Raw genomic sequence first — 52049 nt, 5'->3', positions numbered from 1 at the left:
AAACCAGTTGCACTGGGTGCTGGATGTGAGTTTAGGTGAGGATGCGTGCCAGATATACCGTGGTAATGCAGCGACTAATCTTGCCACGATGCGACACTTTGGTTTGAATATGTTACGCGCTGAGAAGCGAAAAATGAGTATCAGAAGAAAGCAGCGTCAGGCATTGATGAATGAGGCTTATTTGGATGCGGTGCTTGAAGCCGGCATGAGTGTGGTTATTAAATGACCACTCGTAATCTCACCCTGGGGCACAATGACAATAAATATCGCGCAACAGGTAATACAACGAGCTTTGGGAAAATATGTGTAATCGGCTATTACAAGCCGGCTCTAGGAGAACTAACTCGAAAACATATTGCTGTTCCTGCTTTCCTGCTTTTCCCTATCCCGAGTTCTGGTTAATCAACAACGCCATGCTAGTTGATCATGAATATGGCTCATGTTCTATGTGAAATAAAACCGTTTTTGTTCATGTGCCGAACCACGTATAAATGACTCCAAGCGAAATATTAGACAAGCTTGAAGTTGCACCCTAGCTAAGCCATCAGGACTTAAGTCATCGGCACTTAAGTTAAATAGAACCTCAGACAGAACACAAATAATGTCTATCAGAGTCGGGTCGAGAAGCTAGAAGCGCAGGGCATAAACTCAGGTTTGAAATCAGGCAATGGGATACTGGATCACTATGAATAAGCATTTTACATTTACGATTAACAGCATTTGTCTTGATGAAAATTATCATCCCTCAGACAAGACGCGTATCACGACCAACTTTGCTAATTTGGCCAGAGGCAGTCATCGCCAAGCGAACTTACGCAACGCGTTAAAGATGATTGATAACAGTTTTAATGCCTTAGCGCATTGGGATAACCCTAAAGGCGAACGTTATAGCGTCGAGTTGGAAATCATCTCCGTTAATTTGGATATTGACGGCAGTGGTCAAACCTTCCCATCGATTGAAGTATTGAAAACCAATATTGTTGATCATAAAACCAATAAACGTATTGAAGGCATTGTCGGCAATAACTTTTCATCTTACGTACGCGATTATGACTTTAGCGTGTTACTGGCAGAACATAATAAGGGCCAAGCCAAATTTAGTATTCCAGATGATTTTGGTGGTCTACATGGCAAGCTATTTCAGTCTTTTGTTAATTCTGATGCTTACAAACAGAATTTTAATAAGCCACCGGTTATCTGCCTCAGTGTGTCGGATAATAAAACCTACCATAGAATTGAGAATCAGCATCCCGTATTAGGGGTTGAATATCAGCCAAATGAATCGTCTTTAACTGAGCAATATTTCAAAAAAATGGGCTTACAGGTGCGCTATTTTATGCCGCCAAATAGCGTGGCGCCGTTAGCTTTTTATTTCTTTGGTGATTTGCTCAATGATTACACCCATCTTGAGTTGATAAGCACCATCAGCACTATGGGAACTTTTCAAAAAATCTATCGCCCTGAGATTTATAATGCCAATGCTGTTGCAGGAAAATGCTATCAACCTAATTTGAAAAATCTGGATCATTCACTGACTCAAATTGTTTATGACCGAGCAGAACGTAGCCAATTGGCGAATGAGCAAGGCAAATTTGCAGCGGAGCACTTTATCAAACCCTATCAAACGTTTTTTGAACAATGGTCTGCTAATTACCTTTAGTCGCTCTGCGCTTAATCGTCACGCTCAATAATTAACCCAATACGGCATCATTATCATGACAACACGACTTAATAAAACATCGCTTAACCAGACCCTGATTAACAACAGACTGTTACCGACTTCAACTGCGGGCAGTTTGCCTAAACCTTTATGGCTTGCAGAGCCTGAAACACTTTGGTCTCCATGGAAATTGCAAGGAGAGGAATTAATTACCGGTAAACACGATGCACTGCGTTTGTCATTACAGGATCAACAGCTAGCGGGGATTGATATTGTCAGTGATGGCGAGCAAACGCGGCAACATTTTGTCACTACCTTTATTGAGCACCTCAACGGCGTTGATTTTTCAAAACGTAAAATCGTTAAAATTCGTGATCGCTATGATGCAAGCGTGCCCACGGTTGTCGGCCCAGTGAGCCGCCAAAAGTCGGTGTTTGTTGAAGATGCCAAATTTTTACGCAAGCAAACTACGCAACCGATTAAATGGGCGCTGCCTGGCCCAATGACCATGATAGATACGCTTTATGATGACCATTATAAAAGCCGCGAAAAGCTCGCGTGGGAATTTGCCATAATTCTTAATGAGGAAGCCAAAGAATTAGAGGCGGCGGGTGTTGATATTATCCAATTTGATGAGCCTGCCTTTAATGTGTTTTTTGATGAGGTAAACGAGTGGGGCATTGCGTGTTTAGAAAGAGCCATTGAAGGGCTTAAATGCGAAACGGCGGTACACATTTGTTATGGTTATGGCATCAAAGCCAATACAGATTGGAAAAAAACCTTGGGCTCAGAGTGGCGCCAATATGAAGAAGTGTTTCCTAAACTGCAAAAGTCTAATATCGATATTATCTCGCTAGAATGTCACAACTCCCATGTGCCAATGGAGCTACTTGAGCTCATTCGCGGTAAAAAAGTCATGGTCGGCGCGATTGATGTCGCCACCGACACGATTGAAACCGCTGAGGAAGTGGCTGACACCCTACGAAAAGCCCTTAAATTTGTCGATGCCGACAAGCTCTATCCTTGTACCAATTGCGGCATGACGCCTTTATCCCATCAAGTCGCTAGAGGCAAACTCAACGCCTTAAGTGCGGGCGCAGAGATCGTCAGAAAAGAGCTCTTGGCATTAAGATAAGACGGTTGCTGTCTTTTTTACAGCAGCATGTTTTATAGCAGCATGAATCCAGCTTTGTTGAAAGAATATCGACGTAAGTATTAAAAAAACGGGATTGGCATTCTGATGCCAATCCCGTTTTCATTTCTAAGCTCTTACATTGAGTGCTTAGGCTTATGCCTTGTCTTAGCGCTTATTCACCAAGCTTTGGTGTACGTGGCGGGATCATGCGCCGGTCACCTGTTGACTCAAATGCACCGGCAAATTTAAGCAGGTTATTATCGTCATAGGCGCGACCTGCGAAGGTCAAACCGACTGGCATGCCAATATCGGCCATCACGCCCATAGGTACAGTCACTGTCGGTACCCCTAAGTGACGAATTGCTAGGTTACCGTTAGCGACCCAAACTCCATTGCTCCACGCAATATCGGCTGATGCCGGATTCACATGGGCATCGGCGGGGCCGACATCTGCCACGGTTGGGAATAGCACTGCATCGAGCTTTAGCCCGTCCATCCAGTCTTCGAGATCTAGCTTACGCGTCTTCTCTAAGCCACGCAGCCCATCGGGAATGCTGTCAATTTGGTCATAGGATTTAAGACCACGCTTGGCCATGTTGACGTACTCTTCCATGCCTGCCGCTAAGTCACCTTCACGATTTGGCAAGGTGCCAAGATCATGGGGGAATATCAAATGCCCAACAACATCAGCCAGCTTGTTGAGTTTAGGGTCATTGTTAGCCCGAAGGAACTCATCGAACGCCCAACCCGAGAGTTCCCATAATTCATCATGGAGGAACTGAGGCGTGACTATGCCACGGTTAAACACGGTCGGCGCGCCGGGACGATCGCCTTCACAATTTGATACCAGCGGAAAATCCACTTCAATCACTTCGGCGCCAGCGGCTTCTAAGGCTTTACGAGCCGCTTCCCATAGTTCGATAACCGATTGGCGGGTATGAATACGTTGACCCGTTGGGCCGCCGATACCTGGGTTTTCGCTAGTGCCAGCCAATTCATCTTTATTGATGTACATGCGCGGCACGCCAAAACGCTTGCCTTTAAGCGTATCGGCGCTAGCCGCCAGCGCCAGATAAGATTCTGGGCGAACTGTCGAGGCTTTAGGGATTTGGACCCAAGGTTGCAGGCGCCAGAGATCGCCACCGGTGATAGGATCGTCGGCCACAATCACATCGAGCACTTCAAGCATATCTGCCATAGTGCGGGTGTAAGGCACGACCACGTCCATGGTCGGGGTTAACGGCCAGTTACCACGCACGGAAATCACACCGCGAGAGGGGGTATAGGCGCACAGGCCGTTATTAGATGCTGGACCACGGCCACTCGACCAAGTTTCTTCAGCAAGACCGAAAGCCGAGTAGCTTGCCGCTGTGCCCGTGCCCGCCCCATTAGAAGAGCCCGAAGCAAACGGTGCAGTAAGATACTCAGCATTGTATGGGCTTTCAGCGCGGCCATAGTGACCACGCTGCATACCGCCATTGGCCATAGGTGGCATATTGGTTTTGCCTAGGCAAATGGCACCCGCGGCGCGTAGGCGCTCAACGGCGAAGGCATCGTATTGTGCCACTAAATCCTTAAAGGCTGGACTGCCAGACGCCGCTGTCAGCCCCTTCACCAAATAGCTATCCTTAGCGGTGTAAGGAATACCCTCAAGTGGGCTCAGTATTTCACCACGGGCGCGGCGCGCATCTGACGCCTCAGCTTCTTTGAGCGCATCGGGATTGTGTACCACTAACGCATTGAGCTTAGTCTTTGTCGCAGGACCGTCATAGGCCTCAACTCGCGCGAGGAACGATTTAACCAACTCCACTGCGGTGGTGCGGCCAGATTCGAGCGCAGCACGCAGCTCGGCAATAGAAACTTCAGTAACTTCAAACATCTTACACCCTCCCGCTGAAAGCCAATTGTGGTGTAATAACAGTGACATCAATCGTCATGCTGTTCTCCTTGGGTTACTTTCCAGCAGGGATTTGCTGAGTAATACAATGGATATTACCGCCACCTAATAAAATCTCACGGGCTGGCACACCCACAATTTCATGCTCTGGGAAGATTTCCTGCAGTTTTTCGGCTGCGATATCATCGGTTGCAGGATCAAGCAACGGGAACACGATGCGATTATTGGTGATTAAAAAGTTCACATAAGAACCGGCTAAACGCTCACCCGCCGTGCGTGGCACGCCAGTGCCTTCAGCCACACCTTTTGATTCTTCTTCGGTGCAATATAGCGGCCCCGGTTGTGGCAATAGATGGATTTTTAACTTACGGCCTTTGGCGTCCACGGTATTTTGCAGTACATCGAGCGCGGCTTTTGAGCGTGGATATTGTGGGTCAGCTTCATCATCGGTCCAGTGCAGAATGACTTCACCAGGGCGAGCAAAACAGCACATATTGTCGATATGGCCATCGGTCTCATCCATATACACGCCATCTTGCAACCAGATAAACTGCTTAACATTCAAATAGTCATGCAGTAAGTCTTCAATCTGTTCTTTGGTCAGATCCGGGTTACGGTTGGCATTAAGTAAACATTCGGCACTCGTCATACAAGTGCCTTCACCATCGACATGGATGGAGCCACCTTCGAGGATCAGCGGCGCGCTGTAACGGGCAAAACCATGCTGCGCAAGCATTTGCTGCGCGACTTGCTCGTCCTTATCCCATGGAAAGTACAAACCACCGTTATGGCCGCCCCAAGCGTTAAAGCCCCAATCAACACCACGGCATTCGCCCTTGTCATTCACAACGACGGTTGGCCCAGTATCGCGCGCCCAGCAGTCGTCGCTATCCATTTCAACCAGAGTGACATGGGATGGCATTACCGTTTTGGCTTGTGCTAAAAAGGCTTTTGGAACACCCATATAAACCGGCGTTGCTGCACCAATGGCATCGGCCACCTTAGCAAAGGTCGCCTGAGCAAAAGAGGCTGCAGCGCGCCAGTTATCGGGACGATAGGGCCAAATCATCCACACGGCTTGCTGCGCCGCCCATTCGGCAGGCATGTAAAAACCATCTTGGGATGGCTTAGTCGTTAACGGCGTGGCATCCACTGTCACGTTTGTCATGAGTTTTGTCTCCAGTAATGCTTAAAAACGATAAGGGTGTGCGTCCTAACATCGGACGACAGAATCGAAATATACCTAACATCAATCAAATGAATAAATTGAAGGACCGCATTTATCATGTGCATAGTTTGGCCGCAATTGTCAGGTCTTCACTCGGTGAGTTTTAGCTTCATTGAAATATTGCTGCGTATCTTATCATTTAAGATGGCTTGCGCTAAATACTTGTATGCAGGACATAGATGAGAATTTGTTGGGGAGGAAGGTTGTCAATTTATTGCTCACGAGATGAGTGAATTACGAAATGGAGCGAACGCTCTTTAGTTAAAATAAGTCTTAGTTGAAATACGTCACTAAAATCTGATCTCAGCATCAAAATAGCACTTTTATTTTACCTAGCTTATCATCATCGCTTTATTGTAGCCTTTTGCTAAAAAACACTGCGGAGGCGTATTTTTTGTTCTTTCTCAATATTCGCCCGTTGCAGTATTTATCTTTAAAGGATATCAGCATGACTTCCCACACGGCGCCATTAACCTCATTTTCTACTACTGAAACTTCTACAATGGAACCTGCTACCACGGAACCTTCTACAACGGGATTTTCTATAACAGATGTTGAGCCGCTGCTTAACATTATGGAAAAACTGCGTGATCCGCACACGGGTTGCCCGTGGGATAAAGCGCAAACCTTTCAAACTATAGTGCCTTTTACTTTAGAGGAAGCCTATGAAGTTGCCGATACCATAGAGCGTTTAGCCTGGGATGAGTTACCCGATGAACTCGGGGATTTGTTATTTCAAATCGTATTCTATTGTCAGCTTGGTAAAGAGCAAGGCAAGTTTGATTTTTCGAGCGTGATTGAGAAAATCAGCGACAAGTTAACCCGTCGTCATCCCCATGTGTTCGGTGAGCAAAATCCGCAAATAGGCGATAGCGCCCAAGCGATGAAAGCCAATTGGGAGGCGATTAAAGCGATTGAGCGTGAACAAAAAGCCCTGCAAGTCGCGGGTGAAACCCAAGCAGATACTGTGGTTTCTGCGTTAGACAATATTCCGCGTACCCAACCTGCGCTGTCGCGCTCAATCAAAATTCAGCAAAGGGTGGCGCGAGTCGGTTTCGATTGGGCCGAACTTGAACCTGTGGTCGCTAAAATCCATGAAGAAATCGATGAAGTCTTGCATGAAGTGAATCAAGACGAGCAAGACCAAGCGAAAGTGCAGTCCGAAATGGGCGACTTGCTGTTTGCCGTGGTGAATTTAGCTCGACATCTTAAGGTCGATCCAGAACAAGCGTTGCGCCAAGCCAATCTTAAATTTGAACGCCGTTTTCGCGGTGTAGAACAGTTGGCCAGTGACAGCGGTAAAAGCATGGAAGAGCACACATTAATGGAGCTCGATGCCTATTGGGACCAAGTAAAAGCGACAGAGACGAGATAAACGGCAAATTATCCCGATTGGTGTTTGTCGAATCGCGCCGCCTTTGGTATACTACTGCCCCGTCCTAGTGCTTTCTTACAAGCACGTATTTTCAAACTCATTTTCTCAGGTTCAGCATGACTACAAGGTATATCTTCGTTACTGGTGGCGTTGTTTCATCACTAGGTAAAGGCATTGCAGCAGCATCATTAGCTGCAATTTTAGAGGCCCGCGGTCTCAATGTAACCATCATGAAACTGGACCCTTACATTAACGTTGATCCGGGTACCATGAGCCCAACCCAACATGGCGAAGTATTTGTTACTGAAGACGGTGCAGAAACAGATCTCGACTTGGGTCACTACGAGCGTTTCATCCGTACTAAGATGAATCGCCGTAATAACTTCACTACCGGTCGTATTTACGAAGAAGTATTACGTAAAGAACGTCGTGGCGATTATTTGGGCGCAACCATTCAGGTTATCCCACACATCACTAATGCGATTAAAGAAAAAGTATTAGCAGGTGGCGAAGGCCATGATGTCGCTATCGTCGAAATCGGCGGTACTGTGGGTGATATCGAATCCTTGCCGTTCCTAGAGTCTATCCGTCAGCTCGGTGTTGAGCTGGGTCGTGATCGTACTCTGTTCATGCATTTAACCTTAGTGCCTTTCTTAGGTGCTGCAGGCGAAGTGAAAACTAAGCCAACTCAACACTCAGTGAAAGAGCTGCGTTCTATCGGTATTGCACCAGATGTGCTGGTTTGCCGTGGTGATCGTGCGATTCCTGCGAATGAAAAAGCCAAAATTTCGCTGTTCTGTAACGTCGAAGAGCGTGCGGTTATTTCATTAAAAGATGTTGATAGTATTTATAAAATCCCAGCTTTGTTACGTTCACAAGGTTTGGATGACTTAGTGGTTAAGCGTTTCGGTTTAGAATGCCGTGAAGCGGATCTGTCTGAGTGGGAAAATGTGATTTATCAAGAAGCTAATCCAAACGGCGAAGTCGTTATTGGTATGGTGGGTAAATACATTGAACTGCCAGATGCCTATAAGTCAGTCAACGAAGCATTAAAACACGCAGGCCTTAAAAACCGCGTATCAGTGACCATCAAGTATATTGATTCACAAACCGTAGAAGCTAAAGGCGAAGAAGTCTTACAGGGCTTAGACGGTATCTTAGTACCAGGCGGTTTTGGCGAGCGTGGTGTTGAAGGTAAGATACTGGCGGCAAAATTTGCCCGTGAAAACAATCTACCGTATTTCGGTATTTGTTTAGGTATGCAAGTTGCTCTGATTGAATTTGCGCGTAATGTTGCTGGCATGGCTGATGCACATTCAACTGAATTCAATAAAGAAACACCATTCCCAGTGGTGGGTTTGATCACTGAATGGATTGACGAAGAAGGTAATGTTGAGCAGCGCCATGAGGCGTCTGACTTAGGTGGCACTATGCGTTTAGGCGCTCAATTGTGTCATTTACTCGAGGGTTCAAAAGCGGCTCAAGCCTACAAAGGCAACAGCTGTGTAGAACGTCACCGTCATCGTTACGAAGTGAACAACAAATACAGAGAGCGTTTAGAGCAAGCTGGCATGATCTTCAGCGGTTTGTCTTCTGATCGTAAACTGGTTGAAATGATCGAATTAAAAGATCACCCATGGTTTGTTGCAGGTCAATTCCATCCTGAATTCACCTCAACTCCGCGCGATGGTCACCCATTGTTCGAAGGGTTTATTGCTGCGGCAAGTGCGCATCAAAAACGTGATCTGAAGTAAGAATATTTGAGGCCGGACCCGCGACAGTGGTGCCGGCCTTTTGCTACACTCGTCGCGACTTGAAACATAAGAACTTAATACCTCTGGGTATAAACAGCATGCGTACTAGTTGCATCTGTATGGACGCAAACCGTAAATGGAATTTGGTTATTTTCTGCGGTATGTGACTTCCATTTATTCCCATAGGTATTGGTTTTTTCTTTTATCTTTAAACTTAAATCGAGGGTGTTATGGCTAAGATTATTAACGTGATTGGTCGCGAGATTATGGATTCTCGTGGTAACCCAACAGTTGAAGCTGAAGTGCATTTAGAAGGTGGTTTTGTCGGTATGGCGGCAGCGCCTTCTGGTGCATCTACCGGTAGCCGCGAAGCGTTAGAATTACGTGATGGCGATAAGAGCCGTTATTTAGGCAAAGGCGTATTAACCGCTGTTGCTAACGTAAACGGTGTCATCCGCGCTGCATTATTAGGCAAAGATGCGACTGCACAAGCTGAGCTTGATCAAATCATGATCGACTTAGATGGCACAGAAAACAAAGACAAGTTAGGCGCAAACGCGATTCTGGCTGTGTCTTTAGCGGCTGCTAAAGCAGCAGCAGCATCTAAAGGTATTCCTTTATACGCGCATATCGCTGAATTAAACGGTACACCAGGCCAATATTCTATGCCTGTGCCTATGATGAATATCTTAAACGGTGGCGAGCACGCGGATAACAACGTTGATATCCAAGAATTCATGGTGCAACCTGTTGGCGCGAAAACCTTCCGTGAAGCACTGCGCATGGGCGCTGAAATCTTCCATACGCTGAAAAAAGTATTGCACGACAAAGGTCTAAGCACTTCTGTAGGTGACGAAGGTGGTTTTGCACCTAACTTAGCGTCAAACGCTGATGCGTTAGCCATTATCAAAGAAGCGGTTGAACTGGCTGGCTACAAGTTAGGTACGGATGTGACCTTAGCGCTAGATTGCGCCGCATCTGAATTCTACAAAGACGGCAAATACGATTTAGCGGGCGAAGGCAAAGTATTCGACTCGAACGGTTTCTCTGATTTCTTAAAATCATTGGCTGACCAATATCCAATCGTGTCTATCGAAGACGGCTTAGACGAATCAGATTGGGATGGTTGGGCTTACCAAACTCAAATCATGGGCGACAAGATCCAATTAGTGGGCGACGATTTATTCGTTACTAACACTAAAATCTTAACCCGTGGTATCGAGAACGGTATTGCTAACTCAATCCTTATCAAATTCAACCAAATCGGTTCATTGACTGAGACTTTAGCGGCCATTCGCATGGCGAAAGAAGCGGGTTACACTGCAGTGATTTCACACCGTAGTGGTGAAACTGAAGATTCAACCATTGCTGACTTAGCCGTAGGTACTGCTGCTGGCCAAATCAAAACCGGTTCACTGTGTCGTTCTGACCGTGTTGCTAAGTACAACCAATTGCTGCGCATCGAAGAGCAATTAGGTGAAAAAGCCCCATACCGTGGTTTGAAAGAGATCAAAGGTCAGGCGTAATTTAATATTTGATGTAAAAAGGCCACCACTTGGTGGCCTTTTTTGTTGTACTATCTGCTGTATATTTTTTTAATCCAAGATACTGACGCTAATTCCTCCATGAAATTTTTTGTCATTGCACTCATAGTGCTACTCGGTGTACTGCAATTCCGTCTTTGGTCGGGAGGTAATAGTCTTCCTGAATATTTCGTTCTGCAAAAACAAATTGCCGCCCAGCAAGAAGGTAACGCCAAACTCAATGAGCGTAACCAAGTGCTGAAGGAAGAAATCATCGATCTGAAAAGTGGTACAGAAGCCATCGAAGAGCGCGCACGCAACGAACTTGGCATGGTTAAAGAAGGCGAGACCTTCTATCGCGTCGTGGGTGGTGAGCGCTCGGTATCGAGTCCATCTCAGTAATATGGAGTTAGGATGACAGAGCTAGGACATTTAGATCTTGGATTAAATGAACAATCCAATCCCGATAGTCAATCTGATCTGGTAACACAAATTGAATTGCAGCGCCAAGCTGAGCATGTCACTCAAGCTGTGGTTGCCATCGTTCCTGCTGCGGGCATAGGTAGCCGTATGGGCGCCGACAGACCTAAGCAATATCTTGAGGTGTGCGGCCAGAGTATTCTTGCTCATACCTTAGATAAGCTCTTGTCCCATCCGCACATTTCTCAAGTGATCGTCGCCTTACATTCGAACGATACTATCTTCGATACCTTGCCACAGGCCGTGCACCCCAAATTGATTACAGTATTAGGTGGCGGTGAGCGCGCTGATTCTGTGTTGGCGGCGCTGCAAATTGCGCCCGAGCACAGTTGGGCCTTAGTGCATGATGCGGCAAGACCTTGTTTAACCGCGACGGATATCGACAAGTTACTCGCATCCAGAGTGCAATTCCCCCAAGGTGCTATTTTGGCAATGCCTGTACGCGATACCATGAAGCGCGCGAATAAACAGGGTGAAATCAGTGCCACTGTGTGCCGCGATAATTTATGGCATGCATTGACGCCGCAGTTATTTCCAGCGCAGCAATTAAAAAATTACCTCAATGCGGCTCTGGCTGCAGGTGCGGTAGTCACAGATGAGGCTTCTGCGATGGAATGGGCGGGGATATCACCCGGACTCGTTTCGGGCCGTGCTGATAATATAAAAGTAACGCATCCCGACGATTTAGGGCTAGCCGAACTGTTTTTGATGCGTGCCGTTAAATAGTCATAATTAAAGTAAAATAATACGTTAGGAATATTAAATGAAAATCCGTATCGGCCATGGTTTCGATGTGCATAAATTTGGTGCGGCGCGGCCACTTATCCTTTGTGGCGTGGAAGTACCCTATGAAACAGGCCTAGTCGCACATTCAGATGGTGATGTGGTACTGCATGCGATTTCCGATGCCATCCTCGGTGCTTTAGCGCTCGGTGACATAGGAAAACATTTTCCCGATACCGATGCCGCCTATAAGGGGGCCGATAGCCGCGTATTGCTGCGTCATTGCTATGCTTTAGCGAGAGCGAAAGGCTTTGTGCTAGGCAATCTTGACGTCACTATCATAGCCCAAGCTCCTAAAATGGCACCGCACATAGAGGCAATGCGCCAGATATTAGCCGCCGATTTAACCGCGGAACTTGACGATATTAATGTCAAAGCGACCACGACTGAACAGCTTGGATTTACCGGGCGTAAAGAAGGTATTGCGGTAGAAGCCGTGGTACTTATGGCCCGCAAACACGATTAACTTAAGAGTAAAAAAGTCCCATGAGCGAATTACATTATCTGTATGGTAAGCCTTTAGGTACAGCAGATCTAAGAACCCAAAATAGCGATTTTATCGTGAAAGAGATTTTGCCTTTTAGCCCGACGGGTGAAGGTGAACATCATATGCTGCATGTACGCAAAGAAGGGCTAAATACAGTACAAGTCGCGGAAATGATCGCTAAGTTTGCTAAGGTGCATCCAAAGGAAGTGACCTATGCTGGGCAAAAAGATAAAAATGCCATCACAGAACAGTGGTTCGGTGTGCGTATTCCTGGTAAAGAAACGCCTGCTTGGAAGGAGCTCAATAGCGAGCGTTTGACTATATTGTCGAGCAGCCGCCACAGCAAGAAACTGCGAATTGGTGCCTTAGTCGGTAACCGCTTTATTCTTACCCTGAGAAATGTCACCCAAGTGGAAGACATTATCAGTCGTATCGAAAAGGTCGCTCAAGTGGGCGTGCCCAATTACTTTGGTGAGCAGCGCTTTGGTCACGATGGCAAAAACTTAGTGTTTGGTCGCCAAATGATGGCGGGTAAAAAAGTGAAAGACAGAAATAAGCGCAGCATATATTTGTCTGCCGTGCGCTCAAATCTGTTTAACACTGTAGTGTCGTACCGTTTAGCCAACCATGGCACTAAGCCTTTGGCGGGTGATTGTGTGATGTTAGCGGGCAGCAAAAGCTTCTTCGTGACGCCTGAATGGGATCTTATCGTATTGAAGCGTCTGATTGAAAAAGACATTCAACTCTCTGCACCATTGTGGGGGCGCGGCATGATGCTACCCCAAGGTGAAGCTGCTGCGGTGGAAACCTTAGCCATGAGTGAGTTAGCTGACGATTGCTATGGTTTAGAGCACGCCGGATTAGAGCAAGAACGCCGTCCGTTATTGCTTGAGCCCCAAGGCCTTAAATACGAACAAACCGCCGATGGCTTAGTGCTGGAGTTTGTGTTGCCTGCGGGCAGTTTTGCAACATCGTTATTGAGAGAGTTGGTTAATTATCAAGATGTTAAAGAGCAGCAATGGCAAGCGACATTGGTGCAGGAGCCTGCGCCTGAGGTAATTAACGCTAACGTAGTGGCTAACACTGATACTGTTAAGACTGAAGCAGAGTCATGATCCGTATCCTTGTTAGCAATGACGATGGGATTAATGCTCCAGGTATCAAAGCCTTATCTGAGGCTTTGGCTGAAATTGCGACAGTGCTGACTGTGGGGCCGGATCGAAATTGCTCTGGTGCGAGCAACTCATTAACCTTGACTAATCCATTAAGAATTAATAGGTTAGATAATGGCTATATTTCCGTTCACGGTACACCGACAGATTGCGTCCATTTGGCTATCCGAGAATTATGTGATGGCGAACCTGATATGGTGGTGTCTGGCATCAATGCGGGGGCAAATATGGGCGATGACACCTTATATTCGGGGACGGTTGCCGCCGCGATGGAAGGACGCTTTTTAGGTTTTCCTGCAATAGCGATTTCGCTTAATGGCCGTAAATTCGAACATTATCAATCGGCTGCTGTTTATGCTCGGCGGATAGTTCAAGGTTTGTTGGCCCAGCCTTTGGCAAAAGATCAGATCTTAAATGTGAATGTGCCTGACTTGCCACTTGATCAAATTAAAGGCATCAAAGTGACTCGCCTCGGCGCTCGTCATAAGGCCGAAGGCATAGTGCGAACGCAAGATCCTGCCGGACGTGAAATCTTCTGGCTTGGTCCACCGGGACAAGAGCAGGATGCCACAGAGGGCACTGATTTTCATGCTATCGCCAATGGCTATGTTTCAATTACGCCCTTAACGGTTGACTTAACCGCCTACGGACAACTAACGGCATTGCAAAATTGGGTAGATAAAATATGACTCGAGTTGCCTTAACATCGGCGGTGAATTTAGCTAAAAAGCTTCAAGATGCGGGGATCCGTAATCAAGCCGTGTTAAAGGCGATATCGCATACGCCGCGAGAAATGTTTCTCGATAATGCGCTAGCCCATAAAGCCTATGAAAATACGGCTTTGCCAATTGGACAAGGGCAAACTATTTCGCAGCCTTATATCGTTGCCCGTATGAGCGAACTCTTACTGCACAAGATGCCACAGCGAGTGTTAGAAGTGGGGACTGGATCGGGCTATCAGGCAGCCATTTTGGCTCAATTGGTGCCTCAGCTTTGTACTATCGAACGGATCAAAGGTCTACAAATTCAAGCAAGACAGCGTTTAAAACGATTAGATTTGCATAATGTGTCGTTTAAATATGGCGATGGTTGGTTGGGATGGGCTAATCGTAGTCCGTTCGATGCCATTATGGTAACTGCGGCGGCGGCGACTATACCAGAAGCTTTACTGTCTCAGTTGGCTGATGGAGGGGTGTTAGTCTTACCTGTGGGAGAGGATACTCAGCAATTGATGCGTATTACGCGCACTGCTGACCGCTTTAGTTCTGAAACCATTGAAACGGTTAAATTTGTACCTTTAATTAATGGAGAGTTAGCTTAACCTTGTGTTGTGCTACTGTGTTAAGCGAAGTGCTTGTTTTGCACAGAAGGCGTCATTTTTTCATCATAAACAGTAATACAACCTTACCAAGGAGTTTTTATTGTTGAATGCGGGTTTACTCTTAAACCTTTGCTTTATATTTCTGCTTGTAGGCTGTAGCTTTCAGGCCAGCAGACCCGCACCCGTCGAAAATATTTCCCATAGCTACTCTAAAAATAGCAAAGGCCACATTAAATCGAATTCATATAAAGTTAAAAAAGGTGACACTCTCTACTCTATTTCTTGGGGGGCAGGGAAAGACTTTTCTGAAATAGCTAAACTTAATCAATTAGATAACCCTTATACAATTTACCCTGGACAGATTTTATATTTAACTAATGCTAAATCTAGTAACCAATCAAAATCTACGACTTTAGATGGAAATATAACGGGTAATTCAGATGCTAACTCAAGTAAAAGTGATAAAAAACAATTAGATGATAAGGTTTATCAGTCTAATGCTAAGTCAAGTAACGATCTGAAAAAAACACTTGATCAGAAAGCTAAGCCCGCGTACCTTGTAACAAGTTCCCAACAAAACGTTAACCAACTAATGGTTCCACCCACCTCAACACTGCCAGCCAGTGTGAGTCAGTGGCAGTGGCCAGTAAGAGGTAAGTTAATCGGAACTTATTCTGCCAATGAGCAGGGAAATAAAGGTATTAAGATCGCGGGAAATCGGGGAGATATCATCAAAGCTGCTGCAGATGGGCGGGTGGTATACGCAGGAAGTGCTCTTAGGGGTTACGGTAATTTAGTGATTATTAAACATAGTGACGATTACCTTAGTGCTTATGCTCATACGGACAAGATCTTAGTCAAAGAAAAGCAACATGTCCTCGCAGGGCAGACTGTTGCAAAAATGGGCAATACAGGTGCCAATCGGGTAATGTTACATTTTGAAATTCGTTACCATGGACAGTCTGTAAACCCACTTACTTATTTACCTAAACAATGATTGTTTGGGGCCTTGTTGGCAAATGGAGGATAGGAAATTGCACTAATTCAGCAGTTTAATTAGGTTTGGGAGATTTGATCATGAGCCGCATAAATAGCACTGCCGCAGAAGCACTAGTAGATTTTTCCGTAGAAACCGTAGACTTTGATCTTGAAAAAGAAGAAGTTGCCACCGATCTAGTCCAAGAGCTAGGAATAGAACAACAGGTCCAAGATGACCTGCAAAAAAATCTTGATGCCACTCAACTTTATCTAGGTGAGATTGGTTTTTCCCCACTGCTTAGCGCAGAAGAAGAAGTTTACTTTTCCCGTAAGGCCTTAAAAGGTTGTGCAAAATCCCGTAATCGCATGATCGAAAGTAATTTACGTCTCGTCGTAAAAATTGCACGTCGTTACAATAACCGCGGCTTAGCACTGCTCGATCTTATCGAAGAGGGTAACTTAGGTTTAATTCGTGCCGTAGAAAAGTTCGACCCAGAAAGAGGTTTTCGTTTTTCAACCTATGCGACTTGGTGGATCAGACAGACGATTGAACGCGCTATCATGAATCAAACTCGTACTATTCGTTTGCCGATTCATGTTGTTAAAGAACTCAACGTATACTTGCGCACAGCCCGCGAATTAGCACAAAAACTGGATCATGAACCTACAGCGGAAGAAATTGCTGAAAAACTGCAAGTTTCTAGCTCTGATGTGAGCCGCATGCTCAAGCTGAATGAAAAAATTACCTCTGTTGATACGCCTTTGGGGGGCGATAACGAGAAAGCATTATTAGATGTATTGGCCGATGATGATAGTGTTGGCCCTGACTATAAAGTGCAAGATGAAGACATCTCTAACTCTGTGGTGAAATGGCTTAACGAGTTGAACACAAAACAAAGAGAAGTATTAGCCCGTCGTTTTGGTTTGTTAGGTTATGAACCTTCTACGCTTGAAGATGTGGGGGCTGAGATTGGTTTAACCCGTGAACGTGTTCGTCAAATCCAAGTGGAAGCATTAAAACGCTTACGTGATTTATTGGGTTCTCAAGGTTTATCTGTTGAAGCTCTATTTAGAAACTAAAATCTGTCTTCTGGTGCCTTTCAGAGAAGCTATCCAGAAAATGTACTTAGTGTGAGATCACGTCATAAAGTAAAACGCCCACTATAGAGTGGGCGTTGTTATTTTTAGGCTTTTATTTAGATCACCTGATGTTTAGCTCAAGCGTTTCAGTTCATAGAGCAAATCAAGCGCTTGTTTTGGCGTTAAGTTATCGGGATTAATGCTACTTAATTTAGTCAAAGCTGGATTTTCAACCGGTTCAGGTAAAGCGAGTAAGCTTTGAATGGGCGTCCTCGTTCCTTCTGGTTGATGATCGCGACTCTCCAATTGCTGCAATTTATGTTTCGCTGCTTTAATCACTTTGTTTGGCACGCCGGCAAGCGCCGCAACTTGTAAGCCGTAGCTTTTACTGGCGGCGCCTTCTTGTACTGCATGCATAAAGGCGATGGTATCATCGTGCTCTATGGCATCAAGGTGCACATTGTAAACACCTGCCATTAAGTCAGGTAATTGAGTTAGCTCAAAATAATGGGTGGCGAATAGGGTCATAGCCCCTACTTGCTGGACTAAATATTCCGCCGCCGACCAAGCTAGTGATAAACCATCATAGGTGGATGTTCCACGGCCGATTTCATCCATTAACACTAAACTACTGGCAGTGGCATTGTGCAGGATGTTGGCAGTTTCAGTCATTTCTACCATAAAGGTTGAGCGGCCAGAGGCCAGATCGTCTGATGCGCCAATACGGGTAAAGATGCGATCAATCGGGCCAATCAGGGCGCGATCTGCTGGAACAAAACAACCAATATGGGCCATCAGTGTAATCAAGGCGACTTGGCGCATATAGGTTGATTTACCGCCCATGTTAGGTCCAGTCACAATCAACATACGTCTTTGATTATGTAAGATTACTGGGTTAGCGATAAACGGCGTTTGGCTAACACGCTCCACCACTGGATGGCGACCTGCGCCTATTTGTACGCCGATATCTTGGCTCAGCTCTGGACAAGTGTAGCCCAAGGTTTCGGCACGCTCGGCAAAGTTACTCAGTACATCAAGCTCAGCCGCAGCTCTAGCAAAAGCCTGTAATTCATGTAATTTCGGCAGAATAAGATCGAATAACTGTTCCCATAACTGCTTTTCGAGTGCCAGCGCTTTACCTTGGCTCGAGAGGACTTTTTCTTCGTATTCCTTAAGTTCGGGCGTGATATAACGCTCCATATTCTTAAGTGTTTGGCGTCGTTGATAATTGAGCGGTACTTGTGAGGATTGCAGACGGCTCACTTCGATGTAATAGCCGTGTACGCGGTTATAGCCGACTTTAAGTGTATTGATGCCAGTACGTTCTTTTTCTCTGGCTTCAAGTTGTACTAAGTAATCACTCGCTCCTTCGCTCAGGCCGCGCCATTCATCTAGTTCGCTGTTGTAGCCTTCACGGATCACTCCGCCATCGCGGATAAGCATGGGAGGATTATCGACTATCGCGCGCTCAAGTAGGGCTTGCTCGGTGGGGAACTCACCTAAGTGTTGACGCAATTGAGTCGTGTGCGGCGCGCTCAGTGTACTTAAACTCTGTTGTAATTCAGGCAATAAGCCCAGTGCTTGACGTAAACGTGCAAAGTCTCTTGGGCGAGCGGTACGCAGCGCGAGTCTTGCCATGATACGTTCGATATCGCCAAGTGCCTTTAACTGCTCATGCAAACTTTCGTGGGCAGCGGTATCGAGGAGTTCAGTCACCGCCTGTTGGCGCGCCTTGATTTGTTTAGGATCTCGCAGAGGCTGATGGATCCAGCGTTGTAACATACGGCTGCCCATAGGCGTTGCCGTGTTATCTAATACTGCCGCTAAGGTATTATCGCGGCCACCGGCAAGGTTTTGAGTTAATTCTAAATTTCGGCGCGTTGCTGCATCGAGCACTATGCTATCGGTTTGATTGAAGCGGATAATGGCATTGATATGGGGCAGTGCCGTGCGCTGTGTGTCTTTGACATATTGCATCAAGCAACCCGCAGCTTGCAGTGATAAACGTGCATCTGCGATACCAAAACCATGTAAGTCTTTAGTGCCGAACTGGGCCAGTAGTAACTTGATACTCGTATCGTAATCAAATTCCCATTCAGGGCGACGACGTTTACCTTTAAAACCGTTAAGTAGACCTAGTTCGCCAAAGTCTTCACTGTAGAGGATTTCAACGGGATTAGTGCGTTGCAATTCCGCTTCTAATGACTCTCGCGTGTCGAGCTCTGCAATCACAAAACGTCCGGATGAAACATCTAATGTGGCATAACCAAAACCGACTTTACCTTGATAAACCGCGGCTAACAGATTGTCTTGGCGTTCTTGTAGCAACGCTTCGTCGGTTAAGGTGCCTGGTGTGACAATTCGCACCACTTTACGTTCTACGGGCCCTTTAGATGTCGCGGGATCGCCAATCTGTTCGCAAATCGCAACTGATTGACCAATTTGAACTAATTTTGCAAGATAGCCTTCCACAGCATGGTAAGGAAGTCCCGCCATCGGAATAGGATCGCCACCACTTTTACCGCGCGCAGTGAGTGAAATGCCTAATAGCTCAGAAGCGCGTTTAGCATCGTCATAAAACAACTCGTAGAAGTCACCCATGCGATAAAACAGCAACATATCGTGATGTTCTGCTTTCATCGTCAAGTACTGACGCATCATAGGAGTATGTTTTTCTAAATCATCGGTATCAATTACATTCATTAAATCGTTATCGTCCGTTGTGACTGCCTAAAGGCGATACAGTTTGTGTGGTTAAGGGTGATTAAGCGCTATGGAAGCGGAAGACTGCTGTACAATTTTCAGCTAAAAAGACCACGCAAAATTTGTTGCGCCAATCTTAGCAATAATTTAGCGAAAATTGAGCCCTTAACGATGGATATTGATCAAAGGGAGCTATTATCTGATTTGATATTCGCTAAAACCTTGGTCATATTAAAAATCCTATCAGCTAAAAATAATTCAGTCACAGGTCTTGATACTGTATGATTGTACAGTATACTAGTCAGCAGAATTAAGACAAAAAGCGCGGCTTTTTGAATTACCCGTTTGTAAATTGAATATCACTTTTGACAGCTTAATGCTTGTCTTGATGAGGGAACAGGAATGAAGGTCGATCCAAATAAAGAGAAAGCACTTGCTGCGGTATTGATCCAAATTGAGAAACAATTTGGTAAAGGCTCCATCATGAAGCTGGGCGAAGATCGCTCTATGGATGTTGAGACCATTTCTACCGGTTCTCTGTCTCTGGACGTTGCTTTAGGTGCTGGCGGTTTGCCAATGGGTCGTATCGTTGAGATCTATGGTCCTGAATCATCAGGTAAAACAACACTGACTTTAGAAGTGATTGCGGCAGCGCAACGTGAAGGCAAAACCTGTGCCTTTATCGATGCAGAGCATGCACTAGACCCTATTTATGCTAAAAAATTGGGCGTAGATATTGATAACCTGCTGTGTTCACAACCGGATACCGGCGAGCAAGCGCTTGAGATTTGTGATGCTTTAACTCGTTCAGGCGCTGTTGACGTTATCGTAGTCGACTCAGTGGCGGCATTAACGCCTAAAGCTGAAATCGAAGGCGAAATTGGTGATTCTCACATGGGCCTAGCGGCGCGTATGATGAGCCAAGCCATGCGTAAACTTGCGGGTAACTTAAAGCAATCTAACACCTTACTTATCTTCATCAACCAAATTCGGATGAAAATTGGTGTGATGTTCGGTAACCCAGAAACTACAACCGGTGGTAACGCGCTGAAGTTTTATGCTTCTGTTCGTCTAGACATTCGCCGCACTGGTGCCATTAAAGACGGCGATGAAGTGGTCGGTAACGAAACTCGCGTTAAAGTGGTGAAAAATAAGGTTGCAGCGCCGTTTAAGCAAGCTGAGTTCCAAATCCTTTATGGCCAAGGTATTAACCGTACTGGTGAGTTAGTAGACTTAGGTGTAGCCCATAAGTTGATTGAAAAAGCGGGCGCTTGGTACAGCTATAAAGGTGACAAAATCGGCCAAGGTCGTGCTAATGCTGGCAAATATCTGACTGAAAACCCAACTATTGCTGCTGAAATTGACAAGACGCTACGTGAGTTGCTTTTGAGTAATCCGAGTGCCTTGGCTGCCAAAGCTGATGATAGTACTGAGGACAATATTGATTTAGAGACAGGCGAAGTATTCTGAGTCAGTCAGCCCATCAAATTGCGGTCGCGCTGTTAGCGCGCCGCGATTATTCCCGTTTACAAATCCGCGATAAATTGCTCGAAAAAGGTTTCGAAATTAACGATATCGAACCTGTACTCGATGCTTGCGAATCCTCCGGTTTTATTAATGATGCTCGTTATGCCGAACTGTTGGTGCGAAGCCACATCAGTCGAGGCCACGGTGCAATACGCATCCGCCAAGCCATCGCACAGAAAGGCTTATCTAAAGACTGTATTGAAGCCGCTTTGGTTAATTGTGATTGTGACTGGTTTGAGCTAGCAAAAGATAAAGCCACCAAAAAATACGGTGTTCCTCGCGTAACAGAAGTGAAGGGCTCTAAAGCTCGGGATCTCATCGTGAAGGAAAAAGCCAAACGAGTGCGTTTTTTAATGGGCCAAGGCTTTAGCTACGATCAAATCACTTACGCACTAGATTCAGATCCCAATGATCTCGATGAAAATTATTAAATTTGGAGCTAAGGTAAAAGCTCATCTAAATATCATCAATGAGTCTTGTTCATTTCGTACTCCACATTAGACTCACTTGCTTAAATATTGTCCGTGCCGCGATAAACTTACACCGTCTTTATTTGTGCTTTATCTTGTCGTTTTGCTTCTAGTGACTCTGGTGTGGGCGATTCACGCTAAAATATTAAATTCCTGATGTGTATATCACCAATCAAGACTGGTCGTCCTTCCTTAGTCTGCTTATAATGCTGGGCAAATAGAAATACGGCTAGCCTAAGGCGTAGCTGGTAATGCTTACCCAATTCAGGATGATTTCATGTATCAAACTACAGCAGAGCTCAGAAGCGCTTTCCTCGAATTTTTCCGCAGCAATGGTCATCAAGTTGTGGACAGTAGTTCATTAGTGCCAGGCAACGATCCCACACTTTTATTTACCAATGCAGGCATGAATCAGTTCAAGGACGTGTTTCTTGGCATGGACAAACGCAATTATACGCGTGCGACCACTGCTCAACGTTGTGTACGCGCCGGTGGTAAACATAACGATTTGGATAACGTTGGCTACACAGCACGTCATCACACCTTTTTCGAAATGCTAGGTAACTTCAGTTTTGGAGATTATTTCAAAGAAGAAGCGATTCGTTTGGGTTGGACTTTTTTAACTGAAACGTTAAAGCTGCCGAAGGAACGTCTGTGCGTCACTATTTATCAGACAGATGATGAAGCCTTTGAAATCTGGAATAAAAAAATTGGTGTCGCTGCCGAGAACATCATACGTATCGGTGACAATAAAGGTGCTGCCTTTGCGTCAGATAACTTCTGGCAAATGGGTGATACCGGTCCTTGTGGTCCATGTACTGAGATTTTTTATGATCATGGTGATCATATTTGGGGCGGACGTCCTGGCAGTCCTGAAGAAGATGGTGATCGTTTCATCGAAATCTGGAACATCGTTTTCATGCAGTACAACCGTCAAGCATTGGGTGAAATGTTACCTTTGCCTAAGCCCTCGGTTGATACAGGCATGGGGATTGAGCGTATTGCTGCGATTATGCAGGGCGTACATTCTAACTACGAAATCGATATTTTCCGTACTTTGATTGCTAAAGCCGCAGAGGTCATTGGTGTTAGTGACTTATCTGAAAAGTCGCTGCGAGTCATTGCCGATCATATCCGTTCATGTGCATTTTTAATTGCCGATGGCGTTATGCCGTCGAACGAAGGCCGCGGTTATGTGCTGCGCCGTATTATTCGTCGCGCAGTTCGCCATGGTAACAAGTTAGGTGCGACCGAAGCTTTCTTCTACAAGCTGGTTCCGTCTTTGATTGCGGTGATGGGCGATGCAGCAAAAGGGTTAGCTGAGACTCAAGCGATTGTTGAAAAAGCACTGAAAGCGGAAGAAGAGCAATTTGCCCGTACGCTTGAACGTGGTTTAGGTATTTTAGATACGGCCTTAAACGAGTTGAAAGGTGACACCTTAGACGGCGAAACCGTATTTAAGCTGTATGACACCTATGGCTTCCCAATGGATTTGACCGCTGATGTCTGCCGTGAGCGCAACATCATTGTCGATGAAGCCGGTTTCGAAGTCGCCATGGCTGAGCAACGTAGCCGCGCACAAGCTGCCGGTAACTTTGGTGCAGATTATAACGCTGCGCTGAAAATTGATGCTGAAACTGCATTTAGTGGTTACACCGAATTAGCGGGTCAAGCTAAGGTCACCGCGATTTATCAAAATGGTGAGTCAGTGACGGCGATCAAAGCGGGTGATGAAGCCGTTGTCGTGCTCGATGTAACACCTTTCTACGCTGAATCTGGCGGTCAAGTAGGCGATAAAGGCCAATTGGTTGCGAATGGTATTGAGTTTACGGTAAACGATACGCAAAAGTATGGTCAAGCAACGGGCCATCAAGGTGTTTTGGCTACAGGTAGCTTGAGCGTTGGCCAAGTTATTGAAGCGAAAGTGGACAAAAAACTACGTCACCGTACTCAGTTAAACCATTCTGTTACGCATTTACTGCATGCCGCACTGCGTCAAGTGCTCGGTACTCATGTCTCGCAAAAAGGTTCTTTGGTTGATCCTGAGCGTTTACGTTTTGACTTCTCCCATTTTGAAGGCGTAAAAGCTGCTGAATTAAAAGAAGTTGAAGAATTAGTTAACACTCAAATTCGTCGTAACCATGAACTTAAAACCGCTGAAATGGGCATAGATGAAGCTAAAGAGAAAGGCGCTATGGCACTCTTTGGTGAGAAATATGATTCACAAGTGCGTGTTGTGACTATGGGCGATTTCTCTATCGAATTATGTGGCGGTACACATGTGGGTCGCACTGGCGATATCGGCTTATTCAAAATCACCTCTGAAGCGGGTATTGCAGCGGGTGTACGTCGTATCGAAGCCGTGACTGGCGCTGCTGCTATGGCTTATGTGGCGCAGCAACAAGCTGAACTGGAAGAAGCCGCTGCCTTATTGAAAGGCGATGCCAACTCAGTAGTGGCTAAGTTAAAAGCGCAGCTCGACAAAATGAAGCAACTCGAAAAAGAAATGGCGCAGTTGAAAGATAAGCTCGCGGCCGCAGCGAGTGCAGACTTAGTGGGCGATGCCGTTGTAGTTAATGGCGTTAACGTATTGATCAAAAAATTAGACGGCGTTGAGGCAAGTTCATTACGTGGCTTGCAAGATGAATTAAAACAGAAATTGAAATCGGCCATTATCGTGCTTGGTACAGCGCAGGAAGGGAAAGTTAACCTGATCGCGGGTGTGAGTAACGATCTGATCGGTAAAGTCAAAGCGGGTGAGCTCGTCGCTATGGTCGCTGCACAAGTGGGCGGTAAAGGCGGTGGTCGTCCTGATATGGCTCAAGCGGGCGGTAGCCAGCCAGAAAATCTGGATGCGGCATTGGCTCAAGTATTACCTTGGATTACTGAGCGTCTAGCTTAAGAGGTTGCTGTGCCCCAAAAACGAAAGCTTAGTGGTAGCAAGCTTTTTGTGAAAAAGTTCGGCGGTACTTCGGTGGGTTCTATTGAACGTATCGAAGCGGTCGCTGAGCAGATTACAAAGTCAGCTCACAATGGTGAGCAGCAAGTTTTAGTCTTATCCGCGATGGCGGGTGAGACGAATCGCCTGTTTGCACTTGCAGCACAAATTAATCCGCGCGCCTCGGCGCGCGAATTAGACATGTTAGTGTCAACGGGTGAGCAAGTGAGTATTGCTTTGATGTCGATGGCGCTACAACGTCGCGGCATAAAAGCGAAATCCCTTACGGGCGATCAAGTGCAAATTCATACAAATAGTCAATTTGGCCGCGCTAGCATTGAGCGAGTTGATACTGAATATTTGCAGTCTTTGCTTGCCGATGGTGTTGTGCCGATCGTTGCAGGGTTTCAGGGCATCGATCCTCAAGGCGAAGTGACCACCTTAGGACGCGGTGGTTCAGATACCACAGCAGTAGCCTTAGCGGCAGCGTTAGAAGCCGATGAATGCCAGATTTTTACCGATGTGGCAGGGGTATTTACCACAGATCCGAATATTGATAGCAGTGCACGTCGCCTCGATGTGATTGGGTTTGATGTGATGCTCGAAATGGCAAAGCTTGGCGCTAAAGTATTGCATCCCGATTCTGTTGAATACGCCGAGCGTTTTCGCGTACCGCTGCGAGTATTGTCGAGCTTTGAAGCTGGGCAGGGGACGTTAATCCAGTTTGGCGACGAGTCGGAATTAACGATTGCCTCGTTAGTGCAAGGTATCGCGATTAATAAGGCACTGGCAACGCTGACGATTGAAGGGCTGTTTACCACCAGTGAACGCTATCAAGCGTTGTTAGGCTGCTTAACTCGATTGGAAATCGATGTGGAATTTATTTCTCCATTGAGGATCCATGAGGATGATCCTTCGGGTCGCGTCAGTTTTATGCTCGCTGAGGCTAAGGTCGATACTCTACTTAATGAGCTCGAAGGCTTAAGTGAAAGCCTCGCACTCGGGCCATTGATTATCGAACGTCAACGTGCAAAAGTATCTTTAGTTGGCAAAGGTTTACAGGCAAAAATGGGATTATTGACTAAGATGTTAGAAGTCTTGGGTAATGAAACTATTCATGCTAAGTTACTCACGACGTCAGAGAGTAAATTATCAACCGTTATCGATGAAAGGGACTTACACAAGGCGGTTCGGGCGTTACATCACGCTTTCGAGCTAAATAAGGTGTAATTAAATAACCGTTTGAGTATTGAATACTATTAATTTGTACTAAGCTGACCTTATAATAAGCCCATCTACCGGATGAGTGCCGTGTGTAAGCTGAATTAAGAAATAAAGGAGCTATCGAATGCTGATTTTGACTCGTCGTGTTGGCGAAACACTGATGATTGGTGATGAAGTCACAGTTACAGTGCTAGGGGTAAAAGGCAATCAAGTGCGTATTGGTGTGAATGCACCAAAAGAGGTTTCTGTTCATCGCGAAGAAATCTACCAACGCATTCAATCTGAAAAATCAGGTACACCATCGGAAGGTGGTAACTTTTAGTACCTTGTTTTAGCAAGCGTACTACGGCAACAGAAGAGTCAGTTTTTTAACTGGCTTTTTTATTTTTTAGACCGAAAGATTGGCGTAAATCAATACATTGGCTTGATATAACAGCAATGTGATTAAAAACAGTTCAAATGGAATCTGTTTCGGAAAAAGGGTTTGACTTATTTTCGTCAAACAGTAATATGTGCGCCAAGAAAACGGAGAGGTGGCCGAGTGGCCGAAGGCGCTCCCCTGCTAAGGGAGTATGGGCTTTAACTCCCATCGAGGGTTCGAATCCCTCCTTCTCCGCCATTTCTTAAAGATAGAAAACAGTGCGCGTGTAGCTCAGCTGGATAGAGTACCTGGCTACGAACCAGGCGGTCGGAGGTTCGACTCCTTCCACGCGCACCATTTTTTATTAGTGTTTGATGTAAAAGTAAATTCAGATACAAGTCGCGCGTGTAGCTCAGCTGGATAGAGTACCTGGCTACGAACCAGGCGGTCGGAGGTTCGACTCCTTCCACGCGCACCATCTCTGCATTAGTTAATCTTTAACTCATCAGTTTTGAATTTCATAAGAAATTTTGTAGATAATTGCTTATAGCAAAGAGTTAAAATGCGCGTGTAGCTCAGCTGGATAGAGTACCTGGCTACGAACCAGGCGGTCGGAGGTTCGACTCCTTCCACGCGCACCAATTTAGATTAATATGATTTAAATCATATTAATGTTTTACCGTTTGACATGCGCGTGTAGCTCAGCTGGATAGAGTACCTGGCTACGAACCAGGCGGTCGGAGGTTCGACTCCTTCCACGCGCACCAATTTAAATTAATATGATTTAGGTCGTATTAGTGTTTTACCGTTTAACATGCGCGTGTAGCTCAGCTGGATAGAGTACCTGGCTACGAACCAGGCGGTCGGAGGTTCGACTCCTTCCACGCGCACCAATATAGTTAACAAGATACGTCTTGTTGATTTAAAGCGTTAAACGCGGAGAGGTGGCCGAGTGGCCGAAGGCGCTCCCCTGCTAAGGGAGTATGGGCTTTAACTCCCATCGAGGGTTCGAATCCCTCCTTCTCCGCCATTCTATTCTCTTAGTCGAGGGGAATAGAATAAAGTTGCGAGATAAAAGTGCTCATCCTAGACTCAATCTTGATTGGATCTTAGAAGTACAAAAACGAGTTTGCGCGTGTAGCTCAGCTGGATAGAGTACCTGGCTACGAACCAGGCGGTCGGAGGTTCGACTCCTTCCACGCGCACCATATAGATAAGCCCTGCAAGCAACTGCAGGGCTTTTTTATTTTTAGTCTGTAGTGGTTTAACTCATTATATTTTTACCCGCTTAGGTTTAACCTTAACTTTGCATCATCATCTTTTGCTTTACCTTAGCTATCTTCGGTGTCGCTATCTTTAGCCATTTCGTTTTAAACACTTCTCTTTCTTAGGTTCAACTCACTGAAGAATCTGCTTTTGCCTGTGTTGAGAGTCTATGACGACATTGGATACCCATGTCAGTCTCTCAGTGCTGTCTCTAGAGGTATTAGCTGTTCTTTAGTCTACATGTGTGGTGTTTACTTATGTCGGCAGTGATGGGCTACGTGTGAGCTCGTGAGCGATAGACCACGGGGAGTGATGAGGATGAATGGTGAGGTGGTTTCAATGCGGTGTAGTAAGTTAAAGGGCAGTGTTTAGAATTGACTCGGGTTAAAGGCGGCATCTGGCTCAAAAGCGTAGATTAAGGCTCATAGTTGCTCAAAGATTGCAGCGATATAGATACAAGAAGGGCAGCCAAGTGGCAGCCCTTCATTCAGTTAGAACTAATCATAACAAGTGAATCAGAGTAAATGAGAAGCTTAAGCTTCTAACTTAGCGAACTCAGATTTTTGTTCATTGAGTTTGTCCATATCTCGCTTGAGATCGGCCATCTTGGCGCGCTCTTTGTCGATAACCTCGGCTGGAGCTTTTGCCACAAAACCTTGGTTCGATAATTTGCCTTCGATGCGAGCGATCTCTTGGCCGAGCTTTTCAAGCTGTTTGTCGATACGGGCCATTTCGGCGGCGACATCAATTAAGCCTGCCATAGGGATCAGTAGCTCCATTTCGCCAATCAAACCTGTGGTCGACATAGGCGCAGTTTCGCCATCGGCTAAAATGGTCATGCTTTCTAAGCGGGCAAGCGTAGTGAAGAAGGTTTGGTTCGCTTCTACACGGGCTTTATCCTGCGCGCTAACACCACGAAGTAGGGCATTTAGCGGTTTAGATGGGGCAATGTTCAGTTCGGCGCGAATGTTACGCACCGCGACGATCACTTGCTTAACCCATTCTAAATCGGCCATTGCTGCGCTATCGACTTTAGCGGCATCAAATGTTGGGAACGGCGCAAGCATAATGGTATCACCTGCGATACCTGCTAACGGTTTAACGCGCTGCCAAATGGTTTCAGTGATATACGGCATCATAGGGTGCATCAGGCGTTGCATCGCTTCGAGTACTGTCACTAAGGTGTGACGGGTGCCGCGCATTTGCGTTTCGCTGCCGTTTTGCAATACCGGTTTGGTTAACTCTAAGTACCAGTCACAGAACTGGTTCCAAGTGAACTCATACAGGGTATTGGCCGCTAAGTCGAAACGATAGGCTGTCATGTGATCGTCAAAGGTCTTAACGGTTTGATTGAACAAGCCGATAATCCAGCGATCGGCCAACGACAGCTCCATCTCGCCACCTTTGTGCTCTGGTGAACCTGGGCCGCAATCTTGATCTTCTGTGTTCATCAGCACGTAGCGTGAGGCGTTCCATAACTTGTTACAGAAGCTACGGTAACCGTCTAAGCGCTTCATGTCCCAGTTGATGTCACGACCCGTTGATGCCATTGCCGCAAGCGTAAAGCGCAGTGCATCAGTGCCGTGGGCTTCTATACCGTCAGCAAACTCTTTGCGAGTGCTCTTTTCAATCTTGGCGGCCAGTTGTGGCTGCATCATATTACCGGTACGTTTTTCAACTAAATCTTCAAGGCCGATACCGTCGATCATGTCTAATGGATCGAGTACGTTGCCCTTAGATTTTGACATCTTGTTACCCGCTTCATCGCGGATAAGACCGGTTACGTAGACGGTTTTGAACGGGACTTGTGGTTTACCGTCTTCATCTTTGATGAAGTGCATGGTCATCATGATCATACGGGCAACCCAGAAGAAGATGATGTCAAAACCTGTCACCAACACGTCGGTTGGGTGGAAGGTTTTTAAATCTTCTAAATTGTCAGGCCAACCTAAGGTCGAGAAAGTCCACAGGGCTGAGCTGAACCAAGTGTCCAGTACGTCTTCGTCTTGGCGTAATGTCATCGAGTCGGCGATATTGTGCTTAGCACGGACGTCGGCTTCGTTGCGGCCGACATAGACTTTGCCATTTTCGTCGTACCATGCTGGGATGCGGTGACCCCACCACAATTGACGTGAAATACACCAGTCTTGAATGTCACGCATCCACGAGAAGTACATGTTCTCGTATTGCTGTGGTACAAATTTAATGCTGCCATTTTCAACGGCTTCGATAGCCGTTTTCGCCATTGGCGCAACAGCCACATACCATTGGTCGGTCAGCATCGGCTCGATAACCACACCTGAGCGATCGCCGTAAGGCACTTTCAAGGCATGAGGTGCGATTTTTTCGAGCAGACCTAAGGTGTCAAATTCGGCGACGATAGCATCGCGGGCTTTAAAACGATCAAGTCCAGCAAAGCGTTCAGGCAGGCTGCCATCGAGCGTTTTGTTAAAGGTACCGTCAGAGTTCACCACTTCAGCGCTCACGCGAATGGCGGCATCTAAGGTCAGCACGTTGAACATGGGCAGGTTGTGACGTTTACCGACTTCATAGTCGTTAAAGTCATGGGCTGGGGTGATCTTCACGCAGCCAGTACCAAAGGCCATGTCGACGTAATCGTCGGCCACGATAGGAATGCGGCGGTTAACAATCGGCAACAGAATAAACTTACCGACCAGCGCTTGATAGCGTTCATCATCGGGATGCACTGCAACCGCACTGTCGCCGAGCATGGTTTCTGGGCGCGTGGTAGCGACTTCTAAATAGTCTTTACCATCGGCTGTCAGTTCACCGTCGGCCAGTGGATAACGCAGATGCCACATGTGGCCCTGTTTTTCTTTGCTTTCCACTTCTAAATCAGAGATAGCCGTGTGCAGCTTTGGATCCCAGTTGACCAAACGCTTACCGCGATAAATCAACTCGTCTTCGTACAGACGTACAAACACTTCTTGCACGGCCTTGGACAAGCCTTCGTCCATAGTGAAACGCTCGCGGTCCCAATCAACAGAAGCGCCCATACGACGTAGCTGCTTAGTGATAGTGCCGCCCGATTGCGCTTTCCATTCCCACACTTTATCCATAAAGGCATCGCGACCTAGGTCATGGCGATTTTTGCCTTCTTCGGCTTCAAGCTTACGCTCAACCAACATTTGGGTGGCGATACCCGCATGGTCAGTACCGACTTGCCATAGGGTATTTTTGCCTTTCATCCGTTGGTAACGGGTTAAGGTATCCATAATGGTGTCTTGGAAGGCGTGGCCCATGTGCAAGCTGCCCGTCACGTTAGGTGGCGGGATCATAATGCAATAATTGCCTTTGGATTCATCGCCGTGTGGCTTGAAGTAACCTTGCTCTTCCCAGTTTTGGTAAAGCGTTTGCTCGATGGACTGCGGATCGTATGTTTTTTCCATGGGAACGTGTCTGTCTCAAACTAATTAAGTGGATGTGTTGCTAAGTCTTGGGTCTGTAAATTGACCCCTAAGCCGCGATACTGTCGATAACGTTCGCGAGCGACCGCTTTATGCTGATCGTCATTGGCAACAAAATCGATAATGTGGCCAAAGTTTACCGCAAATGGGGGCGCTTGGTCTGCAAGATTAATCAGAACTTGGCGACTTTTGTTGGCGCCGAGGCGATCAAAACCAATTTCTACCGGCGATCCCGTCATCGGGCCCTCACCTTTGAGGTTATGGGGCACAAAAGCACTTGGCTCAAACTGCCATAAAAGTTCATCAATTGCATGGGCTTGCTGTTTATCTTGGCAATGGATATAGACCCATTGTTGCTTCACAAAAGCCTGCTGCGCCAGTTGGCATGCCAGAAGATGCATCTCGCAAAGTGCAGGGTTCGCATTCGCGGTTGCAACAGGTGAATCAGCCTTGGCTTTGGCAGGCGATGCTACTGGCGGCATAAGATAAAACAGCACTTGAGTCATGATTTCAATGCCTTGCTTCACTTGTTTTAGTGGCGAACGAAAGCAGCAGTTTACACTAAAAGTCAGTATGGGTTAATGCTTAGGGCAAACCTTGCGCTGAGGTTTTATCTATCACTGTCTGGCTGGACTTAATGGGATGCTTTCAAACCGTTGGAGATGAAGAGGGTAGAACTATAACTCTTTGAAAAATGATTCTAAAACCATTAGTTGTTCAGTTTTTTTATTTTCTTAATTTATTCAGGAAATCGATTTTCTGATTAAATTAAGAAAATAAAAAAGGCGAAGATTTTCATCTTCGCCTTTCATTTATCGAGCCTTTAACACACTAAGGCCGGATAGTTGGTTATTCGCCGAGTTCGACGCCAGCACGATTGATCAGGAACTGAGTCAATAGTGGCACTGGACGGCCCGTAGAACCTTTGTTAGCACCGCTATTCCAAGCTGTGCCTGCAACGTCTAAGTGAGCCCAGTTGTACTTTTTAGCAAAGCGCGAAAGGAAACATGCTGCTGTGATAGCTCCAGCAGGACGGCCACCTAAGTTGGTCATGTCAGCAAACGGGCTGTCGAGCATATCTTGATACTCATCCCACAATGGCATGCGCCATGCGCGGTCACCACTTTGCTCACCGGCACTTAATAGCTCGTGTGCCAGAGGGTTATGGGATGAGAACAGACCCGATGCGTGTTTACCAAGGGCAATCACACACGCACCAGTCAGGGTTGCAGTATCGATAACCAATTCAGGATCGAAACGCTCAACATAGGTTAATACGTCACATAGGACTAGACGGCCTTCCGCATCGGTATTTAACACTTCAACGGTTTGGCCTGACATAGTGGTCAGAATATCACCTGGACGGTAAGCATTACCCGATGGCATGTTTTCACAGCCAGCCAGAATACCCACAACGTTGATAGGTAACTTCATGTCACAGATGGCTTTCATGGTGCCGATTACACCTGCTGCGCCGCCCATGTCGTACTTCATTTCGTCCATGGCTTCGCCAGGTTTCAATGAAATACCACCCGAGTCGAAGGTTAATCCTTTACCGACTAATACGATTGGTTTTTCTGTGCTATCGACAGCGCCCTTGTATTCCATCACTGTCATGATGGATTCGTTGGCACTGGCGCGACCGACGGCAAGGTATGAGTTCATGCCCAGTTTGGCCATTTGCTCTTCACCAATAGTGGTGACATGCAGAGTGTCGTGTATTTCAGCCATTTGGCGAGCTTGTGAAGCTAAATAGGCTGGATTACAGATGTTCGGTGGCATGTTGGCTACATCGCGACATAAATGCATACCAGCAGATACTGCCATACCATGCTCGATGGCGCGCTCACCTAAGGTTAATTCACGGCGAGTCGGGACATTGAACACTAATTTACGCAATGGACGGCGAGTTTCACCTTTGCGGGTCTTCAGGGCATCAAAGCTATAAAGACTGCTATTAGTGGTTTCAACCGCTTGACGTACTTTCCAATACGTATCGCGTCCTTTCACGTGCAGTTCAGTTAAGAAGCAAACCGCTTCCATTGAACCCGTTTCGTTAAGGGTGTTGATTGTTTTAGTGATGATTTGTTTGTATTGGCGTTCGTCTAATTCTCGTTCTTTGCCACAACCCACTAATAATACACGTTCACTCAATACGTTAGGAACATGGTGCAGCAATAACATCTGGCCAGGTTTACCTTCCAGATCGCCGCGACGCAGTAGGTTACTGATATAACCTTCGCTAATTTTATCTAATTGCTCCGCGATACCCGACAGACGACGGGGTTCATAAACACCGACCACGATACAGGCTGAGCGTTGTTTTTCGGGGCTACCGCTCTTTACGCTAAACTCCATGAGCACTCCTAGATTCTTAAAGACAAATTTTTATATTTATTGGATAATGTCTGCTTGTCCCGAAAAGGGCCTAAGTTATTACTCCAAAGGTGATTTATTCTCGGCGCTTGAGTCACGCATTTCGTGACGTTAAGTTTACCTAGAACCCCTGAAGCTGGTCAGAAAACTATCAAAAGTAAACAGTTTACATGAAAGTTAGTCTGTTACCAGCAAAAAGATAAGTTTAGAGACCGGATCCTGCCTGTGATTGTATTTAAATACCTTATTCGAGAAGTTTTAAAGGCACAAATTGCGGTACTTTTAGTGCTGTTAACTATTTTTATTAGCCAGCATTTCGTGCGTATACTGGCCGATGCCTCCGACGGCGATTTTCCCGCCTCTTTAATTATGACCCTGATTGGGCTTAACTTGCCCTATCTGGTGATCTTAGTCCTGCCGTTAAGTTTGTTCTTGGGTATTTTACTGGCCCACGGCCGTATGTATTCCGAAAATGAAATGGTCATTCTCCACGGTGTTGGGGTCAGTGAGTGGTATGTCACCCGCGTAACGCTGATCCTCGCCGTGATCAATATGCTGTTTACTGGCTATTTATCCCTTTATGTAGCCCCTTGGGCAGAAGAACAGCAAAACCAAGTGCTCGAAAAAGCCCAGTCTGAAGCGGGTCTTGCCGCCTTAATCCAAGGGCGTTTTCAGGCGAGTCCCAATGGTCGCGCGGTATTATTTGTTGAGCGTATTGGTAAAGATAACGAGTTAGATAAAGTGTTTGTAGCCCAGTTGCCAGATCCTGATGATGAAACTGGCGTGACCAATGTCGTGGTGGCTAAAGGTGGACGAGTACAGGAAGATAGTTCAGGTGCTCAACAATTGAACTTGAATGACGGCGTGCGTTATCAAGGCAGCCCGAAGGCGAAGGACTACCAAATGATCGAATTTGGTGGTTATAAAATGCAAATTAAAGAGCAGCAAGTTGATGAGCGTCGCCGTAAGTTATCTGCACTGCCCGTTGATGAACTCGTTAAAATTGAAGGTGCTGAAGCCGCTGCTGAATTCCACTGGCGTCTTGCTATCCCGCTCGCGATTCCAATTATGACACTAATTGCTGTGCCGTTGGCGCGGGTGAATGTGCGCCAAGGTAAGTTTGCTAAGATGTTCCCAGCAGTACTTTTATATCTTGGCTATTTTGGGCTAATGGTCGCGGGACGTAAGGCATTGCAAGATGGGATTATTCCATTGTATTTAGGTATGTGGTGGATCCATGTTTCTGCGCTCTTGATGGGGTTATTCTTGCTCGGCAAAGATAGGCCTATTTTCAGTCGTATATCGTCCTTGTTTGCCAATAAGAAGGTGGCAGCATGAAGATATTAGACCTTTATATCGCCAGAATATTGTTAAGCACTTCAGCGCTTTGTTTGCTGGTGTTGACTGGTTTGTCGGGCATCATCAAATGGGTTGATCAGCTGCGTTTAGTTGGCCGTGGCACCTACAGCATGATGGATGCTGGCATCTATGTTTTATTTTTAGTGCCACGGGATATTGAAATGTTTTTCCCTATGGCCGTCTTGCTAGGCGCTTTGATTGGTATGGGAATGTTGGCATCGAATTCCGAACTTGTGGTGATGCAAGCTTCTGGCATGTCACGTTTACAGATCACTATGTCGGCGATGAAAACTGCTGTGCCTTTGATGTTATTGGTGATGGTTTTAGGGGAATGGGGCGCACCGATTGCTGAGCAAAAAGCCAATGAGTTGCAAGCTGTTAAACTCTCTGGTGGGAGTTTAATTAAGTCCCATCGTGGAATTTGGGCAAAGGATGGTGATTTGTTCGTTAATATTGGTGAAGTTGAAAACATCAATAAACTCAGCAATATCACGCTTTATAAATTCAATAGCGAACTTAAGCTCACCAATGTAGTTCACGCAGACCGAGCGGCCTTTTCCCAAGATCGCTGGCGTTTATTTGACGTTAAACGTACTGATTTAAGCTATGAAAAAGTCGTGCTTGAGTATCTTGAAGAAGACCAATGGCAATCGAGTTTAACGCCAGATAAGCTCAGCGTAGTGTCGATTAAACCCGAGGCGTTATCTATACGTGGTCTGGTCGGTTATCTTGATTACCTTAAAACTAACAGTCAAGATCCAAGCCGTTATGAGCTTGCTTTATGGCGCAAGGTGATGCAGCCCGTGACGGTCGCAGTGATGATGTTAGTGGCACTGTCGTTTGTATTTGGTCCGCTGCGGACTGTGACTATGGGCGCGCGCGTATTACTTGGGGTCGTAGCAGGTTTTAGCTTTTATATCAGTAATGAGATTTTTGGCCCCATGAGTATAGTGTATGAGCTACCCGCTTATGTGGGGGCTGTTGCACCAAGCTTGTTGTTTACTGGCGTTGCCTTCTACTTTATCCGGCGATGATACGCAGCTTATTACTCCTTACTCCGGATTTCGTCAATTAAGAATAGTCCATAAAAATAGCCCATAAAAAACGACGCTTTTGCGTCGTTTTTTGTATTTCGGATTTACTTAAGAATAAACTTATGCCCCATGCCAGTTACGCATTTGGTTGGCTTCTTTAGACAGCACGACCACTTCCGAGCGAGTCATCATATCCTGCAGTGCGCGCTTATCATCATTGATTAAAATCCATAAATTGCCAATGCCGAGCAGTGACCAAATGATGCGAGCGTAGGCAGTGATCAGGCTTAAGTTTTGGCCATTAGGATGTTGAATTTTAAGCCGCCAAGCGCGCATCCCTAAGGTTTGACCGCCCTTACTCCAGAATAATGCATAGAAAGTGCCGACACACAAGGCAAGCCAAAGTTGATAAATTCCCTGATAAGCTGGCGTGCCATTGAGTGCATCTGAGACATGCTCAAAGCCATTCATGCCAGCCAGTCCTGAAGCGGTGAGGCCGTAGAAAATCCCAAAGCCCATTGCGCCAGCAACCATATAGACGGCCACGGCTAACATCGAATCGTAAACTGCAGCGCCTAGGCGGCGGAAGAATCCTGCGCGGGGGAAGTTAGCATGTTCGGTATTGAGCATTACAGTGTCCTGTTATTGAAGTGCTTAAAGCTAATACAAAAAACAATTAATACATTAGCTTAGGCTTCAGGTTCTTCATCTCTGACAAAGTGGATATTGCTAAAACCAAAGCGGGCAAACTCTACTTTCCTGAATTCTTTTTCAGCCTTGGCACCTTTACGAGATGTCATGGCGACTTGTTGTTCCATAGCCAAAAATTTGGTCAGATCTATGCCCTCGGCTTCGGCCACAGCTTCATATAAATCATGGTGTTTGTCGTAGCTAAAGGCGATAGTTTTCGTCTTACCTTTGAAGGTATAAGTGACTTGACGGGCCATGGGGGGAGCTCTCCTGAAATAAGTCTGAAATTAATTAAATTCACTTCTAAAAATAAAATACACAGCACCTAAGATGCACAGTCCTGCCCACAGATAATCGAGCTTCAATGGTTCTTTCATATAGAAATAGGCAAAGGGGACAAACAAACTTAAGGTGATGACTTCTTGTAAAATTTTTAACTGGCCGACATTCATTACTGTGTAGCCGATACGGTTAGCAGGCACTTGCAGCAAGTATTCAAATAGGGCGATACCCCAGCTCACTAAGGCCGCAATAATCCAAGGTTTTGAGCCTAGCGTTTTCAAATGCCCGTACCAAGCAAAGGTCATAAAAATATTACTTAAGCAAAGTAAACCGATAGTGGTTAGGGTTGGATTCATTTTTCATCTCTATGATTAAATTTATAAATCATATACATAGCATCATCAGTATAGCTGCCAAGACATTTATCGATTGCCTTAGGTTTAAAACCCATTTTAAGCCAATAGCTGTCGGCACCTTGTACGGCTACGAGGGATAAGGAATTGAGATTATAGCGATCAGCCAGTAGTGTTAGGCGGGTCAGCGCCTTCGCTCCAGCGCCTAAACCTTGGGCTTTGGCCGAAATCGCAATATCGTGTAGGTATAAGGTATCAGCCTTGGGTAAATGGGTGATGGGCTGATATAGCGCTGGCGGCATATTGGCGGTCCATGGGTGGGCCAAGCAATAACCGACAACCGATTTATCCACTTCGAACACAAAACAGGACTGAGGTGATACCTGCCATTTACTTTGCAGTACGTGCAGTGGCTCAGGATCCAGTTGTGAGTAACACTCGTCTTGGATCGCTAAAATGGCATCCCAATCCTCTGGGGTGATTGCACGCAGTAACATGGCCGACATTTATCCTGTTTCAAGAGTCCTGTTGAAGGAACTCCGTGGAAAGAGTCCTGATTCAAATAAGCTCGGCATTATAACCTCAAGCAGCGTTAAAATGCAGGCTCCAGCGGTAATATAAAGCGCTTTAAAACCCTTATAAATTGAGCTTTCAGCGCTTGTATACCCAAACAACCTGAAGATACAGGATTCAGCGGGAATTTAACGCACTTTAGGCAAGGCGGTTATTTGCAGACCTAGTGGGCTAAGTTAAAAATAACCAACGCAGCATAAAGTGCGTTAAAACCCGCCGGGACGGAGCGCCTAGGGCACTTCACTTCCGTGTTGCATCAATTCAAAAGGTGGCCGACATTCTGTCATTGATGCGCCTTGAATTGATGCACCCTAGGCGCTCTGAAACTCGACTCTTCAGGTAGCTTGGGTATAAGTATTAGCAGCGGTTAAGTGCCCAGATATCGTTGGCGCAGGTGACGCTCAAGATATTGACCATTTAGGGTTTCGCCCGTTGCTTGGCGTATCAGTTCATCGGTTGTGAGCAAAGATCCCTTAGACCAAATGTGTTCACTCAACCATTGGAATACAGAGTTCAACTTGCCTGCATCGATCAGGGTTTCAATTGGTCCTAAGGCTTTTTCCATCGCAAAACGGCATTGGGCGGCATACATGGCGCCTAAGGTATAGCTGGGAAAATACCCTAGTTCACCAACGGCCCAATGGATATCCTGCATGCAACCGTCTCGGTAGTTGCCATCGGTATTAATCCCCAGTAGTTGTTGCATCTGCGTCGACCAAAAATCAGGTAAATCATCTACGGTTAAGCTGCCGTCGATAAAGGCTTTTTCTGCCTCAAAGCGCAGTAAAATGTGGCAAGGATAGGTGACTTCATCAGCATCTACACGGATAAGTCCGGGCGCTACGCGGGTGTAATGCTGTGCTAATTCTTGGGCGCTAAAATGACAATGAAGATGTTGCGCAATTTTAGGCTGCAATTGGCGTAAAAATGCCGGATTTGCCCCGAGTTGCATTTCGCAGAATAGACTCTGGCTCTCGTGGATACCCATAGAACGCGCCAGTCCCGCAGGTTGTCCGCGCCACGCTTGAGGTAAACCTTGCTCGTATCTGGCATGGCCTGTTTCATGAACTATGCCCATGATTGCACTACTGAAATCAGCCTCATTGTAGCGAGTCGTTATCCGTACATCGCTTGGCACGCCGCCACAGAATGGATGGCTGCTGATATCCAGCCTACCGTGGTTAAAGTCAAAACCCAGAAAATCCATTACGTCTCGGCCTAGGGCTTGCTGCGCGCTAACATCGAAGGGACCATTTAGCGTTAACTTAGGCTCGTTTGCCTGTTTAGCCAGCACTTCTTGGATAAGTGTCGGTAGCCAATCTTTCAGTCCGCCAAAGGTTTGGTCCAGCTTTGGCGAGGTCATTCCCGGCTCAAATTTATTGAGCAGGGCATCATAGGGCGTGATATTTTGCGCTTCGCCGCGGATCTGCGCTTCTTCCTTGGCAAGGTCGATGACCGCTTTTAGATTGGGCTTAAAGCCTTGCCAGTCATTATTTTTACGTTGTTCACGCCACGCATTCTCACATTGATAGGCCATTTTAGTTTTGGCTTGCACGAGAGAGCCGGGCACTAAATTTGCCTGTTGATATTGGTACTGCATTTCCCGCAGGTTAGCTTGTTGTTCCGTTGTGAGAGATTCGTCCGTCGCGCCGTGTAAGTGTTCGGCTAAGACAGTTGAGGTTTTGAGTGTGTGGATATGTCGCGCCAGTTCAGCCATTGCATCGCCGCGATCGCTATTACCGCCCATAGGCATCATGGCTGCTTGATCCCAGTCACCTAGAGCGCTGAAATGTTCAAAGTGAGAAATTTTTTGAAAATGTGCTGTCAGTTTATCGTAACTTGGTGTTGGTACTTTGCTCTTGGGTGAGTCCATGGAATTTCCCTTCTGGCGCATCAAATCCTGCGCGAATAAATAACAATAACAGGATGATCATATAATGACGTCAACAGTATACTCAAACAACCTAAAGATGCAGGACTCAGTGGGCTGATATTAACGCTATAGTAACGCACTTGAGGCAAGGCCATTTATTGCTCCTGAATAAATGGCATCCACGCCATATATGGCGATTGCGGCTATTTGCAGCGCTAGCGCTAAGTTAAAAAGGGAGTTGTAGTGTTAAAGTGGTTTTCGATAGGGTACTAATAGCGAAGATGGTCACGCGATTTTGGCGCAGCAGAGCGATAGTCAAAATCTGTTTTAGGGACAATTTTTAGTTTGGAAATTGTGCTTGCCTTGCTATTCTGTGATGGTTAAGTCGATAATTACAGTGAAATAAATGGAATGCTGTATTGTTCAAGGAGATGATTATGTGGGCGTTTTTAGTTGAACAGCCTAATTTACCTTACACCATAGCTTTTGCCTGCGTACTGGCCCTTGGTGTGTTTGAAGTCTTCGCATTATTCATAGGTTTAAGCATGTTAAGTGCGTTAGACCAATGGGTGCCTGCTGATGTGGAATATGATGCTGATGTGGGCGCGGGTGGACTCACGGGCATTGCCGGTTGGCTGTGTCTAAATAGACTCCCATTACTTATTTGGTTTGTGCTTGCGCTGACCAGTTTTGCGATTGCGGGTTATATCGTCAATTTTATCAGTGTTAGTCTTGCCGGTTTTTTACTGCCGCAACTGTTCACTTTACCCATTGCTATTGTCGCTAGTGCATTTTCTTGCCGTTATTTTGGCCGAGTGCTTGCTGATCATTTACCTAAAAATGAATCGAGTGCGATCTCGCTAGATGATCTTAGCGGCTATGTCGGCACTATTACCTTAGGTTGCGCAATTAAAGGCATGCCCTCTGAAGCCGTCGTTCGTGATAAACATCAACAAAAACATTACGTTTTAGTCGAGCCCGAAACTTCGGATATCGAGTTTGCCTCAGGCACTCAAGTCGTGCTGCTTAAGCGAGAAGGCCGAGTCTGGTCTGCTACGCGTTTTGATAATTAATCTTCCCAAGCCATAAATCAATTGAAAGGAAATCAAATGGATGTGTTAACAAACGTAGGTTCATCCGGTAGTTTTATTTTGCTCGTTGCGGGTATGGTGCTACTCGGCCTCATTGTGATCGGGTTAATTTTCGCCAAGTTATATAAACGTGCAACCAAAGAAATGGCCTTTGTGCGTACCGGCTTTGGTGGTGAGAAAATCATTAAAGATGGCGGCGCTATTGTGTTGCCTGTATTACATGAAACCATCTCGGTAAACATGAACACTCTGCGTATCGAAGTGGAGAAAACCCAGAAAGATGCGCTGATCACTAAGGACAGAATGCGTGTCGATGTGAAGGCCGATTTCTACTTGCGTGTAGCCCCACATTCCGATGGTATTTCAATGGCAGCGCAAACCTTAGGCACGCGTACAAACCGTGTTGAAGAGCTTAAAAAGCTGATGGAATCTAAGTTTGTTGACGTGCTGCGTGCCGTGGCCGCCGAAATGACCATGACAGAAATGCATGAGCAGCGTGCCGATTTTGTGCAACGGGTGCAAAATAACGTCGCCAACGATCTCGAGAAAAACGGTCTCGAACTCGAATCGGTTTCATTAACGGGTTTCGATCAAACTGATTTGCAGTTTTTTAATGAAAACAACGCATTTGACGCCGAAGGTCGTGCGCGTCTGGCGAAGATTATCGAAGAGAAACGCAAGGAAACCAACGATATTCAGCAGGAAAACCGCATTAAGATCGAGCAGCGTAACCTTGAAGCTGAAAAGGAATCCTTAGAGATTGAAAAGTCGGAAGAAGAAGCGCGCCTGATCCAGCAACAGTCGTTAGAATTTAAACGCGCCGATCAAAAAGCGGAGATTATTAAGCAGAAAGAAAACAAGGCTCGTGAAGAACGCGAAGCCGAGATTGCCAAAGAGCGCGCCATTGAAACCGCTGAAATCGAAAAGACCAAAGATATCGAAACCCGTGAGATTGAAAAGTATAAGTCGATTGAGCAATCGCGCATTCAACAGCAAAGGGATATCGAAGTTTCTGAGCAGGAAAAACGCATTGCGGTTGCGGCCAAATCTGAAGAAGAATCAGCTGCCCGTGCTCGTGCAGCTGAAGCCGAAAAACTGAAAGTTGAAAAAGAAGAAGCGGTAATCACAGCGCGCCAAGTGGCAGAAGCTAATCGTCGCAAAGAGATTGAAGTGATTGATGCTCGTAAGGAAGCTGAGCGTGATGCTGTCGGCGTAACAGTGCAGGCCGAAGCTGAGAAACGTGCCGCTGAAGACAGATCGAGTGCTATTCTGATTGAAGCGCGCGCCAGTGCCGATGCGAAAAAACTGCAGGCTGAAGCGGATGAAAAAGTTTATGCCGTTGAAGCCGCAGGTAAACAAGCACTTTATGAAGCTGAAAACGTCTTAAGTGATGAGCAGATCGCCCTGCAAAAATCCCTCGCCATTTTGAAGGCCTTGCCTGAAATTGTGGCACAAGCCGTTAAGCCGTTAGAAAACATCGAAGGTATTAAGATTCTTCAAGGTTATGGTGCAGGTCATCAATTTGCTGCGGGTGGCGAAGGTGCTCACCATCAAGGTGGTATCGCAGAGCAAGTGACCAGTGCAGCGTTAAACTATCGCGCCAATGCGCCTGTTATCGATGCCATGCTCAGGGAGTTAGGATTAGTGAATGGTGACTCTGGAACCTTGAATGATTTATTGAACGGTAATAACACATTAACCGCCGAAGCCTTAAGTGGTGTTACCTTGTCGAACTCTAGACCTAAGGACTATAGCCAAACGCAGGCAGTAGAGAGCCAAAGTGTGCTCAAGCCTTAATCTCAACGACATTAAACTAAGTCAAATCAAGTAAAGCGCTCGCCGTTGCTCTTTTGAGCCTTGTGCGGATAAAGTATTGATAAATAATACGAATGAAATAAAAACGCTCACCATTATGGTGAGCGTTTTTTTTGCATTAAATCAAATCTAACGGCTTATTTGTGTACCTTGTCGACCCCTGATGAGCGACCTTCGGCATGACAGGTTGCGCATGACTCCTGTCCTGATTGGTAAATTCGACCACCGCTGGCATCACTTTGGTAAACTCCGCCAAAGCTGCGTGCATGGACGATTAAACTATCGATAAGCGTGTGACAAGCCGTGCAGGTTGCTAAGGTTGGTGAGTACTCGGCAATTTGCCCTATGTTGGCTGCATCGGGTGTCGCAACTAACAGGGATTGTTGTGCACTTAGCCCCTCGAGACTGAGCTGTCCTGCGCTATGGCAAACACTACAGTTATTTTTTGCATTAGGGTAAGTGAGTTCGGGACGTGGGTTATCAAAACCCACTACAGTGCGGGTTCCCGCATGCAGTGAATGCACCATTTCCCTGTAGCTCAAAGTATTGTTGATGGTGCGATAGGGCTTGATTTGGCTGGCCCCAGGAGTATGCATCACATTGGCATTGAGATACATAATCGCATCATTACTGTGGCAACTTTGACATTGCCCATCGGTCAGTGCGGTTGCTGTTTGCGGTGCATGACAGGTGCCACAGCTGCTATTGGGTTCAAAAATTCCTTTCATTTGATGCGCCGACAGAACTCTATCTTCTAATCCTTGATCATGACATTGGCGACAGGCCTGTTCATCGACCTTAGCTTTTGCTGTAACAGCTTGACCTTGCAGGCTTAGCGAATTAATGGCACTGAGACTCACCTCTTGATTTGCGATATTACAGTTAACGGCAAAGCCGGTATTTTTATCGGCACAGAGCACTAGTTTACTGTAGAGTTTTGACTGACTCAGATCGCCAAAATCGGCAGCCGACAGGTTAGATATAGTGACTGTTAGCTGATTGGGTGCGGTAATTTTTAAGGCGACGTCGCTCGTGTTTGCTAATAAATCCCACACTTTACGCTGGCCGTTATTGATTGGCATGTTCGCGCTATTTGTTTCACCTGTGGCAATCAACCAGAAGGATTTTATCATAGGCTGACTGGCGGGCAGTTGCTCCAATTGCTGCACTTGCAATGTCACCGCAAGGGTCTTAGCTTCAACGCTTAGCTGCGAACTCAGTAACTTAACTTGGAAATCGCTCACCAGCTTAGTGGCTGTTTTCACGGCGGCATTGTGGAAAAGCCCAACACCTTCAGGATTAGTGCTATCAGGGTGGCAGCCGCTACAGCCCAGTGTCCATGGGTTGGCAAAAATTTCCCTATTGTGGAATAACCCCGCTACAGTGCCATTCCAATCTGCGGGAATTTGCGCTTTGTGACAGTCAAGACACGCGGTTTTACTGGGGATATTACTATTGCCACTTTGCGCCGTTGCGCCGGGAATATGGCATTGCTGACATTGGGTCATATCACCGGGAAAGGTCACATTGGCGTAGTCATATAGCTGCCCCTTGTAACCTACAATTTGATATTTGGCTTGGTGGATCTGGTGTGTCAATGTCGCCATATCAAGGCTATTACCCGTTTCAGGATCGCCAGAGTAAGTCGTGTGACAGACAACGCAGCCCTCAAAGGCAAAACGTTTATTGCCGTGCATCAAAAGGCGAGTATCGGTATTGGCTAAGTCTGGGTTATGGCATCGAAAACAGGCTTGTTCCGGCGCGATCACTTTACGGCCCATATCCGCCGCGACAGTCTGTCCTGTGGCGGGCACAAAATCGTACACGCTGTTGATCAACTGAGTGTCGATTGTGCTGTTTGCTAACGGTTTTAACTCTAGGTAAATCCTGTGGGTGAGCTCAGGCGAGTACTGGGTATCTATCCCCGTAAATTGGGAGTAACCCGTGAGTGGTTTACTCAAAGTGTAACGGTATTGGCCCGCGCCTAAGGAGGTTAGACACGCCGTTTTACAGTTGCTTTCAATGCCTGCTTGCCACTGAGTCTGTGCATTCGCTTGGGCATTTGTGGCAGGTTCTACTTGATTATTGATGTAACTGGTCCATTGCAACGCAGCATCTGTCGCGCTTGCTGCAGAGTTAATGACTTCTGTGCCAGTTGTTGCCATAGCATTAGCCGCGGCTTGGGTGATTTGATAGTGCTCCTGCGGCGGTGCTAATTTGGCAATACCGACAGCTAAGGTATCTAGCTCCTTCAGGTTTTCTAGCCCTGTGACCGCAATACCATTGGCATTGCTGAGGAAGAAATCGACCTGAACATGGGTTTGCGCATCGATAACCACATTTTCTATTGTCGCTTTGAGTGTATCCGCTTGTTCAATGCTGATACTCACAATCCCTGGTGGACCTTCTTTCCCATCGTCACCATCGGAACAGGCTGTCATCAGACAGACTGCGACTGCCATTGGCGTAAAGATTTTCCATTGAGAACGGGTATTCGTTTTCATCATTTTCCATTCCTTTTTAATTAGATTCTGTCGGGACTCTAATCGGAATGTATGCGGTATAGATATTAACTTAGTTATGAGTCGAGTTGCACTTAATTAACCAAATTTAAAAATTATTTGTTAATTATATTAAGGTAATTTGAAGTGAGGCATTATTTAAATTTGCTAGATGTTTAATTGTTAATTCTTGAAAACGTTACTCTGATGCATGTCGTGTAACTTGATCTAATAATGCCCCAATATGGGTAATTGTGACGCAGGTTAAAAATCAAAGACATAATTACTTTAGCATAAATTGTCGGGAATCAAAGTGTATGCATATTTTAATTATATTGCTTTGACTAATAAAGGATCAAATATGATTACCAGAAGAGGAATGCTTAAAGGCGGTATGGGCGTTGCTGTCGGTACAGTTTATAGCGGAACATTAATAAGTTTTCTGACCGGTTGTGGCAGTGACAGTAATAGCCAAGAGATAGTAGAAGTCATGCCTGGTGGACTCATGGTGGTGAACCCTACGGTTTGTGTTAGCTGCAGACGCTGTGAAATTGCCTGTGGTTGGAACCATGAAGGGGATAGCAGTCCGACACTTGCCCGCGTCAAAGTAGAAAGAAATATGAACTATGGCCCACATGGTGTGCAATTTGACTATGAAATACAACGAGGAGAATGCGGCGATAAAACCGTTGTTCCTTCTACTTGTCGCCACTGCGAAGTTTGCACTGAAGTTTGTCCACAGCAAGCTATTTCAACGAATGAACAGACTGGCGCCAAAGTGATTGATGAAGAACGTTGTGTCGGATGTGGTTATTGTGCAGATAAGTGTCCTCAGCAAGTCATTAAAGTTGTTCGCAGTAAAATGAAAGCCGTCAAATGTGATTTATGTAACGGTAAACCTGCCTGCGCGCAAGTTTGTCCTACAGGTGCAATTAAATTTTATAACTGGGAAGAGGCTGAAGCTGCATTAGAACAATACGAAAAATATACCGGCTTAGTTTCTTAAATTCAGGAGAAATAATATGAGTGATAAAATAGGTGGTTGGGCGGGTAAAGTCCTCAGAGTTAATTTAACAACTAATCATATATGGTATGAGTCAATCAATAAATATTATGACTACATCGGTGGTATGGGGATTGGTTATAAAATATTGTGGGATGATCATAAGGATAATATTACAGCAATCGACCCAGATAATATTATTGTCTTTTCTGCCGGACCATTAACGGGTTCAGGCGTTATTTGTACTGGACGAACAACCATTACTTCCCGTAGTCCCGTCATTGAAAAACATCTGATTGCCGATGGTCACTTTGGTGGGCATTTTTCACCCGCAATGAAATTTGCGGGTTTCGATGCGATTGCAATAGAAGGCAAAGCGAGCAGTCCTGTGTGGCTTAAAATTGTGGATGATAAGGTCACGATTGAACCTGCTGACGCCCTATGGGGTAAAGGTATATTTGATACCCACGCCATGATTGCGCAAATGATGGGACCTAATGCACAAGTCGCTGCGATTGGCCAAGCGGGTGAAAACCAAGTGCCTCTTTCTGTCATTATGACTCAGGGCGGGCACTCAGCAGGTGGTCATGGCTCGGTAATGGGGTCAAAAAATTGTAAAGGGATCGGCATTATCGGCACTGGCGCCGTTAAAATCGCCGCCAATAATGAAAAGATGCGTGCCTTAGATGACCATATTTTAGGTATTATCGGTGCCAACAATAATGGTGTCGTTCCTTCAACGCCGCAATCTTGGGCTGAGTACTCAGCACCCATCAGCCGCTGGAAATCTCGGCCCGGTTTGAAGTGGGGCGCTGCCGATCAAGAAATCGATTTAGGCGAAGTGCCATGGAATGAACGCAATCGTATTGGGTTTCGAACTTCGATGGCAGAAAGCTACATAGGTGTGGAATACGCCAATAAGTGGATGAAGCGTACGGGAGGCTGTCATTCATGCCCAATACGTTGCTTCTGCGAGCTAAAAGTCCCTGAATTGAAAAGCAAATACGGTCGTAAAACCGAACATATATCTAACGTCTGTATGGGATTCCTCGTACCACAGTATTTAATGGGCACCAAAAATGGTACAGAAGCACATGCGATGGCGGGCGCTTTAGGGGCTCATATTCTCGATGACTATGGTATTTGGTGTAACTATGGCTCCATTTCTCATCTATTTAAATTCCTAAAAACAAAGGATATGTTTAAGCATTTATTACCTGAAGATGAATTTAACAGTATTCCTTGGGCGCTTTGGGATAACCAAGATCCCGCTTTCTTACTTGATTTTTATCGCCGAGTGGCGTTTAAAGAAGGTGAAATCTCCCATATGGCCGACGGCTTATATGATTTGATCAAGCGTTGGGGGTTAGATGGAACCAATCCCAAGTTAGGTAATTGGGATATTCATAAAGAAAGTGCCACTAAGGTATTCAACAAGAAAACCAATGCTGCCGTGCACCATGCTAGTGAAACCGCGGGTCAGGTGGGTACGTTAATCAACGTCGTCTTTAACCGTGATGCTCAGTGCCATTCCCACATCAACATAGTTAACAGTGGTTTGCCACACGATATGACAGTGGCGATTGCCGAGAAAAAATGGGGTGAAGGTGCATTCGATAAGGTGAATTGGTATACCCCAATCAATGCGGCTAAGATCCGTTTTGCAAAATGGTCGCTGGTGAAAAACGTATTACATGACTCTCTGACACTGTGTAATTGGATGTTCCCACTGCTGGCATCACCGGATAAAAATCGCAACTATGAAGGCGATAGCACCATTGAATCGCAGATGTTCAGTTTAGTGACTGGGATTGAAACCACAGAAACGGAATTGGACTTTAAGGCGGAAAGAGTGCTGCATTTACACCGTGCCTTAACCGTATTGCAAATGAATGAAAGCAATATGCGCGAAGAGCATGATGTCCTCAGTGACTGGGTTTATGATTTGAATCCAGATAAAAACTTCGGTCAAGAGGGCACCATCAAGATGGACCGCGCTGACATGCAAACGGCGCTGGATATGTTCTATGAAGCCTTTGGTTGGGATATTCAAACCGGTGCGCCAACTCGGGCCACGCTCGACAAGTTTAGCCTAGGTTTTGTTGCCGATAGATTGGCGGCGCGAGGCCTGTTACCCAGTTGAACACTATAGTTGGACACTATGATTGAACTTGTCGGTTATATCAGGGTATTTAGCCAACACGGACGCTTAGTCACGGCGGAGCAAATCGCCGCCGTGGCAGGGCTCGAGTGGGATAGTGAGCAAACGGTTAACAGTTATATTCGCCTGATCCTCAATGAGGCTTACAAGGATGTGCAGATGCGTTTGTCGGATAAGCGGTATTTCTTCTATTCCGACAGAAGCATAGTTGAACGTTACGCTGAGCAATGGTTAGCATTGGAGCGGGGTGAAGCGTTTGAGGCGATTATTGCCCAGATCCGTCGCAATAGTTGCCGCCATACTGAGGTCTATCTGGAGAGTGTACTGACGTTTGCCCCCTATCTTTATGATGAGCCTACATTAGCCAATGTGCGTGAGCAATTACCACAACAGCTTGGGGCCGAGGATATCCATTATGCAGTGGACAATCAGGGGAAAGGTTATTACTACTCTACTCTGGGGTTGAGTCACAGCTATGCGGCCGTCCTCGCTAATTATGATCCTTGTGAATGGTCAAACTGAGATTCTGCGACCTCATTGATATCGATTAAGCGCCTTCGGGCGCTTTTTTATTGCAATATCTCATATAGCTAGCGTGAAATTAGCTTGCCAGCGTTTGAGTGTACTTTTTGATGATTTCGTCAATTTTACCATTGGCCTTCAGTGTCGCTATGGCTTGATTGATGGCAGGAAGCAAATCGGCATGTTCTTTTCGTAACCTAAACACTAAGTCACCATCAGAATGCACTGCCGCCAGTGCGACTGAGATCCGCAATTGAGTCGACCAATACAACGCCGGGTAATTACCAGCAATAACAGCGTTGACTCTGTGTTTATCTAAGGCTTTGATCAGCTCCTGCTCTGAGGTAAAGTCTGCGCGGATAAAATCTTTATCGTCGTGATATAAATAACCGCGCACTGTACCTATTTCTTGGCCTTTTATCTGGCTGATATCTTTATATTTACTGACATTCTCTGGCAATGTGACCACATATTCAGTGATTTGCATTATGGGGGCCGATTTGACAAACAGCGGCCCTAAATCCTGCTTTTCAAACCAACTAGGGCTGACGATATCAAAGTCGAGTTGACCGGTTTCTAGCGCATTATTGGTGCGCTTTGGCGGCAGGGCTAGGATTTCACCTTTGATTTCAGCCATAGATAAAATCATCGGAATAAGCTCAGTGATCATCCCCGGCGCCTCGGCTTGATCACCGATAAAATACGGATACCAAGAATAGGAGCCAGTGATATTGTATTTGAGCTGTTCCGCAAAGGCATGCTGTTGAGTCAAGCAAAGGGTGAACAAGGCAAATCGAACTAAGTGTTTATACTGCAAACATCGCTTAACCATATTGCTTTTATCCTTGTTATCTCTGCTTTAGCCAAGGCCTATCCGATGGCCATTCTACCTAAACTGTGTGAATGAATTGTTTATTGGATCACAATCAGTCACATCCGCCATATTCAAGTTATTTTCTGCTTTTCGCTATTACACCTTAAGCCAATAGCTGACACAGGGCGGGTTGCTGATTTTTAGGGAAAATTTGATAGGTTTTATGGTGCTTAATCAAACTGGTTTTCTTGTTGCCTTGGCTGAGCAATAACCCATGGGACAGGGCGATACGCGTTAGTGTCTGTTCATCGGCGCGGACATATAAGTTGATTGGCTTGATCAGCTGATTGTCTTTAATATGTTGATTAAATTCTTTGGCATCAATCACTAAGCTAGATTGACCATCACCATCGAGTTTCAGCTTGGCACTGATTTCAGTGTCAGTAAAGACTAACCAATCGGCTTGTTTTAAGGTCTCAATCATGGCATTTAATGCCGTACCTAAAGCGGGCTCCGATGTTTCAACTGATTGATATTGATACACTATCCTTTCTAGTAAACGCTTGAGTTCGGCGCCCGCACCTTGGCTGCGAGCCAAACGTATCCAAGCCGTGAGATCGTCGGCTACCAATTTAGAAAAGCGTTTTTCCTTTAAGGACTCGACCATCCAATTACACAAAAAATGACTTTCCTGCGCAGAGGTGCGCTGGGCTTTCTTGGTCTGTGCTGAAGCGGTTAAATCGGCAAGACCCGCAAGGGCGAGTTCGAGCACAGCTTGGTTATAGGTTTGAGAATTCATTATGACTCCGCCGCGGGCTGAAGTGATGTTATCTATTTGAACTTGGACGATATTGATTGCGGCGGAGCTAGTTTAGCAAAGCGGTCGTTAAACCGATATTTATTCTTGCGATCCCACCAAACTCGCGGCGGTTAAAATCAGCTTTGGCGCGGGCCTTACTTTGTAGTTTGGGTTGATATATTGAAAATGAATCAATCCCTTGTCGTCGCTGATATAAATGGCGGGTACAGGTAAGACTAAACGTTTGGCACCTTCAGGGGTGATCCATAAAGGATTCTCGAGCTTAAGGCGTGCGGTATAGGTTTCAGTCACTTTTTCGCTAGTGTAAAAAGCTAAACCAAAGGCTTGGGATGCCAGCATTTTTTCATCGGAAAGCAGCAGATATTTAAGTTCATTTTTTGCCGCCGAAGCCTTAAGTTGAGCTGGCGTATCGGGTGAAATTCCCACTAACTGAAAACCCATTTTTAATAACTCAGGCTCAATCGCTTTTAGTTGCCCCATTTGATTGTTACAAAATGGGCACCAGCCACCACGGTAAAAGAAGAAAATGGTTGGCTTTTTCTGGGTTAATTCTGCTAAATCGACCGTTTTGTCATTGATATCTTGTAAGTTTACCTTAGGGATTTGCTGACCATTAAGTAGCGGACTGATGGAAAATTCATCCTTAGCAATGGGTTGCGCAATAGCCGTTAGACTTGTTAGTAGTAAGATGGTTGTGAAGTAAAACCTGTGTAACATCGAAGCGGTTTGCATATAAAGTCCTTAATTTGGTTTTGTTTTCTTCGTTTTTTAAGCCGTTGTTGTTAATATTTCCCTCGTTTTAGACAAAGAGATATTGCGTAAATCTGTATTTGTTATGCCTTACTCGCTTATAGAGTGGTTCGAGTTAGCACTAAACGGGTATGAGCATTAAAAGAGCGGCAATTGCCGAACATTCTTACAAGCCAATGCAGATGATTGCACCAATGTGATACCGATGGGGTTGGTTGGTGAGGTATTTATAACGGTAACCATTTGGATTTTATCGCGATTACAGCGTAGTGTTGGAGTGGTTAAAACGAGTGAACGACAAGCTGATGGGGCAAGCCTTAATTGATGCAGTGGTAAAACACGATATCATTACCGTAAAACAATTGGTCAAACAGGGTGTTGATGTCGAATATATCGACTCACAAAATATGACGGCTTTATTGCATTGCTGCCAACTGCAATTACTCGATAATCTCATGTTACTGTTTGAAGCTGGAGCCGATGTCAATCATGCCAATAACTTAGGTCATCTTCCTGTTGAACTGGCCCATTGGCATGGCGAATTTCATATGAGGAGTTATACCGCCACGAGTCAAAAAATGGTGAAGTATTTGGAGCGCTATGGTGGCGTTTAACGTGGTCATCGATAAATTGTATTGTACTTCAATATTCAATCACGGGAGCTGTAAATGGATAAGGGATTATTTAAAATATTAAAGAAAATCTATTTTAAAAAGTCTTATATCAAAGACGAAAATGGATATATGCAAAGAATAGATAATGGGGACCAGTTTGATTGTGAGTCTGGGACTACACACTATTCTAATGACGGTTTATCTAATGCAGAAATACTAACACTTGAACAAAGTGGTTATCCTGTCAATCAGATAATCAAATATAGTCATGATGAATGTATTAATGCTTATAAAATGTTGCTTGAGCATCCTCACTTATCGATTGAGAATTTGATTTCGGCATATATATGTGGCTTTTCAAGTTTTCCAAGAGGAAGACAACCCAGGGTGAGATTACGAGTGGTCATTTAATAACCACACTCATGCCGGCTTCAAGCACCGCATCCAAATAAGCCTCATTCATCAATGCCTGACGCTGCTTTCTTCTGATACTCATTTTTCGCTTCTCAGCGCGTAACATATTCAAACCAAAGTGTCGCATCGTGGCAAGATTAGTCGCTGCATTACCACGGTATATCTGGCACGCATCCTCACCTAAACTCACATCCAGCACCCAGTGCAACTGGTT

42 protein-coding genes, 8 tRNA genes and 2 pseudogenes are annotated in these 52049 nt (G+C 45.8%); 36 read left to right on the top strand and 16 right to left on the bottom strand.

The genetic code is table 11. The annotated features are described in order from the left end of the window. The 3 genes and pseudogenes from L5M28_RS18775 to L5M28_RS18765 all read left to right on the top strand — a co-directional run. Positions 1-226 (top strand): annotated as a pseudogene (locus L5M28_RS18775) (ISAs1 family transposase); the annotation flags it as partial. Positions 227-685: 459 nt separating this feature from the next. Continuing rightward, the gene (locus L5M28_RS18770) at positions 686-1660 is read left to right on the top strand and encodes a DUF1852 domain-containing protein (RefSeq protein ID WP_263173256.1); all 975 of its coding nucleotides are present in this window, start codon (positions 686-688) and stop codon (positions 1658-1660) included. 55 nt (positions 1661-1715) lie between these two features. Further along, positions 1716-2795 (top strand): methionine synthase, encoded by a 1080-nt coding sequence (locus tag L5M28_RS18765; RefSeq protein WP_263195711.1) that lies wholly within the window; start codon positions 1716-1718, stop codon positions 2793-2795. A 172-nt stretch (positions 2796-2967) separates the two neighbouring features. On the opposite strand, the gene L5M28_RS18760 is transcribed toward L5M28_RS18765, so the two are convergent. Together L5M28_RS18760 and aguA are read right to left on the bottom strand one after the other, a co-directional pair. Continuing rightward, complete coding sequence (locus L5M28_RS18760; RefSeq protein WP_263204163.1) at positions 2968-4674, bottom strand: amidase; 1707 nt, start codon at positions 4672-4674, stop codon at positions 2968-2970. A gap of 73 nt (positions 4675-4747) precedes the next feature. Continuing rightward, a complete protein-coding gene (gene aguA, locus L5M28_RS18755; protein ID WP_263204162.1) occupies positions 4748-5860 on the bottom strand; it encodes an agmatine deiminase in 1113 nt (370 codons plus the stop codon). A gap of 508 nt (positions 5861-6368) precedes the next feature. Here aguA and mazG point away from each other — a divergent pair. The 11 genes from mazG to rpoS all read left to right on the top strand — a co-directional run bounded on the left by mazG (position 6369) and on the right by rpoS (position 16873). Next, the gene (gene mazG / locus L5M28_RS18750; RefSeq protein ID WP_263204161.1) at positions 6369-7295 is read left to right on the top strand and encodes a nucleoside triphosphate pyrophosphohydrolase; all 927 of its coding nucleotides are present in this window, start codon (positions 6369-6371) and stop codon (positions 7293-7295) included. 116 nt (positions 7296-7411) lie between these two features. Then, entirely contained in the window at positions 7412-9049 is a 1638-nt protein-coding gene (locus tag L5M28_RS18745) for a CTP synthase (protein ID WP_012587102.1), read from the top strand. Between the two features lie 230 nt (positions 9050-9279). Further along, entirely contained in the window at positions 9280-10575 is a 1296-nt protein-coding gene (gene eno, locus L5M28_RS18740) for a phosphopyruvate hydratase (protein WP_105251763.1), read from the top strand. Positions 10576-10674: 99 nt separating this feature from the next. Then, positions 10675-10974: a cell division protein FtsB gene (gene ftsB, locus L5M28_RS18735; protein WP_105253074.1), complete on the top strand. Its 300-nt coding sequence runs from the start codon at positions 10675-10677 to the stop codon at positions 10972-10974. 12 nt (positions 10975-10986) lie between these two features. Beyond that, positions 10987-11778, top strand: a complete 792-nt coding sequence (gene ispD, locus L5M28_RS18730; RefSeq protein WP_212601489.1) for a 2-C-methyl-D-erythritol 4-phosphate cytidylyltransferase — start codon at positions 10987-10989, stop codon at positions 11776-11778. A gap of 37 nt (positions 11779-11815) precedes the next feature. Further along, the gene (gene ispF, locus L5M28_RS18725) at positions 11816-12301 is read left to right on the top strand and encodes a 2-C-methyl-D-erythritol 2,4-cyclodiphosphate synthase (protein ID WP_168822943.1); all 486 of its coding nucleotides are present in this window, start codon (positions 11816-11818) and stop codon (positions 12299-12301) included. Between the two features lie 20 nt (positions 12302-12321). Further along, positions 12322-13437, top strand: a complete 1116-nt coding sequence (gene truD / locus L5M28_RS18720; RefSeq protein WP_263204160.1) for a tRNA pseudouridine(13) synthase TruD — start codon at positions 12322-12324, stop codon at positions 13435-13437. Continuing rightward, positions 13434-14183, top strand: coding sequence for a 5'/3'-nucleotidase SurE (surE, locus tag L5M28_RS18715; protein ID WP_105251808.1), 750 nt, complete (start codon positions 13434-13436; stop codon positions 14181-14183). The genes truD and surE overlap by 4 nt, the downstream gene beginning before the upstream one ends. Further along, a complete protein-coding gene (locus L5M28_RS18710; RefSeq protein WP_028761363.1) occupies positions 14180-14815 on the top strand; it encodes a protein-L-isoaspartate(D-aspartate) O-methyltransferase in 636 nt (211 codons plus the stop codon). The genes surE and L5M28_RS18710 overlap by 4 nt, the downstream gene beginning before the upstream one ends. Before the next feature lie 100 nt (positions 14816-14915). Beyond that, entirely contained in the window at positions 14916-15812 is an 897-nt protein-coding gene (locus L5M28_RS18705; protein WP_219251260.1) for a peptidoglycan DD-metalloendopeptidase family protein, read from the top strand. Between the two features lie 80 nt (positions 15813-15892). Continuing rightward, positions 15893-16873, top strand: coding sequence for an RNA polymerase sigma factor RpoS (gene rpoS / locus L5M28_RS18700; protein WP_028761361.1), 981 nt, complete (start codon positions 15893-15895; stop codon positions 16871-16873). A 132-nt stretch (positions 16874-17005) separates the two neighbouring features. Here the strand turns inward: rpoS and mutS are convergent, their stop codons facing one another. Beyond that, the gene (gene mutS / locus L5M28_RS18695; RefSeq protein WP_263204159.1) at positions 17006-19576 is read right to left on the bottom strand and encodes a DNA mismatch repair protein MutS; all 2571 of its coding nucleotides are present in this window, start codon (positions 19574-19576) and stop codon (positions 17006-17008) included. Between the two features lie 402 nt (positions 19577-19978). Between mutS and recA the strand changes: the two genes are divergently transcribed. From recA to L5M28_RS18630, 13 genes are all read left to right on the top strand, one after another. Then, complete coding sequence (gene recA / locus L5M28_RS18690) at positions 19979-21046, top strand: recombinase RecA (RefSeq protein WP_263181228.1); 1068 nt, start codon at positions 19979-19981, stop codon at positions 21044-21046. 17 nt (positions 21047-21063) lie between these two features. Further along, positions 21064-21534 carry a regulatory protein RecX gene (locus L5M28_RS18685; protein WP_372833087.1) on the top strand — a complete coding sequence of 157 codons (471 nt, stop codon included), beginning with the start codon at positions 21064-21066 and terminating at the stop codon, positions 21532-21534. A gap of 316 nt (positions 21535-21850) precedes the next feature. Then, on the top strand, positions 21851-24475 hold the full coding sequence (alaS, locus tag L5M28_RS18680) for an alanine--tRNA ligase (RefSeq protein WP_263204158.1): 2625 nt from the start codon (positions 21851-21853) through the stop codon (positions 24473-24475). Positions 24476-24484: 9 nt separating this feature from the next. Further along, the gene (locus L5M28_RS18675; protein ID WP_006082603.1) at positions 24485-25741 is read left to right on the top strand and encodes an aspartate kinase; all 1257 of its coding nucleotides are present in this window, start codon (positions 24485-24487) and stop codon (positions 25739-25741) included. Positions 25742-25859: 118 nt separating this feature from the next. Continuing rightward, positions 25860-26057 (top strand): carbon storage regulator CsrA, encoded by a 198-nt coding sequence (gene csrA, locus L5M28_RS18670; protein WP_006082602.1) that lies wholly within the window; start codon positions 25860-25862, stop codon positions 26055-26057. 205 nt (positions 26058-26262) lie between these two features. Continuing rightward, positions 26263-26354: transfer RNA gene (locus L5M28_RS18665), tRNA-Ser, on the top strand. 22 nt (positions 26355-26376) lie between these two features. Continuing rightward, positions 26377-26453 (top strand) — tRNA-Arg (locus L5M28_RS18660). Positions 26454-26497: 44 nt separating this feature from the next. Further along, a tRNA-Arg gene (locus L5M28_RS18655) sits at positions 26498-26574 on the top strand. 86 nt (positions 26575-26660) lie between these two features. Then, a tRNA-Arg gene (locus tag L5M28_RS18650) sits at positions 26661-26737 on the top strand. 49 nt (positions 26738-26786) lie between these two features. Further along, positions 26787-26863: transfer RNA gene (locus tag L5M28_RS18645), tRNA-Arg, on the top strand. 49 nt (positions 26864-26912) lie between these two features. Beyond that, positions 26913-26989, top strand: a tRNA-Arg gene (locus tag L5M28_RS18640). A 45-nt stretch (positions 26990-27034) separates the two neighbouring features. Next, positions 27035-27126 (top strand) — tRNA-Ser (locus tag L5M28_RS18635). Between the two features lie 101 nt (positions 27127-27227). Next, positions 27228-27304, top strand: a tRNA-Arg gene (locus tag L5M28_RS18630). A 591-nt stretch (positions 27305-27895) separates the two neighbouring features. Here the strand turns inward: L5M28_RS18630 and L5M28_RS18625 are convergent. The 3 genes from L5M28_RS18625 to pepA all read right to left on the bottom strand — a co-directional run bounded on the left by L5M28_RS18625 (position 27896) and on the right by pepA (position 33148). Beyond that, positions 27896-30772 (bottom strand): valine--tRNA ligase, encoded by a 2877-nt coding sequence (locus L5M28_RS18625; protein ID WP_263204157.1) that lies wholly within the window; start codon positions 30770-30772, stop codon positions 27896-27898. A 20-nt stretch (positions 30773-30792) separates the two neighbouring features. Next, on the bottom strand, positions 30793-31296 hold the full coding sequence (locus L5M28_RS18620) for a DNA polymerase III subunit chi (protein ID WP_105251817.1): 504 nt from the start codon (positions 31294-31296) through the stop codon (positions 30793-30795). Between the two features lie 343 nt (positions 31297-31639). Continuing rightward, complete coding sequence (gene pepA, locus L5M28_RS18615) at positions 31640-33148, bottom strand: leucyl aminopeptidase (protein WP_006082597.1); 1509 nt, start codon at positions 33146-33148, stop codon at positions 31640-31642. Positions 33149-33391: 243 nt separating this feature from the next. Between pepA and lptF the strand changes: the two genes are divergently transcribed. Together lptF and lptG are read left to right on the top strand one after the other, a co-directional pair. Continuing rightward, a complete protein-coding gene (lptF, locus tag L5M28_RS18610) occupies positions 33392-34504 on the top strand; it encodes an LPS export ABC transporter permease LptF (protein WP_113939369.1) in 1113 nt (370 codons plus the stop codon). After that, the gene (lptG, locus tag L5M28_RS18605) at positions 34501-35559 is read left to right on the top strand and encodes an LPS export ABC transporter permease LptG (RefSeq protein WP_263204156.1); all 1059 of its coding nucleotides are present in this window, start codon (positions 34501-34503) and stop codon (positions 35557-35559) included. Before lptF ends, lptG begins: the two co-directional genes overlap by 4 nt. A 120-nt stretch (positions 35560-35679) precedes the next feature. Here the strand turns inward: lptG and L5M28_RS18600 are convergent, their stop codons facing one another. The 5 genes from L5M28_RS18600 to L5M28_RS18580 all read right to left on the bottom strand — a co-directional run bounded on the left by L5M28_RS18600 (position 35680) and on the right by L5M28_RS18580 (position 39330). After that, on the bottom strand, positions 35680-36189 hold the full coding sequence (locus tag L5M28_RS18600; RefSeq protein WP_263173219.1) for an RDD family protein: 510 nt from the start codon (positions 36187-36189) through the stop codon (positions 35680-35682). 59 nt (positions 36190-36248) lie between these two features. After that, entirely contained in the window at positions 36249-36506 is a 258-nt protein-coding gene (locus L5M28_RS18595; RefSeq protein ID WP_006082593.1) for a DUF2960 domain-containing protein, read from the bottom strand. Between the two features lie 30 nt (positions 36507-36536). Then, positions 36537-36887 (bottom strand): DMT family protein, encoded by a 351-nt coding sequence (locus tag L5M28_RS18590; RefSeq protein WP_006082592.1) that lies wholly within the window; start codon positions 36885-36887, stop codon positions 36537-36539. Continuing rightward, complete coding sequence (locus tag L5M28_RS18585; RefSeq protein WP_113939489.1) at positions 36884-37381, bottom strand: GNAT family N-acetyltransferase; 498 nt, start codon at positions 37379-37381, stop codon at positions 36884-36886. Before L5M28_RS18585 ends, L5M28_RS18590 begins: the two co-directional genes overlap by 4 nt. Positions 37382-37824: 443 nt before the next feature. Further along, positions 37825-39330 carry a carboxypeptidase M32 gene (locus tag L5M28_RS18580; protein WP_263204155.1) on the bottom strand — a complete coding sequence of 502 codons (1506 nt, stop codon included), beginning with the start codon at positions 39328-39330 and terminating at the stop codon, positions 37825-37827. A gap of 437 nt (positions 39331-39767) precedes the next feature. Here L5M28_RS18580 and L5M28_RS18575 point away from each other — a divergent pair, with 437 nt between their 5' ends. Next, complete coding sequence (locus L5M28_RS18575; RefSeq protein ID WP_028761348.1) at positions 39768-40403, top strand: YqiJ family protein; 636 nt, start codon at positions 39768-39770, stop codon at positions 40401-40403. Between the two features lie 36 nt (positions 40404-40439). Then, entirely contained in the window at positions 40440-42218 is a 1779-nt protein-coding gene (locus L5M28_RS18570) for a flotillin family protein (RefSeq protein ID WP_263148861.1), read from the top strand. Positions 42219-42373: 155 nt separating this feature from the next. Here the strand turns inward: L5M28_RS18570 and L5M28_RS18565 are convergent, their stop codons facing one another. Next, a complete protein-coding gene (locus tag L5M28_RS18565; protein WP_263204154.1) occupies positions 42374-44743 on the bottom strand; it encodes an OmcA/MtrC family decaheme c-type cytochrome in 2370 nt (789 codons plus the stop codon). 355 nt (positions 44744-45098) lie between these two features. Here L5M28_RS18565 and L5M28_RS18560 point away from each other — a divergent pair, with 355 nt between their 5' ends. From L5M28_RS18560 to L5M28_RS18550, 3 genes are read left to right on the top strand one after another with little or no spacing between them, the layout of a single operon-like run. Beyond that, positions 45099-45743, top strand: a complete 645-nt coding sequence (locus tag L5M28_RS18560) for a 4Fe-4S dicluster domain-containing protein (RefSeq protein WP_105251824.1) — start codon at positions 45099-45101, stop codon at positions 45741-45743. A gap of 16 nt (positions 45744-45759) precedes the next feature. Next, complete coding sequence (locus tag L5M28_RS18555; protein WP_263204153.1) at positions 45760-47883, top strand: aldehyde ferredoxin oxidoreductase; 2124 nt, start codon at positions 45760-45762, stop codon at positions 47881-47883. Between the two features lie 18 nt (positions 47884-47901). Beyond that, complete coding sequence (locus L5M28_RS18550) at positions 47902-48423, top strand: hypothetical protein (RefSeq protein WP_028761343.1); 522 nt, start codon at positions 47902-47904, stop codon at positions 48421-48423. Positions 48424-48502: 79 nt separating this feature from the next. Here L5M28_RS18550 and L5M28_RS18545 read toward each other — a convergent pair whose 3' ends face one another. From L5M28_RS18545 to L5M28_RS18535, 3 genes are all read right to left on the bottom strand, one after another. Further along, positions 48503-49255: a substrate-binding periplasmic protein gene (locus L5M28_RS18545; protein ID WP_263204152.1), complete on the bottom strand. Its 753-nt coding sequence runs from the start codon at positions 49253-49255 to the stop codon at positions 48503-48505. Positions 49256-49400: 145 nt separating this feature from the next. Then, positions 49401-50036: a DUF2913 family protein gene (locus L5M28_RS18540; protein ID WP_131523605.1), complete on the bottom strand. Its 636-nt coding sequence runs from the start codon at positions 50034-50036 to the stop codon at positions 49401-49403. A gap of 99 nt (positions 50037-50135) precedes the next feature. Next, positions 50136-50789, bottom strand: coding sequence for a peroxiredoxin-like family protein (locus L5M28_RS18535; protein WP_105251829.1), 654 nt, complete (start codon positions 50787-50789; stop codon positions 50136-50138). A gap of 308 nt (positions 50790-51097) precedes the next feature. Between L5M28_RS18535 and L5M28_RS18530 the strand changes: the two genes are divergently transcribed. Both L5M28_RS18530 and L5M28_RS18525 read left to right on the top strand, forming a co-directional pair. Beyond that, positions 51098-51421, top strand: a complete 324-nt coding sequence (locus L5M28_RS18530) for an ankyrin repeat domain-containing protein (RefSeq protein WP_263204151.1) — start codon at positions 51098-51100, stop codon at positions 51419-51421. Positions 51422-51475: 54 nt separating this feature from the next. After that, entirely contained in the window at positions 51476-51832 is a 357-nt protein-coding gene (locus L5M28_RS18525; protein ID WP_263204150.1) for a hypothetical protein, read from the top strand. Here L5M28_RS18525 and L5M28_RS18520 read toward each other — a convergent pair. Next, a pseudogene (locus L5M28_RS18520) lies at positions 51825-52049 on the bottom strand (ISAs1 family transposase); the annotation flags it as partial. The gene L5M28_RS18525 and the pseudogene L5M28_RS18520 overlap by 8 nt on opposite strands.

Source organism: Shewanella sp. SW32, from assembly GCF_025653365.1.
GTDB classification, from domain to species: domain Bacteria; phylum Pseudomonadota; class Gammaproteobacteria; order Enterobacterales; family Shewanellaceae; genus Shewanella; species Shewanella oncorhynchi.
Note: the sequence above shows the minus strand (reverse complement) of the source record. Positions and strands in the feature narration are given on the sequence as shown.

What these genes read in the sequence shown, in the direction of transcription:
- L5M28_RS18770 (WP_263173256.1), top strand. Translation starts at nt 686, where the DNA reads ATGAATAAGCATTTTACATTTACGATTAACAGCATTTGTCTTGATGAA.
- L5M28_RS18765 (WP_263195711.1), top strand. Translation starts at nt 1,716, where the DNA reads ATGACAACACGACTTAATAAAACATCGCTTAACCAGACCCTGATTAAC.
- L5M28_RS18760 (WP_263204163.1), bottom strand. Translation starts at nt 4,674, where the DNA reads ATGTTTGAAGTTACTGAAGTTTCTATTGCCGAGCTGCGTGCTGCGCTC.
- aguA (WP_263204162.1), bottom strand. Translation starts at nt 5,860, where the DNA reads ATGACAAACGTGACAGTGGATGCCACGCCGTTAACGACTAAGCCATCC.
- mazG (WP_263204161.1), top strand. Translation starts at nt 6,369, where the DNA reads ATGACTTCCCACACGGCGCCATTAACCTCATTTTCTACTACTGAAACT.
- L5M28_RS18745 (WP_012587102.1), top strand. Translation starts at nt 7,412, where the DNA reads ATGACTACAAGGTATATCTTCGTTACTGGTGGCGTTGTTTCATCACTA.
- eno (WP_105251763.1), top strand. Translation starts at nt 9,280, where the DNA reads ATGGCTAAGATTATTAACGTGATTGGTCGCGAGATTATGGATTCTCGT.
- ftsB (WP_105253074.1), top strand. Translation starts at nt 10,675, where the DNA reads ATGAAATTTTTTGTCATTGCACTCATAGTGCTACTCGGTGTACTGCAA.
- ispD (WP_212601489.1), top strand. Translation starts at nt 10,987, where the DNA reads ATGACAGAGCTAGGACATTTAGATCTTGGATTAAATGAACAATCCAAT.
- ispF (WP_168822943.1), top strand. Translation starts at nt 11,816, where the DNA reads ATGAAAATCCGTATCGGCCATGGTTTCGATGTGCATAAATTTGGTGCG.
- truD (WP_263204160.1), top strand. Translation starts at nt 12,322, where the DNA reads ATGAGCGAATTACATTATCTGTATGGTAAGCCTTTAGGTACAGCAGAT.
- surE (WP_105251808.1), top strand. Translation starts at nt 13,434, where the DNA reads ATGATCCGTATCCTTGTTAGCAATGACGATGGGATTAATGCTCCAGGT.
- L5M28_RS18710 (WP_028761363.1), top strand. Translation starts at nt 14,180, where the DNA reads ATGACTCGAGTTGCCTTAACATCGGCGGTGAATTTAGCTAAAAAGCTT.
- rpoS (WP_028761361.1), top strand. Translation starts at nt 15,893, where the DNA reads ATGAGCCGCATAAATAGCACTGCCGCAGAAGCACTAGTAGATTTTTCC.
- mutS (WP_263204159.1), bottom strand. Translation starts at nt 19,576, where the DNA reads ATGAATGTAATTGATACCGATGATTTAGAAAAACATACTCCTATGATG.
- recA (WP_263181228.1), top strand. Translation starts at nt 19,979, where the DNA reads ATGAAGGTCGATCCAAATAAAGAGAAAGCACTTGCTGCGGTATTGATC.
- alaS (WP_263204158.1), top strand. Translation starts at nt 21,851, where the DNA reads ATGTATCAAACTACAGCAGAGCTCAGAAGCGCTTTCCTCGAATTTTTC.
- csrA (WP_006082602.1), top strand. Translation starts at nt 25,860, where the DNA reads ATGCTGATTTTGACTCGTCGTGTTGGCGAAACACTGATGATTGGTGAT.
- L5M28_RS18625 (WP_263204157.1), bottom strand. Translation starts at nt 30,772, where the DNA reads ATGGAAAAAACATACGATCCGCAGTCCATCGAGCAAACGCTTTACCAA.
- L5M28_RS18620 (WP_105251817.1), bottom strand. Translation starts at nt 31,296, where the DNA reads ATGACTCAAGTGCTGTTTTATCTTATGCCGCCAGTAGCATCGCCTGCC.
- pepA (WP_006082597.1), bottom strand. Translation starts at nt 33,148, where the DNA reads ATGGAGTTTAGCGTAAAGAGCGGTAGCCCCGAAAAACAACGCTCAGCC.
- lptG (WP_263204156.1), top strand. Translation starts at nt 34,501, where the DNA reads ATGAAGATATTAGACCTTTATATCGCCAGAATATTGTTAAGCACTTCA.
- L5M28_RS18600 (WP_263173219.1), bottom strand. Translation starts at nt 36,189, where the DNA reads ATGCTCAATACCGAACATGCTAACTTCCCCCGCGCAGGATTCTTCCGC.
- L5M28_RS18595 (WP_006082593.1), bottom strand. Translation starts at nt 36,506, where the DNA reads ATGGCCCGTCAAGTCACTTATACCTTCAAAGGTAAGACGAAAACTATC.
- L5M28_RS18590 (WP_006082592.1), bottom strand. Translation starts at nt 36,887, where the DNA reads ATGAATCCAACCCTAACCACTATCGGTTTACTTTGCTTAAGTAATATT.
- L5M28_RS18585 (WP_113939489.1), bottom strand. Translation starts at nt 37,381, where the DNA reads ATGTTACTGCGTGCAATCACCCCAGAGGATTGGGATGCCATTTTAGCG.
- L5M28_RS18580 (WP_263204155.1), bottom strand. Translation starts at nt 39,330, where the DNA reads ATGGACTCACCCAAGAGCAAAGTACCAACACCAAGTTACGATAAACTG.
- L5M28_RS18575 (WP_028761348.1), top strand. Translation starts at nt 39,768, where the DNA reads ATGTGGGCGTTTTTAGTTGAACAGCCTAATTTACCTTACACCATAGCT.
- L5M28_RS18570 (WP_263148861.1), top strand. Translation starts at nt 40,440, where the DNA reads ATGGATGTGTTAACAAACGTAGGTTCATCCGGTAGTTTTATTTTGCTC.
- L5M28_RS18565 (WP_263204154.1), bottom strand. Translation starts at nt 44,743, where the DNA reads ATGATGAAAACGAATACCCGTTCTCAATGGAAAATCTTTACGCCAATG.
- L5M28_RS18560 (WP_105251824.1), top strand. Translation starts at nt 45,099, where the DNA reads ATGATTACCAGAAGAGGAATGCTTAAAGGCGGTATGGGCGTTGCTGTC.
- L5M28_RS18555 (WP_263204153.1), top strand. Translation starts at nt 45,760, where the DNA reads ATGAGTGATAAAATAGGTGGTTGGGCGGGTAAAGTCCTCAGAGTTAAT.
- L5M28_RS18550 (WP_028761343.1), top strand. Translation starts at nt 47,902, where the DNA reads ATGATTGAACTTGTCGGTTATATCAGGGTATTTAGCCAACACGGACGC.
- L5M28_RS18545 (WP_263204152.1), bottom strand. Translation starts at nt 49,255, where the DNA reads ATGGTTAAGCGATGTTTGCAGTATAAACACTTAGTTCGATTTGCCTTG.
- L5M28_RS18540 (WP_131523605.1), bottom strand. Translation starts at nt 50,036, where the DNA reads ATGAATTCTCAAACCTATAACCAAGCTGTGCTCGAACTCGCCCTTGCG.
- L5M28_RS18535 (WP_105251829.1), bottom strand. Translation starts at nt 50,789, where the DNA reads ATGCAAACCGCTTCGATGTTACACAGGTTTTACTTCACAACCATCTTA.
- L5M28_RS18525 (WP_263204150.1), top strand. Translation starts at nt 51,476, where the DNA reads ATGGATAAGGGATTATTTAAAATATTAAAGAAAATCTATTTTAAAAAG.